General features: G+C 53.4%; 57 protein-coding genes and 2 pseudogenes (1 of these 59 running past the window's edge). 22 read left to right on the top strand and 37 right to left on the bottom strand.

From position 1 onward, the window contains the following. Window positions 1–314: 314 nt before the first annotated feature. On the bottom strand, window positions 315–1,169 hold the full coding sequence (locus NST26_RS31800) for an SDR family oxidoreductase (protein ID WP_036722790.1): 855 nt from the start codon (window positions 1,167–1,169) through the stop codon (window positions 315–317). A 128-nt stretch (window positions 1,170–1,297) separates the two neighbouring features. Beyond that, window positions 1,298–1,882 (bottom strand): NAD(P)H-dependent oxidoreductase, encoded by a 585-nt coding sequence (locus NST26_RS31805; protein ID WP_036722791.1) that lies wholly within the window; start codon window positions 1,880–1,882, stop codon window positions 1,298–1,300. Window positions 1,883–2,003: 121 nt separating this feature from the next. On the opposite strand from NST26_RS31805, the gene NST26_RS31810 reads away from it, so the two are divergent. Further along, on the top strand, window positions 2,004–2,438 hold the full coding sequence (locus NST26_RS31810; RefSeq protein ID WP_076081387.1) for a MarR family winged helix-turn-helix transcriptional regulator: 435 nt from the start codon (window positions 2,004–2,006) through the stop codon (window positions 2,436–2,438). 29 nt (window positions 2,439–2,467) lie between these two features. Here the strand turns inward: NST26_RS31810 and NST26_RS31815 are convergent, their stop codons facing one another. The 5 genes and pseudogenes from NST26_RS31815 to NST26_RS34140 form a co-directional block, all read right to left on the bottom strand. Continuing rightward, the gene (locus NST26_RS31815) at window positions 2,468–3,889 is read right to left on the bottom strand and encodes a DHA2 family efflux MFS transporter permease subunit (RefSeq protein WP_340957275.1); all 1,422 of its coding nucleotides are present in this window, start codon (window positions 3,887–3,889) and stop codon (window positions 2,468–2,470) included. 59 nt (window positions 3,890–3,948) lie between these two features. Next, window positions 3,949–4,698 (bottom strand): ABC transporter permease, encoded by a 750-nt coding sequence (locus NST26_RS31820; protein WP_051477816.1) that lies wholly within the window; start codon window positions 4,696–4,698, stop codon window positions 3,949–3,951. Further along, window positions 4,695–5,621, bottom strand: a complete 927-nt coding sequence (locus NST26_RS31825; RefSeq protein ID WP_340957272.1) for an ABC transporter ATP-binding protein — start codon at window positions 5,619–5,621, stop codon at window positions 4,695–4,697. The genes NST26_RS31820 and NST26_RS31825 overlap by 4 nt, the downstream gene beginning before the upstream one ends. A gap of 69 nt (window positions 5,622–5,690) precedes the next feature. Then, window positions 5,691–6,161, bottom strand: coding sequence for a hypothetical protein (locus NST26_RS31830; RefSeq protein WP_340957271.1), 471 nt, complete (start codon window positions 6,159–6,161; stop codon window positions 5,691–5,693). A 9-nt stretch (window positions 6,162–6,170) separates the two neighbouring features. Continuing rightward, a pseudogene (locus NST26_RS34140) lies at window positions 6,171–6,362 on the bottom strand (TetR/AcrR family transcriptional regulator); the annotation flags it as partial. Window positions 6,363–6,540: 178 nt separating this feature from the next. On the opposite strand from NST26_RS34140, the gene NST26_RS31835 reads away from it, so the two are divergent. After that, window positions 6,541–7,575: a C40 family peptidase gene (locus NST26_RS31835; protein ID WP_340957270.1), complete on the top strand. Its 1,035-nt coding sequence runs from the start codon at window positions 6,541–6,543 to the stop codon at window positions 7,573–7,575. A 65-nt stretch (window positions 7,576–7,640) separates the two neighbouring features. On the opposite strand, the gene NST26_RS31840 is transcribed toward NST26_RS31835, so the two are convergent. Then, a complete protein-coding gene (locus tag NST26_RS31840) occupies window positions 7,641–7,982 on the bottom strand; it encodes a zinc ribbon domain-containing protein YjdM (RefSeq protein ID WP_036722800.1) in 342 nt (113 codons plus the stop codon). Window positions 7,983–8,196: 214 nt separating this feature from the next. Here NST26_RS31840 and NST26_RS31845 point away from each other — a divergent pair, with 214 nt between their 5' ends. Further along, complete coding sequence (locus NST26_RS31845; protein ID WP_340957268.1) at window positions 8,197–9,165, top strand: catalase family peroxidase; 969 nt, start codon at window positions 8,197–8,199, stop codon at window positions 9,163–9,165. A gap of 131 nt (window positions 9,166–9,296) precedes the next feature. Further along, on the top strand, window positions 9,297–10,184 hold the full coding sequence (locus tag NST26_RS31850; protein ID WP_209868775.1) for a diacylglycerol/lipid kinase family protein: 888 nt from the start codon (window positions 9,297–9,299) through the stop codon (window positions 10,182–10,184). A 63-nt stretch (window positions 10,185–10,247) separates the two neighbouring features. On the opposite strand, the gene NST26_RS31855 is transcribed toward NST26_RS31850, so the two are convergent. The 3 genes from NST26_RS31855 to NST26_RS31865 form a co-directional block, all read right to left on the bottom strand. After that, window positions 10,248–11,123 carry a phosphotransferase family protein gene (locus tag NST26_RS31855; protein WP_036722806.1) on the bottom strand — a complete coding sequence of 292 codons (876 nt, stop codon included), beginning with the start codon at window positions 11,121–11,123 and terminating at the stop codon, window positions 10,248–10,250. A 314-nt stretch (window positions 11,124–11,437) separates the two neighbouring features. Beyond that, window positions 11,438–11,920 (bottom strand): DinB family protein, encoded by a 483-nt coding sequence (locus NST26_RS31860; RefSeq protein ID WP_340957266.1) that lies wholly within the window; start codon window positions 11,918–11,920, stop codon window positions 11,438–11,440. 107 nt (window positions 11,921–12,027) lie between these two features. Further along, on the bottom strand, window positions 12,028–12,573 hold the full coding sequence (locus NST26_RS31865) for a hypothetical protein (protein WP_036691837.1): 546 nt from the start codon (window positions 12,571–12,573) through the stop codon (window positions 12,028–12,030). Between the two features lie 119 nt (window positions 12,574–12,692). On the opposite strand from NST26_RS31865, the gene NST26_RS31870 reads away from it, so the two are divergent. Then, window positions 12,693–13,607 (top strand): phosphatidate cytidylyltransferase, encoded by a 915-nt coding sequence (locus tag NST26_RS31870; protein ID WP_209868781.1) that lies wholly within the window; start codon window positions 12,693–12,695, stop codon window positions 13,605–13,607. A 407-nt stretch (window positions 13,608–14,014) separates the two neighbouring features. On the opposite strand, the gene NST26_RS31875 is transcribed toward NST26_RS31870, so the two are convergent. The 3 genes from NST26_RS31875 to NST26_RS31885 are packed head-to-tail and all read right to left on the bottom strand — an operon-like array spanning window position 14,015 to window position 17,675. Beyond that, complete coding sequence (locus NST26_RS31875; RefSeq protein ID WP_340957260.1) at window positions 14,015–16,228, bottom strand: carbohydrate-binding domain-containing protein; 2,214 nt, start codon at window positions 16,226–16,228, stop codon at window positions 14,015–14,017. A 27-nt stretch (window positions 16,229–16,255) separates the two neighbouring features. Continuing rightward, window positions 16,256–16,939: a DUF4956 domain-containing protein gene (locus NST26_RS31880; RefSeq protein WP_036722815.1), complete on the bottom strand. Its 684-nt coding sequence runs from the start codon at window positions 16,937–16,939 to the stop codon at window positions 16,256–16,258. Then, complete coding sequence (locus tag NST26_RS31885) at window positions 16,932–17,675, bottom strand: polyphosphate polymerase domain-containing protein (protein ID WP_036722816.1); 744 nt, start codon at window positions 17,673–17,675, stop codon at window positions 16,932–16,934. Before NST26_RS31885 ends, NST26_RS31880 begins: the two co-directional genes overlap by 8 nt. Before the next feature lie 166 nt (window positions 17,676–17,841). Between NST26_RS31885 and NST26_RS31890 the strand changes: the two genes are divergently transcribed. Together NST26_RS31890 and NST26_RS31895 are read left to right on the top strand one after the other, a co-directional pair. Further along, entirely contained in the window at window positions 17,842–18,519 is a 678-nt protein-coding gene (locus NST26_RS31890; protein ID WP_036722818.1) for a response regulator transcription factor, read from the top strand. Continuing rightward, window positions 18,519–19,802, top strand: a complete 1,284-nt coding sequence (locus tag NST26_RS31895) for a sensor histidine kinase (RefSeq protein WP_340957256.1) — start codon at window positions 18,519–18,521, stop codon at window positions 19,800–19,802. Before NST26_RS31890 ends, NST26_RS31895 begins: the two co-directional genes overlap by 1 nt. 62 nt (window positions 19,803–19,864) lie before the next feature. On the opposite strand, the gene NST26_RS31900 is transcribed toward NST26_RS31895, so the two are convergent. Together NST26_RS31900 and NST26_RS31905 are read right to left on the bottom strand one after the other, a co-directional pair. After that, on the bottom strand, window positions 19,865–20,083 hold the full coding sequence (locus NST26_RS31900; RefSeq protein WP_340957255.1) for a hypothetical protein: 219 nt from the start codon (window positions 20,081–20,083) through the stop codon (window positions 19,865–19,867). A gap of 71 nt (window positions 20,084–20,154) precedes the next feature. After that, window positions 20,155–21,420, bottom strand: a complete 1,266-nt coding sequence (locus tag NST26_RS31905; protein WP_340957253.1) for a YncE family protein — start codon at window positions 21,418–21,420, stop codon at window positions 20,155–20,157. Between the two features lie 146 nt (window positions 21,421–21,566). On the opposite strand from NST26_RS31905, the gene NST26_RS31910 reads away from it, so the two are divergent. Then, a complete protein-coding gene (locus NST26_RS31910; protein WP_340957250.1) occupies window positions 21,567–22,214 on the top strand; it encodes a Vat family streptogramin A O-acetyltransferase in 648 nt (215 codons plus the stop codon). A gap of 68 nt (window positions 22,215–22,282) precedes the next feature. On the opposite strand, the gene NST26_RS31915 is transcribed toward NST26_RS31910, so the two are convergent. Beyond that, on the bottom strand, window positions 22,283–23,350 hold the full coding sequence (locus NST26_RS31915) for a polysaccharide deacetylase family protein (protein ID WP_340957247.1): 1,068 nt from the start codon (window positions 23,348–23,350) through the stop codon (window positions 22,283–22,285). A gap of 539 nt (window positions 23,351–23,889) precedes the next feature. Here NST26_RS31915 and NST26_RS31920 point away from each other — a divergent pair. Beyond that, window positions 23,890–25,545 (top strand): cellulase family glycosylhydrolase, encoded by a 1,656-nt coding sequence (locus tag NST26_RS31920; protein WP_340957245.1) that lies wholly within the window; start codon window positions 23,890–23,892, stop codon window positions 25,543–25,545. 138 nt (window positions 25,546–25,683) lie between these two features. On the opposite strand, the gene NST26_RS31925 is transcribed toward NST26_RS31920, so the two are convergent. After that, a complete protein-coding gene (locus tag NST26_RS31925) occupies window positions 25,684–26,268 on the bottom strand; it encodes a TetR/AcrR family transcriptional regulator (protein WP_209868797.1) in 585 nt (194 codons plus the stop codon). Window positions 26,269–26,487: 219 nt separating this feature from the next. On the opposite strand from NST26_RS31925, the gene NST26_RS31930 reads away from it, so the two are divergent. Beyond that, a complete protein-coding gene (locus tag NST26_RS31930; protein ID WP_340957242.1) occupies window positions 26,488–27,597 on the top strand; it encodes an NADH:flavin oxidoreductase in 1,110 nt (369 codons plus the stop codon). Between the two features lie 111 nt (window positions 27,598–27,708). On the opposite strand, the gene NST26_RS31935 is transcribed toward NST26_RS31930, so the two are convergent. Both NST26_RS31935 and NST26_RS31940 read right to left on the bottom strand, forming a co-directional pair. Further along, window positions 27,709–28,455 (bottom strand): sugar phosphate nucleotidyltransferase, encoded by a 747-nt coding sequence (locus tag NST26_RS31935; protein WP_340957240.1) that lies wholly within the window; start codon window positions 28,453–28,455, stop codon window positions 27,709–27,711. Then, window positions 28,452–29,147, bottom strand: a complete 696-nt coding sequence (locus NST26_RS31940; protein WP_340957238.1) for a TetR/AcrR family transcriptional regulator — start codon at window positions 29,145–29,147, stop codon at window positions 28,452–28,454. The genes NST26_RS31935 and NST26_RS31940 overlap by 4 nt, the downstream gene beginning before the upstream one ends. Window positions 29,148–29,458: 311 nt before the next feature. Between NST26_RS31940 and NST26_RS31945 the strand changes: the two genes are divergently transcribed. The 3 genes from NST26_RS31945 (at window position 29,459) to NST26_RS31955 (ending at window position 31,130) form a co-directional block, all read left to right on the top strand. Continuing rightward, window positions 29,459–30,256 carry an SDR family NAD(P)-dependent oxidoreductase gene (locus tag NST26_RS31945; RefSeq protein WP_340957235.1) on the top strand — a complete coding sequence of 266 codons (798 nt, stop codon included), beginning with the start codon at window positions 29,459–29,461 and terminating at the stop codon, window positions 30,254–30,256. A 236-nt stretch (window positions 30,257–30,492) separates the two neighbouring features. Beyond that, entirely contained in the window at window positions 30,493–30,750 is a 258-nt protein-coding gene (locus NST26_RS31950; RefSeq protein ID WP_076080793.1) for a hypothetical protein, read from the top strand. A gap of 8 nt (window positions 30,751–30,758) precedes the next feature. Beyond that, entirely contained in the window at window positions 30,759–31,130 is a 372-nt protein-coding gene (locus NST26_RS31955; RefSeq protein ID WP_340827684.1) for a retropepsin-like aspartic protease, read from the top strand. 408 nt (window positions 31,131–31,538) lie between these two features. Here the strand turns inward: NST26_RS31955 and NST26_RS31960 are convergent, their stop codons facing one another. Continuing rightward, complete coding sequence (locus tag NST26_RS31960; RefSeq protein WP_340957233.1) at window positions 31,539–31,853, bottom strand: hypothetical protein; 315 nt, start codon at window positions 31,851–31,853, stop codon at window positions 31,539–31,541. 165 nt (window positions 31,854–32,018) lie between these two features. Between NST26_RS31960 and NST26_RS31965 the strand changes: the two are divergent. Continuing rightward, window positions 32,019–32,102, top strand: a pseudogene (locus NST26_RS31965) (helix-turn-helix domain-containing protein); the annotation flags it as partial. Window positions 32,103–32,195: 93 nt separating this feature from the next. Here NST26_RS31965 and NST26_RS31970 read toward each other — a convergent pair. The 5 genes from NST26_RS31970 to NST26_RS31990 form a co-directional block, all read right to left on the bottom strand. After that, on the bottom strand, window positions 32,196–33,122 hold the full coding sequence (locus NST26_RS31970) for a copper amine oxidase N-terminal domain-containing protein (protein ID WP_340957231.1): 927 nt from the start codon (window positions 33,120–33,122) through the stop codon (window positions 32,196–32,198). A 132-nt stretch (window positions 33,123–33,254) separates the two neighbouring features. After that, window positions 33,255–34,985: an Imm51 family immunity protein gene (locus tag NST26_RS31975; protein ID WP_340957229.1), complete on the bottom strand. Its 1,731-nt coding sequence runs from the start codon at window positions 34,983–34,985 to the stop codon at window positions 33,255–33,257. A 235-nt stretch (window positions 34,986–35,220) separates the two neighbouring features. Further along, window positions 35,221–35,730 (bottom strand): SRPBCC domain-containing protein, encoded by a 510-nt coding sequence (locus tag NST26_RS31980; RefSeq protein ID WP_340957226.1) that lies wholly within the window; start codon window positions 35,728–35,730, stop codon window positions 35,221–35,223. 23 nt (window positions 35,731–35,753) lie between these two features. Further along, window positions 35,754–36,074, bottom strand: coding sequence for an ArsR/SmtB family transcription factor (locus NST26_RS31985; protein WP_209987492.1), 321 nt, complete (start codon window positions 36,072–36,074; stop codon window positions 35,754–35,756). Between the two features lie 104 nt (window positions 36,075–36,178). Beyond that, on the bottom strand, window positions 36,179–36,637 hold the full coding sequence (locus NST26_RS31990; RefSeq protein WP_173134098.1) for an Lrp/AsnC family transcriptional regulator: 459 nt from the start codon (window positions 36,635–36,637) through the stop codon (window positions 36,179–36,181). A gap of 176 nt (window positions 36,638–36,813) precedes the next feature. Between NST26_RS31990 and NST26_RS31995 the strand changes: the two genes are divergently transcribed. Together NST26_RS31995 and NST26_RS32000 are read left to right on the top strand one after the other, a co-directional pair. Continuing rightward, window positions 36,814–37,956: a serine hydrolase domain-containing protein gene (locus tag NST26_RS31995; RefSeq protein WP_340957222.1), complete on the top strand. Its 1,143-nt coding sequence runs from the start codon at window positions 36,814–36,816 to the stop codon at window positions 37,954–37,956. A 23-nt stretch (window positions 37,957–37,979) separates the two neighbouring features. Then, window positions 37,980–39,206 carry an MFS transporter gene (locus NST26_RS32000; protein WP_340958193.1) on the top strand — a complete coding sequence of 409 codons (1,227 nt, stop codon included), beginning with the start codon at window positions 37,980–37,982 and terminating at the stop codon, window positions 39,204–39,206. A 146-nt stretch (window positions 39,207–39,352) separates the two neighbouring features. Here NST26_RS32000 and NST26_RS32005 read toward each other — a convergent pair whose 3' ends face one another. Next, entirely contained in the window at window positions 39,353–40,198 is an 846-nt protein-coding gene (locus NST26_RS32005; RefSeq protein WP_340957220.1) for an anti-sigma factor, read from the bottom strand. Beyond that, a complete protein-coding gene (locus NST26_RS32010) occupies window positions 40,191–40,772 on the bottom strand; it encodes an RNA polymerase sigma factor (RefSeq protein WP_036691711.1) in 582 nt (193 codons plus the stop codon). Before NST26_RS32010 ends, NST26_RS32005 begins: the two co-directional genes overlap by 8 nt. A gap of 202 nt (window positions 40,773–40,974) precedes the next feature. On the opposite strand from NST26_RS32010, the gene infC reads away from it, so the two are divergent. Next, the gene (gene infC / locus NST26_RS32015; protein ID WP_340957217.1) at window positions 40,975–41,490 is read left to right on the top strand and encodes a translation initiation factor IF-3; all 516 of its coding nucleotides are present in this window, start codon (window positions 40,975–40,977) and stop codon (window positions 41,488–41,490) included. Window positions 41,491–41,885: 395 nt separating this feature from the next. On the opposite strand, the gene NST26_RS32020 is transcribed toward infC, so the two are convergent. From NST26_RS32020 to NST26_RS32035, 4 genes are all read right to left on the bottom strand, one after another. Further along, the gene (locus NST26_RS32020; protein ID WP_340957214.1) at window positions 41,886–42,467 is read right to left on the bottom strand and encodes a GNAT family N-acetyltransferase; all 582 of its coding nucleotides are present in this window, start codon (window positions 42,465–42,467) and stop codon (window positions 41,886–41,888) included. An 81-nt stretch (window positions 42,468–42,548) separates the two neighbouring features. After that, window positions 42,549–44,255 carry an ABC transporter ATP-binding protein gene (locus NST26_RS32025; RefSeq protein ID WP_340957212.1) on the bottom strand — a complete coding sequence of 569 codons (1,707 nt, stop codon included), beginning with the start codon at window positions 44,253–44,255 and terminating at the stop codon, window positions 42,549–42,551. A 326-nt stretch (window positions 44,256–44,581) separates the two neighbouring features. Continuing rightward, window positions 44,582–45,037, bottom strand: a complete 456-nt coding sequence (locus NST26_RS32030) for a tetratricopeptide repeat protein (RefSeq protein ID WP_340957209.1) — start codon at window positions 45,035–45,037, stop codon at window positions 44,582–44,584. Window positions 45,038–45,123: 86 nt separating this feature from the next. After that, window positions 45,124–46,362, bottom strand: a complete 1,239-nt coding sequence (locus NST26_RS32035; RefSeq protein ID WP_340957206.1) for an ATP-binding protein — start codon at window positions 46,360–46,362, stop codon at window positions 45,124–45,126. 224 nt (window positions 46,363–46,586) lie between these two features. Between NST26_RS32035 and NST26_RS32040 the strand changes: the two genes are divergently transcribed. Continuing rightward, entirely contained in the window at window positions 46,587–47,384 is a 798-nt protein-coding gene (locus NST26_RS32040) for an AIM24 family protein (protein WP_036722844.1), read from the top strand. Between the two features lie 57 nt (window positions 47,385–47,441). Beyond that, window positions 47,442–48,947 carry a GNAT family N-acetyltransferase gene (locus NST26_RS32045; protein WP_339252290.1) on the top strand — a complete coding sequence of 502 codons (1,506 nt, stop codon included), beginning with the start codon at window positions 47,442–47,444 and terminating at the stop codon, window positions 48,945–48,947. A gap of 99 nt (window positions 48,948–49,046) precedes the next feature. On the opposite strand, the gene NST26_RS32050 is transcribed toward NST26_RS32045, so the two are convergent. Next, window positions 49,047–49,331 (bottom strand): alpha/beta-type small acid-soluble spore protein, encoded by a 285-nt coding sequence (locus tag NST26_RS32050; protein WP_036722845.1) that lies wholly within the window; start codon window positions 49,329–49,331, stop codon window positions 49,047–49,049. Window positions 49,332–49,403: 72 nt separating this feature from the next. Next, window positions 49,404–50,321 carry an HPr(Ser) kinase/phosphatase gene (gene hprK, locus NST26_RS32055; RefSeq protein WP_076080767.1) on the bottom strand — a complete coding sequence of 306 codons (918 nt, stop codon included), beginning with the start codon at window positions 50,319–50,321 and terminating at the stop codon, window positions 49,404–49,406. Window positions 50,322–50,469: 148 nt separating this feature from the next. Here hprK and NST26_RS32060 point away from each other — a divergent pair, with 148 nt between their 5' ends. Continuing rightward, window positions 50,470–52,131, top strand: a complete 1,662-nt coding sequence (locus NST26_RS32060; protein ID WP_209868824.1) for a histidine kinase N-terminal 7TM domain-containing diguanylate cyclase — start codon at window positions 50,470–50,472, stop codon at window positions 52,129–52,131. A gap of 167 nt (window positions 52,132–52,298) precedes the next feature. Then, the gene (locus NST26_RS32065) at window positions 52,299–53,702 is read left to right on the top strand and encodes an S-layer homology domain-containing protein (protein ID WP_339252296.1); all 1,404 of its coding nucleotides are present in this window, start codon (window positions 52,299–52,301) and stop codon (window positions 53,700–53,702) included. A 61-nt stretch (window positions 53,703–53,763) separates the two neighbouring features. Here the strand turns inward: NST26_RS32065 and NST26_RS32070 are convergent, their stop codons facing one another. Beyond that, a complete protein-coding gene (locus NST26_RS32070; protein ID WP_339252298.1) occupies window positions 53,764–54,270 on the bottom strand; it encodes a GNAT family N-acetyltransferase in 507 nt (168 codons plus the stop codon). A gap of 164 nt (window positions 54,271–54,434) precedes the next feature. Between NST26_RS32070 and NST26_RS32075 the strand changes: the two genes are divergently transcribed. Beyond that, window positions 54,435–54,803, top strand: a complete 369-nt coding sequence (locus tag NST26_RS32075; RefSeq protein WP_036722850.1) for a DUF1304 domain-containing protein — start codon at window positions 54,435–54,437, stop codon at window positions 54,801–54,803. A 42-nt stretch (window positions 54,804–54,845) separates the two neighbouring features. Here NST26_RS32075 and NST26_RS32080 read toward each other — a convergent pair whose 3' ends face one another. Next, window positions 54,846–55,667, bottom strand: coding sequence for a methyl-accepting chemotaxis protein (locus NST26_RS32080; protein ID WP_036722852.1), 822 nt, complete (start codon window positions 55,665–55,667; stop codon window positions 54,846–54,848). Window positions 55,668–55,958: 291 nt separating this feature from the next. Next, on the bottom strand, window positions 55,959–56,465 hold the 3' portion of the coding sequence (locus NST26_RS32085) for a DinB family protein (RefSeq protein ID WP_340958191.1). The gene runs 36 nt beyond the window's last position; only the last 507 of its 543 coding nucleotides appear in the window; its start codon lies beyond the right edge, outside the window — the gene reads right to left on this strand; the stop codon is at window positions 55,959–55,961.

Here is a 56,465-nt window from a genome sequence, read left to right on the forward strand (position 1 = left end):
CGTTGCCTGTCTGCCTGTTTGTCTGTACATACACTGAAACGCAGGGGATTCAGGTTTGGATCACAATCCCGGCAAAAAAAATAAACACCACCCCCAACCTTCGTCCCCCAACCCGCTTGTATCTCTAGCCGCGGCGCGGCTTACACCGCATTTTGCTCCCTCTGATCTACATCCAGCCTGCGCGTCTCCCGCTCAGATCATGCAAACGCAAAAAAAGGCTGCCTGCCGGTTGCCGAACAACCGGTATAGGACAGCCTCTTCTCATAGCAGGCCCTGCCAGAGTATAACTGGCGGGCTTGTTCAACCAACAGTAATTACCCCAGCAACGCGCGTACGCCTTCACTCAGCGGGGTAAGCGGACGGTTCAGCAGCTTCACGAGGTCGCCGCTCTCGATATTCAGCGCGCCATCACGGATGGCTGCCTGAATGGCAACGACGATTGGCAGCGCCGCTTCCGGGACGCCTGCACCTGCCATAATCTTCGCATAGGCGGTGTCATCCACCTGCTGCACAGCAACCTCCTGGCCCAGAACCTCGCCGACCACTGCTGCCAGCTCTGCCTGGGTAAGCGGAGTACCGGACAATTCGTAGATGACACTCTCACGGCTCTCTCCAGCCAGAACAGCAGCCGCCGCTTCAGCATAATCACTGCGCGTAGCCCAGCCTACCTTGCCGTCTTCGGCAGAGGTCAGCCATGGAGCGCCGGCCTTCACGGCCTGAATGGAGCCGACTTCGTTCTCCAGGTACCAGTTGTTGCGCAGGAAAGCATACGGAATGCCGGATTCACGGATGAACTCTTCTGTGGCACGGTGTACCGGTGCCAGGAACAGGGAGCTGTTATCGGCATCGCCTACACTGGTGTAGACGATGAAGCCTACACCTGCACGGACAGCTGCGTCTACAGCTGCCTTATGCTGGCGGATACGGGTGTCGTTGTCGCCGTCAGCCGAGACGATCAGCAGGCGCTCCACTCCGGCAAAGGCGGTGTCCAGCGTCTCCGGCTGATCGAAATCACCATGACGGACATCGACCCCGCGCGCCTTCAGGGCTTCTGCCTTCTCCGGGTTTCTGACACTGGCTACAATATTCCCAGCGGGTACGGTCTTCAGCAGAGTCTCTGCTACGATGGAACCAAATTTGCCTGTTGCTCCTGTTAATGCGATTGTCATCTCATATTCCTCCATTTGGGTTCTTGTATTTCAATCTCAGCTATAAGCTCTCGTTGACATCGGTAATCATCACTCATGTAACCATTGTAGTTACAAGTTGGCCGGATGTCAAATAGATTGTTCAAGATTCACCCCACTGTCTTGAAATAGCGGTAGATCTGCTCCAGCTTCTTGCTATGTTTCCCCTTCTTGCTCTCCATGTTACCGAATTCGAAGAACTTCACCTTACGGATGCCCACGTAGTTGAACAGGGCTTTGCGCATCAGTATCTTATGCGAGTTCCCCAGCCACAGCAGCGGGTAGTGGGTCGGCCCCTTCATGCTGGAGATGCAGATCACGCTCTTCCCCTTGAGCAGCCCCTCCGGCAAAAGTCCGCCCTTATCCCGGTAGGCGAAGCCCGATGCAAACATCCGGTCGATGTAGCCCATCAGCATCGCTGGCGGGCGTCCCCACCAGATCGGATAGACCAGGACGATCTGATCGGCCCACAGCAGCTGCTCCCTGTACTCTGCCAGCTCCGGTTCCCGGTACATATCCCGTCTGCGCCGATTCTCATTGAACACCAGGACCGGATCGAATCCGGCCTCATACAGATCAAGCACCTTCACTTCCGTAATCTTCGCATTCTCCTTGCTGCCGCGCAGCACTTCCTCCAGGAAGGCGTAGCTCAGGCTCTTATGGTTCGGATGGGTGTAGATCACAAGTGTATTCATCAGTGTTATTCCCCTTTAGTTGTCATTTGATAACAAAAACATACCACAGCCGCAAATTACTTGTCAAATGATAATTGTTTTTTGATAATTATTCTGGTATTGTGACCTCTGAGGTGATCTTATGGACAACAACCATCTTTTTCAAAAATTCATTGCCTTCACCACTGCCGTCCATCAAATAACGAATGATATTTCCAAAGATGTGAACTCAGACGGCTTAACGCCGCTGCAATATAAGATTGTTGAATACATCGCCGTCAGCCAGCCTGTTACGCTCAGCGAGATCAGCGACTGCATGAACATGTCGATGCCCAATACGAGCCGGGAGCTGAAGAAGCTCAGCGCAAAAGGGCTATGTACCCGCATCACCGACCCCGCTGACCGCCGCAGGCAGGGAATTACGCTCTCCGCCGCAGGTGAGGCGTTGATGAATGAGGCCTTCGGACAGATCGCTGTCCGGTTCGAGCAGCGTATTGCGGCCCTGAGCGCTGAGGAACGCAAAGAGACCGAGCGGGCCCTCGATCTCTTGCAGCAGAAGGTATTTTATTTGAGCTGAGGATACATCCTATATCCATATACGAACGGTTATTTCACAGCAACGCCCTTCGCGGGAATCTCCGTAGAGATCTCTTCCTTTCGCCGGATGAAGAAGGACAGAATCAGTGCAACCACTGCGGCTCCTGTGGTGACCATAGAAGCGACATTCATTCCATGAATTAAGCTATGGACATCGCCCGTCTGTTTCAGGCCGCCGCCGCTGTAGGTCATGATCGTCACAAGCAGCGCTGTCCCGATGGAACCGGCGACCGTCCGTAGCGTAGTGTTCACGGGAATGCCGTGGCGGATCAGAGCCGGCGGCAGGGAATTCATTCCACTGGTGACGACGGGCAGCAGGGTCAGGCTGACACCGACCATCCGCAGGGAGTAGCCCACTATCAGGAACGTATAGGACGTATGCTCCGTCAGATTGGAGAACAACAGTGCAGAGATGACCGTCAGGCTGATTCCGGTGATTACCATCGTTCTGGCACCTATTTTGTCAAAAATCTTCCCCGCGATAGGGGACATAATACAGATCAGAATCGCACCGGGCAGCAGCATCAGACCCGACTTGAGCGCGGTGTAGCCAAGCATGGTCTGCATATAGAGCGGCAGCAGGAGCTGCGCGCTCAGCATGATAATCATCAGGATCATACTGATTACAGTAGCCATGGTAAAAGCAGGACTGGTGAACACCCGCAGCTCCAGCAGAGGATTCTCCATCGTTAACTGCCGCCAGACGAAGAGGCCGAGCGCGATGAACCCCGCCGCAAGGGAGATCAGCACCTCGGTGCTCCCCCATCCTTTGCTGCCGGAGACGCTGAAGCCATACAGCACGCCGCCGAAGCCGAGCGAGGACAACGTCATGGATAAAGCGTCGGCTTTGCTTTTTACCTGTGGCGTAACGTTCTTCACGAGAAATACCCCAAGGAGCGTAAGCAGCAGCGAGCAAGGAGCCAGAATATAGAACAATAGCCGCCAGGAATGATCCTCCACGAGCCAGCCGTTCAGCACAGGTCCGATCGCCGGAGCGAAATTAACCGCAAGTCCGATCATTCCCATCGTGAACCCCCGCTGGGCAACCGGGATCAGGATGAACGTCAGGGTCTGCACCAGGGGAAGCATAATGCCCACTCCGACCGCCTGGATGATCCGTCCCGTAAGCAACAGACCGAAGCCGGGGGAGACCGCACACAGAAGCGTCCCCGCAGTCAGCATCCCCATCGCAAAGACGAATACCTGCTTGGTGGTGAAGCGCTGAATAAGATAAGCTGTAATCGGAACTACAATTCCCGTAACCAGTGCAAAAGCGGTCGTTAACCACTGCACAGTGCTCGCAGACAACCGGAACTCACCCATAATGTTCGGCAGCGCCGTATTCAGCGAGGATTGATTCAATAGCCCTGCCATTGTCCCGATAATTAGAATAGCCATGATAAGAATAGTGCCTTTTGGTGCCTTCTCCATTTCTGTTCCCCTCCACTAATTAAAATCTACAATAATAAAACTCTGCAATTCCACCCGACTTAGGTCTGGTCGGCATACCTCCACCAGACAAGCGTGCCTATGAGGCCAACAGCGCCGGTGAGAAACGGAAGCAAACGGCTAACCAGCTCCAGATGTGCGCTCTCCTCTCCTGAGGCACCGCTGAGCAGTCCGGGAATGGCCCACGGAATATACTCTACAATGCCCAGCGCCCCGCCGAACTGAGCGATCACAATGGTAAGCAGGACGATGCCCAGGGGATACAGGAAACCGCGCCCGATACAAGCCATCCACGCTACAGGGATGCTCAGAACAACCACCATGAGACAGATCTGTGCGTACCCGCTGAAGCCCTGAACAATGACCTCGAGACTCCATCCGTCCAAGCCAGTAAACCATGCCGTGATGCACCCAGCTATGAACATGAACAAGGATAGAACTTCACATAATAACGTAGAAACAACGATCTTCGCAGCGGCCACCCCATACCGGGATAGCGGCAGGGCCAGCAGATCCTTCACCGTGCGGTCGGAGTATTCCCGGCCGAAGCTCCAGCTGTACACGAACCCGAAGCCGATCAAGCCTCCCATGGAGACGACAATGCCCAGCTCCTTCAGAAACCCTGCCACATTGATCTCACCCTCAAAGGCGCTCTGGGAGCCAATGGTCCCGGAGAACACCAGCCCGATCATTACCGGCACCAGGATGCTGACCACAAGCGATATCACGAACAGCCTGGAACGGCGAAGCTTCAAGACCTCCACCCACAGGGCCGATAGCCATTGATTCATGGTCTCACTCCTCCTTCAGATCCAATGACTCTTAGAAAATAATGCTCCAAATCCTCTTCCTCCACCTGAATCAGCGTAGGCGGCATATCCGCATACACCAGCAGCTTGGAGATGTAATCCGGGTTCGTTACGGCACGTTCCTCCTGAAGCAGCAGTGTGCCCTCTGCATTCTGCTGCACCACATAGCCTGCCTGAGTAAGTCTGCTGCAGGCACTTGCCGGATCGCGGGTCTCTACCCGCAGACTCCTGCAGAGCAAGGGATGAAGATCCTTCACATCCGTCTCTTGCAGCAGCTTCCCTTGATGCACGATGCCGATTCTGCTCGTCAGCCTGGAGACTTCGCCAAGAATATGGCTGGAGATAAAAATCGTCACTCCCTGATCTGCCGCAAGCTCCCGGAGCAGTTCCCGCACCTCCACAATCCCCGCCGGATCCAGCCCGTTCGTCGGCTCATCCAGAATCAGCACCTGCGGATGATGCAGCATGGCCTTGGCGAGGCCCAGCCGCTGCCCGTTACCGAGGGAGAGCGTCCCGGCTTTGCGGTCCCGGTAAGCGGTAAGCTGGAGCCTGCCGATAATACTGTCAATGGCAGAGCGGTCCGGGATACCCCGCAGCCTGCGGATAATCTCCAGGTTCTCACGGACCGTAAGCTCAGGATAGGAGTAGGGAGTTTCGACCATGTACCCTACCTCTGCCCAAAGCTTATGGCTGCCCGCATCGACCCGCCGTCCGAACAGGTAGGCCGACCCGGAATCGGGGCGGATCATGCCCAGGAGCATGCGGATGGTTGTAGTTTTGCCTGCTCCGTTCAGCCCAAGGAATCCGTAGATTTCGCCCGGCTTCACCTCGATCGACAGCTTATCCACAGCATGATGGCTGCCGAAATGCTTGGTTAATCCTTCTGTCTGAATGATTGCGTTCATCATCATCACTCCTATGCCACTTTTAAAACTAACTAGTTGTTTATATTTAGTCCAAAGAAACAGCCGCCCTTACAGTAAAGACGGCTCCATGACGCCATGGATAATAAATTGCACAATCTGCTGTGTGGTCTGTTCTCTAATCTGCGGAGAGTCCGGGCTGCCGAACAAGTGCTCAAACCTTGAAGACAACTGCAGTGTCATAGCAATCACGTTCATGATCAGCATCGGAAAGAGCGCGGGGTCCAGATCCTGACGAAGGATACCGTTCCTCTGGGCGGCCATGGCAAGTTCATGCATCTGAGGATCATCTTCCGGACGATAGGTAATCTGATTCCAGGTCTTCCAGCCCTCCGCAGCTTCCCAGAAGAGGATTCTCAGGTAACTCCGGTGCTCAAGCAGGAAGGAGACGGTCTGACGGGTCCAGTACTCCAAGAAAGTCTTGAATGCGGATGCGTCCTGTAGTACCTGCTCATCCTTCAGCAATTCGCTGATGAACGAGCCTGTGATCTGTTCGCCAGTCTGGTCCGCCCGCTTAACCACTTCCGTATATAGCCCTAGCTTGTCGCCATAATACTGATAGATCAGGCTTTTGTTATACCCGGATGCTTTCGCAATGGCATCGATCCGTGCTGCGGAGTAACCGGATTCGGCAAAAATCTCCTCCGCTGCATCCAGAATAATCGCCCGGGTGCGGGCGGCGTCGTATATTTTGGTGCTGCGTTTGCCCCCTGTTGTGGTTATGGTTTCCGCCTCCTTATTTCTAACTAACTGGTTGGATTATAATCTGTATTCTGGCGGACGTCAAGCGCAACTCCTGCAGCCTTGTCTGATACTCGTTACCAACAATTGGCACAAAACCAATTCAAACCAATCGCGTCTAACTGGAGAGAGTTAAATCTATCCATAAGGTGATGAATCCATGACAACAAGAACGACTATGCTGCTGTCTCTGCTTGGACTGGCCCTGTTATTGCCAGAGCGCGTCCATGCAGATGCAGCCCCTTCACCTCAGCCCATCTCCATCTACCTGGACGGGCAGCAGCTCCAGCCGGAGACTCAGCCGCTCAACATCAGCGGGACTGTACTGGTTCCTATGCGTGGGCTGTTCGAAGCCCAAGGGGCCGAGCTCTCCTGGGACAATGCAAGCAAGACGGTAACTGCCGTCAAAGGCGGCACTGCACTCACCTATACCTTAGGCTCGTCCACAGCTCTGCTGAACGGGAAGACCGCTCAGCTGGCAGTACCGGGACAACTGTCGCAAGGCTACAGTATGATTCCTCTGCGCTTCATTAGTGAAGCACTGGGCAGCCAAGTAACCTGGGAGCCGGCTTCGGGCTCCGTCCTTATCTCCTCGGCATCCGCCTATGAGACCTCGGTCACCTGGGGAGTCAACCTGCGCAGCAACCCGGATGCCGGGAGCAGCACCACTAGCCTGGGCCTGCTGCCCGCCGGAAGCAAGGTTCATGTCATCCGTGAGGTTGATGCCCTCTGGCTGGAGGTGCGGACCGCAGATCATGTGAGAGGATATGTATCTTCCAAGCCGAAATTCACGGATTACAGAAGCCCTTCCCTGCTGCAGAAGCAAGGGGAAGCCCTGATTGCCTCAGGTAAAAAATACCTGAATACCCCTTATGAATTCGGCGCTTCTCCTGACCAGACAGATACGTTCGACTGTTCTTCTTTTGTGAAGCGTGTATTCGGGGATACGCTTGGGATTGAGCTCCCCCGCGTCTCTTATGATCAGGCACAGGAAGGCCGGAAGGTTGGCGTGGGCGAGCTACGCACCGGAGATCTGCTGTTCTTCACCGCCAGGGGTCTCGACATCGGACATGTAGCCATCTATGCCGGAAATAACCGGATCCTGCATACCTACTCTAAGGAGCAGGGTGTACATATGGAGGATTTTAGCAGTAAGTGGAAGCAGCGGTTTGTTACCGCGCGGCGGATTCTATAGCGGGGAGAGTTGGCGGACCGGAACCTGCTGCCTGCCGGGCAGCGGACTTCCGGTCCTGCTTCATGCTATGCCTTGCGCACAAACTCCGATTTCAGCTTCATTGCGCCGAACCCGTCGATTTTGCAATCAATATCATGGTCGCCGTCCACCAGCCGGATGTTCTTCACCTTGGTGCCTATCTTCAGAACGGACGAGCTGCCTTTGACCTTGAGATCCTTAATCACCGTTACAGTGTCCCCGTCAGCCAGTACATTTCCGTTAGCATCTTTAATAACCTTCTCTTCCTCGCCGCCTGCACTTCCAGCATCCAAAGACCATTCATGTCCGCATTCCGGACAGACCAGAAGCGCTCCGTCCTCATAGGTGTACACAGAGCTGCACTGCGGGCAATTTGGCAATTCATTCATGATTTCATTTCTCCATTCCTGCTTAAGCATGTTTATAGGGATAAGTCTGTCTAAGTTTAACATATAAATCGATTTCACTCCGCCTCCAGCCTGAATTCAGCCTGGTAACCAAGTGGATGTCTACGAGAAGCGGTTTGGATAAGCAGTGAAAGTGGTAATAATTAGAAAATAGCTTGTATATGTTGTAAATCATCGTGGAGGAGTGAATGAGGACATGAATGAATCGGAATCGGAGCACAGTAGCAGCCATTCTGCCGCAGACACCAGGGAGCATCCAGCGCTTGCCGCCGAGGCAGTAGACGCGATCGAGAACCTGTCCGGTGTCCATCCCGGATACCGCCGCGCCCATGCGGCGGGAGTCTGCTGCCGCGGCTTCTTCCGGCCGAGCGGACTGGGGAAGGAATTCACGGAGGCGGAGCACCTTCAGGAGCAGCAGGTAAATGCCATTATCCGCTTCTCGGGCAGCTCGACTGATCCGGCACTTGCGGACCTGCTATCCCCTGCCAAGGGGATGGCTGTCCAGTTCATCCTCCCGGATGGCGGGGTTACGAATCTGGTTGGAGTGACCGTTCCTGTCTTTTTTGCGCGGACCCCGGAGTCCTTCATCGACATGATACAGATGGCCCACCGGCTGCGGACCGGGACACTTGGACCGATTGAGCTGATGAAGGAAATTGTCAGCCACTTCAGCGAGAGCAAAGACGCTCTGCTCGCGGTGCGGCGGCTCAAGCCGCCTGCCAGCTACGCCGAATGTCATTACCACTGCATACATGCTTATGTGCTGGTGAATGCAGAAGGCAGGCAGCAGCCTGTCCGGTTCGAATGGGTTCCCGAGACGGGCGTGCGCACACTGACGCTGGAAGAGGCTGCGCAGCAGCCGGACCGCTATCTGGAGGATGAGCTGGAGCTGCGCTTCAAGGATGAGCCGGCTATCTTCCAACTGGTCGCTGTTCTTGGAGAGGAAGGCGATGCTACGGATGATCCTACCCGTGCCTGGCCGGAGGACCGCCGCAGAATCGATCTCGGGCGGCTGCATATTTCAGAGATCTACCCCGATCCGACATATCTGCTCATGGACCCTACGATCCTTACAACCGGTATGCTCCTCTCGGATGATCCGATTCTTAAGTTCCGCAGTGCGGCCTACGCCGAATCTTATGGGCGGCGGATCGAAGGAAGATAGCTTCTGCCCTGTGGCAGCTATACACCGGCCCAGCGCCAAAGGGACACTGCGCCCTTTGGCGCTTTTGATTCAAACGCTATACTTAGTTGGTTAATGGATATTAATCCGGTTACAAGAGAGAGGAGTGCAGTATGCAGCAGGCCATGGTCATCATGAACCCGTCGTCCGGCAAGGCAGAGGCGCGGGATTATATTAGAGCAGCGGAAGAGGTACTGCAAGGCGCAGGGTATCAGGTTACCATCCAGGAGACCGCAGGGGAAGGAGATGCAACCGCCTTCTGCCTCCAGGCCTGCGCCGAGTGCTATGATCTGGTGGTTGCCATTGGAGGAGACGGAACGCTCCACGAGACGATGAACGGCCTCACAGATCAGCAGCACCGCCCTACACTTGGCATTGTGCCAATGGGCACCGTCAATGATTTTGCCCGCGCGCTACAGATTCCGCTTGTTCCTGAAGAGGCCATTCAGAGCCTGGCGTCGCCCCGGACCCGAAGAGTCGATATGGGCCGGCTGAATGACCGGCTGTTCGTCAATGTGGTGGCCGCAGGCTCTCTGGCAGGCTCCCTCTCCTCGGTTAGCTCCGAAGACAAGAGCCGGCTCGGGTTCCTTGCTTATCTAAAAGAGGGCATTAAGGAGCTGGCCAGCAATACTGCACATACCCTGACGATTACTCACGACGGTGAGATCTGGGAAGGCTCCTCCCCGCTGTTCATTGCTGCACTGACGAATTCCGTGGGCGGCTTCGAGAAGCTTGCCCCTGCTGCCGCCGTAGATGACGGCCTGCTCCATTGCTTCATCGTCAAGGACTTGCACCTGCTGAATTCCGTTACTGTCAGCATCTCCCTGCTGCTCGGCAATCTGCGGAATCATAAGGATGTCATCTACTTTACAGCCAAGGAGGTCTCCGTCCGCTCCACCGAGCCGGTACAGACGAATGTGGACGGCGAGCAAGGTCCGCCGCTGCCGATCCGCTTAAGCACCATTCCGCGCCACATTCAGGTCGTGGTGCCGGAGGACTGAGCAGCTCGGGCGCCTCAGGTGCTCCAGGCTACAGAATACAGTCATCCGGGAGAAGCCTCTTCCTTAGCTGATTCCGTGCAGCTCTGCGAAGTCCTCACCGAGTGTCCATTCCAGACGTCTGACCCATTCACGCTGCACCTCCTTGGGCGCGATCTGCAGGCGGTGCAGGATATTCCATACCCTGTACAGACTCGCCGCCTTCATCTGCTGCGGCGTGAAGGATAACGGGTTAACAGACAGATAGCCCTGCATGAAGGCAGTATTGAGCAGCACGGATTGTACGGGATAATGGTGCTTCGTGAACCAGCAGACCCAGGCTACATCATTCAGCGGGCTGCCCCATTCCGCCCATTCCCAGTCCAGCACATGCAGCAGATCATCGGCTTCACAGAGCAGATTATGTACTCCGTAATCGCCATGGGTCAGGACCCACGGAAGCTCCCCGGCCTCCGCCGCAGACAGAAAGTGAAGCGACTGTCTGCCGAGAGCGGCGGGAACGAATTCCAGCTTCTGAACCACCTGACTCAGTGCAGACCTGTTGCTGAGCCGGATCTCTGTCTCTTGCGGCTGATAAGGGCGGGAATGAATCTGGGCAGCCAGCAGCTGCCCCATTCTGCTGTAGATCCGCTCGGCTCTTGTCCAGTCCCTGGCATCCAGAACGGACTGGGCGTTCCCGCCCTGCATGCAGTCCATGATGATGATGCGCTTCCCGTCCATCTCTGTCACCTCATGCACCACCGGGGTATCACAGCTTCCCTGCACCAGCCGCATTACATGAACCTCATTGAGCGTATCTTTATTGGACAGATTTGTTATTTTGGCTACAAGCGGCGGCTCGGCCCCCGCCATCAGATAGGTTAGATTCGTATATCCCCCTGTCAGCCGCTCCAGCCGGCAGGCATATCTTGCTTCCAGACCTCTGATGATGTTCTCAATCATGATATGAATCCCTCTCTTTTCCCTTCAGTAGACCCTATGCCAAGTGGAAACGACTTTGCCATCCTTTTAGGGACGGCACCGTTTCAGCGAGAAATAGAAGGATAAGTTATCGTGTGCAACATATAAATCCTTATATTTCAAGAATATCACATGCTCCATTTCATTACAGATTAAGCTATTCTGCACAAGCAGATCTATGCTGCGGCCCTCACTGTACGTATGACAAAGAGACCGGCGGGAGAATCCCGGCCAGTCTGCTTGAGCCATGCCTCATTGCGGTCTCCTGCACAGCCAATGCCTGCCCTGGAAGGGGCTTATGCTTGTGGTCTGGCCGGGACGTACAGCTTGTGGATCAACACCATTTGACCTATATGATAGGCATTATGACTTGCCGCATTGCTGATGATCTCCCACCATGCAGCCGGTACCGGGAACCCGTTCACCTGCTCCTCCAGCCCTTCCTCAGACAGCAGGCTCTGCCAGTTCAAGAGCGTCTGCAACAGCCTTCCGCGCAGCTCACTGAACGTAATATCTGCCGGAAGCCTGAAGCTGAGGTTATTATCCTTAACCGGAGGCACAGCGTCCATATGCCCCTCGCGGTACCGGCTCTGCCAGGCTTCATTCCAGTACAGCAAATGCTGGGTAAGCTCAGCTATGCTGCTGACTCCTTCACCGGGCTTCCAGAACGCTTCCTCCTCGGTCACGTTCTCCACAGCCTGCATATAGGGAAGATGCCAGCTGGGGTCGTTGGCCCCGGCCAGCAATTGATTGGCAAGCACATCCTTGGCATGAACCATTCCTTCACTCTCCTTTTTCAATTAAAATATCATACTCCCAGCGGAATAAGCCAGGTAAGCTTCTTGTATAAATAAAGTCCCCTTCCCTACCGGGAACGAGGACTTCTCTACTGGCTGGAGGGCTTGTATTCGCTCAGCTTGCCGTAATAGACCAGATGCAGCCGGTCGCTCTGCCGGAAGTCATCCGGGGTGACGAGCGCAGGCAGCTTGTTCCACAGCTTAATGCCGGAGCGCTCCAAAATCTCGGCAACGAACTGTGAGCAGAAATAGGAGTTGCTGAACTCCACCGGCTCCTTCAGTGCAATGCCGATGACACCGAGGATATTGTAGAGATACTTCTGGCGGCTGCGGATGAAGACCTGGAGCACCCGCTTCATTTTCTCAACCTCACGGTCAGTGACCTGAAGCTCGTAGATGACGCAGGTCGTCTCCGGGTATTTGCTGTAGGTGCCTGTGCGGATATCCTCCTTCACGAACCCGCCGTTCAGCGGATTGGCCGGATGCTTCCTTCCAAAGCTATATAGCTCTGAGAGCTCCCGGTTAAACGAGATCGACGCATGGTTATACGGCGCTTTGGTATAGCCCTGAATGAGCTTCGTGAACAGCGTTCCCGTATTGGTGAGCATGATGTACACCGATGGATCTGCTGACATTTACAATATTTCCCCTTATCAAGTCGGTTGTTTTGCTTCATAATAAGCTGGACGCTCTGTCTATTTTAGCATAAAATTCCTATATTGAAATGATACCCCGAGACAAGTTGGTGATTGTAATGAACCGTTCTTTATTCACTCTAGTTCTGATCTTTGCAGCTCTATCGGTGATCCATGTGCTGTATCTTGTAGTCAGCAAATTACAGAAGGACAAAGATTATACCGGAATAGGCTTCCGTATCAAAACTTGGTGGGGCATGCTGTTCATCTTCTGCCTGGCTACCCTGTCCAATTCTGTCGTGTCCCTGCTGTCCCTGATGGTCCTGAGCTTCTTCGCCCTCAAGGAATACTTCTCCATGATCCGCACCCGAAAAGCAGACCGCAGGCTGTTCCTCTGGGCTTATCTGTCCATTCCGCTGCAATTCTACTGGATCTACATCGAATGGTACGGGATGTTCATTATCTTCATTCCAGTCTATGTGTTCCTGCTGCTGCCGATTCCCCGGCTGATTAACAAGGGAACACTCGGCTTCCTGCGCGGTGTCAGCGCGGTGCAGTGGGGACTGATGCTGATGGTCTTCGGGCTTAGCCATCTGGCCTATTTCCAGTTCGCCACGCCGGAATACGGCGCAGGGCTGGTTCTCTTCCTGGTGGTGCTGACCCAGCTCAATGATGCCGTGCATTATCTGGCCTCGCTCTACATCGGCAAGCACCGGATCGTCCCGACCGCGAATCCCCATCTGACCTGGGAGGGCTTCATCTGCGCTTTCGCGGTGACGACAGCCGTCTCTTACCTGATCTATTCTCATCTTACACCGCTGAATCCGGCCTTTGGCTATCTCTCCGGTATGCTGATCAGTCTCAGCGGCTTCTTCGGCAGCCTGACAGTCTCCGTCCTGAAGCGGGATCTGCTGATCGGGGACGATGACAAATTCGCTGCCCTTAAGCAAAGCTATCTGAGCCGCGTAGACAGTCTTGCCTACACCGCACCGGTATTCTTCCATGTCATCCGCTACTATTTCGACTTCATGTAGCCGCTGATCGCAATCGTTATCGCCTCCAGACAAGTAGTATGGGATTACCTGCGCGCCAGCACAATGTATGCTGTTTTTCACATACATTTGGTCCATGCACCTGCGTAGTAGCCAAATGTATGCTGTTTTTCGCATACATTGAGCCCATGCACCTGCGTGGTAGCCCAATGTATGCTGTTTTTCACATACATTTGGTCCATGCGCCTGCGTGGTAGGCCAATGTATGCTGTTTTTCACATACATTTGGTCCATGCGCCTGCGTAGTAGCCAAATGTATGCTGTTTTTCGCATACATTGAGGCCACAATTAAAGAGCACTTATCACAACAGAAGTAAATGATAATATCCTAGACAAGTACAAAAACAGAGACTATCCGCTAATGGATAGTCTCTGCTCTGCTGGACCGCTTAATTCGTGCTTGTACCTGCACTGTCTGGAGCTGTAGTACCTGCATCGGCCGGCTTCGTGGTGCCTGCATCGGCCGGCTTCGTAGTACCAGCGTCCGCAGGCGGCGTTCCTCCTGTTCCGCCCGGTTCGCCTCCGGCCCTGTTGCCTCTGCCGCCGCCGAAGCCTCCGCCTCCCGGCCCGCCCATCCCGCTTCCGCCTGTGGTTACACCCGATGCATTCACCCAAGTCACCGTACTGGTGATGTCAAAAGCAACGAATTTGCTGCCCCCGCTGTACGTCCCGCCGGTATACAGTCCATCCGCAGCTGTTCCAGTTGAGCTGCCTCCGGTATAGACGGTATAAGAGCCGTCCGTAAGCTCAGGAGCACTGACCACTACGGTCTGGAAGCTCTTCGCCGGAGCAAAGGTCAGAATGGCATTGCCATCAGCGTCTTCCAGATGAACCATGGTTCCTGCCTGCTGAGTAGCTGCGAACTCCACGCTTACTGAATACTGGCCGGAGTCCTCTCCCGGAGCCTGTGCCATGCCGGAAGCGCCTGCGGCTACCAGGAATCCGCCTGTGATGTTGAAGGCCCCGTCATAATCCAAGGCGCCGTTGCCCGAGTTCTCGGGGCCATTCACAATAACGGTGCCTCCGGTCATAGTCACCGAGCCGTTGGAGTCCAGGCCATCGCCTGCGGCATCTACAATCAAGGTGCCGCCGCTGATGGTCAGCAGGTTGCTGCCGGTGCTGCTGAACGAATCCTGAGCCTGCGTTCCTGCTGCCGTATTAGTATCGTTGCCTCCGGCCACATTGACGCCATCGTCTGTGGCTGTCACATGGATCTCACCGCCGGATATGGTGATGTCCGCCCCTTCTATCCCTTCATAGCTCCGCGTAATATTGACGGTGCCGCCCGATATCGAGACCAGAGCATCGGCGTGAATCCCGTCATCCCCTGTAGAGATCTGGAATTCCCCATCCGTTACAGAGATACTGCTGTTGCTGTGCAGCGCATCATCTGCGGCATCCACTGTGAAGCTTCCGCCGTTCACCGTCAGGTCGCCGCCTGCCTTAATCCCTTTGGCGCTGACGGATTCTGTCTCCGCCGCTGCTGCGGCGTCCGTCTGCGCCGCTGCCGCGGTGCCACTCTCCGCTGCTTGGGGCTGGTCAGCCGCCGGCGCAGCATCCATCGCAGGCGGCGTACCCCCCGCTTCTCCCGGAGCAGGGAAGGCTCCGCCCTCCGGACGCTGACCGAAGCCGCCGCCCATTCCCGGGCCTCCCTGGTCGCCGGTCTTCACTTCGGCATTCACATAGCCGCCGCCAGTCACCAGTGTATACGTCCCGCCGTCGATGACAGCAGCGGTCTCCGCCTGAATCCCGTCATTACCGGCCGTAATGTCGAAGGTCCCGGCGGCAATGGCGATGAAGCCCATGGCGGCATCCTTGTCATTGGTTGATTTGATGCCGTCGCCTTCTGCATGAATTGTAATATTACCTTCCTGTATAGCTACCAGGTCCTTACCAACAATACCGTCATCCGCTGCCTTCACTTCAATGGTGCCGGACATGATTTTCACATCATCCTTGCCGGTGATGCCGTCGTTATAGTTACCGGTTACCGTCAGCTTGCCAGTGCCGTTAATCGTCAGGTCGGCCTTGCTGAAGAGCGCAGCGCTTGGCTCATCCCCAGCTCCGTCTGCGAACACGTACGCAGCTCCATCTGTCACACTGTTATCCGTCCCTTCCTGCAAGGTGATGACTACTTTGCCGGCTTCCTTGATGTAGACCGGAGCATTATCGCTGTCCGTCAGATGAGCGCCATTCAGCACCAGCCTTACGGTCCCTTTGGCCTGCTCATCTACGATAATCTGGCCGTCACTCAGTGTGCCGCTAAGCACATAAGTGCCTGCTTCCGTAATGGTTACTGTGCCTTCTTGCGCTGTGGCGCCTGCACCGTCTACCACAGCAGCAGTGCCAGCCAGAGTTATAGCAGTCGAATCTGCTGCCGTCCAGGCGGTTACAGCATCCTCTTCCTCCCAAGTCACAAGATCCGCCGCCTTCACACTTGCCAGCTGCACAGCGGCAGAGGAACTGCTCTGCACAGCCGTAACTGATGTACCCGCGTTGTTACTTGTATCTGATGGCGTAGCAGCTTTTGCACTGCATGCCGACATGACTGCGGCGCATAGCAGCACCAGTCCTATTTTGCTAGCTGTTAATCTGTTCTTCATCAGTCATCATTCCCTTCCTGTAGCGGATTAGTATTCATTCATGACAGGTGCCATGGTTAGTGAGAGATCGAGGTTCCCGTTACGTGTGCGGATGGCATCCAGCAGCTCCTTCTGGCTCGTCTGCTCATCAATCGTTACTGCGTAGACCAGCTCATACAGGCTGCCCAACTCCGTGGTTCTGATCTTCTTCAGCTCGTAGGCGACATTGAAGGTATTGAAGACCTCTGCGAAGGCCTCCTCATAGCCCAGATTCTCAGGGATCGTTACCTTCAGTGTCTTATGCATCGACTTCTTAAGTCCAAAGCCCGTACGGTTAAGCACAGCCATCAGAGCGCAGAGGATAAGGGTGAAGAAGACCGCGTAACCGAAGGCCCCTACCCCACAGGCCAGCCCGGAGGCCATGGTGAACAGGACAAAAGTGATATCCTTCGGATCGCCGGGGGCGCTGCGGAACCGGATGATCGAGAAGGCGCCCGCCAGGCTGAAGGCCCGGGCCACATTGCTGCCAATGAGCAGAATAATGATAGCAACAATCACCGGCAGCAGAACCATGGTCAGTGTGAAGCTCTGCGAGTATCCTGCGGGGCTCGTCTTCATGTAGGTGAAGCTGATCAGCCCGCCGAGGATAATGGCGATGACGATGGTTAAGGCAGCATTCGTGAACGTTAGTTCCGAAGTAGACTCCGCTACGGCAAAAATCGAATCAAGCATATAGAACACTCTCTCTTTCTGATTGGCTGTTTCGCAGCATCTTTTTATATTCGTTGCCGTATTTGGAGAAGCTGGTGCGGTACATCTGATGCTCCGACAGCATCCTGGCCAGCCAGACCGGTATGGTCTTCTCGGCCTTCACTTCCATCAGCCATTGCTCCGGCTCCAGCAGCTCCTCGCCATAGACGCCGTGCTCCATCTTCAGATCATACCGGCGGCAGCGGATGTTGGTGTCGAAGGTGATGCGCAGGTCCCTGTTATTTTTACAGAACATGGCTTTGCGGTCATAGGACAAATACAGCTTCGGCTCCAGCTCATAGCGGGTCAGCAAGTACTTGATCTCCCCGATCACCTGCTTGTTCATATAGCTCTCGAATTCAGGCTCTCTGCCGCTCTCGATGAATGCATAGGCCTCTTTCAGCGTCAGTGAGGTTCTCCTCTTGTTGACCAGACCCAGCACCTTCTTCTTGATCTCCAGATAGACTCTGGTGTCGCCTTCAGGAATGCCGTAGGCTCTGATGCGGAGCTTCTCCTTGTATTTCGGCTTCGCCAGGCTGCTGCGGATCAGTGAATTCTGAGGGGTGTCGTAGTACAGATTGGTGATAGAATAAAATTCGTGCTGCTTGTTGTAAGCATCGGGCTCCATATATTCCAGCAGTTCGTAATAGAGCTTCAGATAAGATTCGTGGTCGAACAGATACTTGTTCTCGTAGCGGTTGAAGACCTCGATCGCCATAGGGTTCAGATCCTTTCGGGTGAGTATTGGGTGCGCTTGCTTATGAATGTATCTTAGCCCCCGAACCTTTAATGAATCTTAAATGGATTAAGGTTGATTAAAGGTACCCTTGATATAATGGCACCAGCAGCAAGTACATTACTTTAGGAAGAGGATGAGCCATCCCATGAGAATATTAATTGTAGAAGACGAGGTCCATCTGGCGGAGGCCCTAACCCAAATCCTCAAAAAACACAATTATTCGGTAGACGCGGTGCATGACGGCAGAGCCGGTCTCGATTATGCACAGAGCGGGATCTATGACCTGCTGCTGCTGGATATTATGATGCCGGAGCTGGATGGAATCAGCGTGCTGAAGGAGCTGCGCAGGGACGGAGTCTCCACACCGGTCATTATGCTTACCGCAAAAGGAGAGATCACCGATATGGTGACCGGACTCGATCATGGTGCAGACGATTATATCGCCAAGCCGTTCGCTTCGGAGGAGCTGCTGGCCCGTATCCGGGCTGCGCTGCGGCGTAAGGGCGAGGTGATTCCTGACGATGCCCTGAAGTTCGGGGATCTGGAGCTGAATACCGCCAACCCGAAGCTGACGGTGAAGGGCCGGGAGATGAAGCTGAATCTCAAGGAGACGGAGCTGCTGGAGCTGCTGATCCTAAGGAAGCAGGCGGTCACCTCGAAGGAGCAGATCATTGAGAAGCTGTGGGGGTTCGATTCCGATGCGGAACATAACAACGTGGAGGTCTATATTTCTTTTTTGCGTAAAAAGCTGGCCTTCCTGAACTCGGAGGTGCGCATCAGCACGATTAGGGGCGTAGGGTACGTGCTGGAGGGGAGTGCCTGATGTTCAATAAACTCCGAACCCGGTTCCTGATTGTCAATCTGGTCACCATCTCCATCATCATGCTGGTGGCCTTCGCCGCCATCTACATCTTCACGTACCGCAATGTGCAGGGAGACATCTATATGGCGCTCCACCGGATTGCGGACATGCAGCAGCGGGGTCCGGGAGATGGACAAAGTCCGCCTGGGGCAGGAGGCGGCGGGGGCAGAGGGACAATGCCCATGGATCAGGGGCCGATCGACCCTTACCAGCCGGAGCGCTCCGTCTCCTTCACGGTGCAGACCGATGCCAGCGGCAAGATGACCGGCAAAGAATCGAAGTTCACGATGGACGATGACCTCTATAGCGCCGCGTTGAAGGAGGCTCTTAGCCTGGGCAAGGACACCGGCCGGTTCACGATGGACGGTAGCCGCTGGATCTTCATGGTCAAGCCTGCAAGCAGCGGGAAGCAGTTTGTCTTCATGGACATCACGGCCCAGCAGCAGATCCTGACGAACCTGATCTATACCTTCGCGGCTGTCGGCCTGCTGACGCTGGTCATCCTCTATTTCACCAGCCGCTACTTTGCGGGGCGCTCGATTGCGCCGGTGCGGGAGGCTTTTGACAAGCAGAAGCAGTTCATTGCCGACGCCTCCCATGAGCTGAAGACTCCGCTGACGATTATTAACACCAACGCGGATGTACTGCTGGCGAACAGTGAGGATACGATCCGCAATCAGGCAAAATGGCTGCAGTATATCAAGTCCGAAACGGAGCGGATGACCCGGCTGGTAGGCGATTTGCTGTACCTGACGGAGATGGATGACGCCCGGATCGGGAAGCTCCACGGCAGGTTCAACATGAGCGAAGCGGTAGAGAATATTATTCTGACCATGGAGGCCGTTCTCTTCGAGAAGAATATCTCCTTCGACTATGACATCCAGCCGGAGCTTACCGTGCCGGGCAACCCCGAGCAGATCAAGCAGGTGGTGATGATTCTGCTGGATAACGCAGTGAAATATACGAATCCTAAGGGCGCTGTCCATATCTCCCTCCACAAGCAGAACAGCGATGTCCTTCTCTCCGTCTCGAATACAGGGGAAGGCATCGCTGCGGAGCATCTGGCGCGGATTTTTGACCGCTTTTACCGTACGGATACCTCAAGAGCACGCAAGCAGGGCGGATACGGGCTGGGTCTGGCTATCGCCAGGTCCATTGTGGACCAGCATCAAGGAAGGATTTACGTAAAAAGTGTGGTTGGAGCATCTACGACGTTCTATGTACAACTGCCCAGAATGGCGTAAAGTCTATAATTCCATAAACCAGCCACTTCCTTACGGGAAGCGTGCTGATTTATGGACTATCCTTAAAGGTAGGGGTTCCTTGTTAACACCGCTGCCGGCATTGTGCACTCTTCTGCCTCCGCCCCGCTGGTGCGGGCCGGGCCTTCAGCGGCACTGTTGTCTGTCTTCAGCAGTACAATCATGAATTCGCCGATCCCGGGAACGTAGATCCGGGATACAGAATTCTCCTGGTCCATGCCCGACAGCTGTATCATGATATCTTCGGCTGATGTTATTTCCATCCTATGAGTCACCTCGCTCGTTAAGATAATGGCCTCAATTGGCATCGTACTGAATTCCTGTTCCTGGCTTCCTACGGATTGACGCCCACGGAGAACGGACGCGCGCCGACCGGTATGACACTAATCACTGCCTGGGTGACCCCATCAATGACCGATACCGTATTATCGTCCTGATTAGTTATATAGATGCGGTTCGTCAATGGATTAGCGCCCGCGCTGTTGGGATTATTTCCGACCGGAATGGTAGTAATTACCGTATTCGTTAACCCCCCAATCACCGATACATTGTTGTCATCCCGGTTTGGTACATAGATGGCATTGGTAGAGATGTTCACTCCCGGCTCAGCCGGAGTCGTGCCGACAGGCACGTTGGTGATCACCGTATTGGTCGCACCATCAATGACGGATACGGTGTTGCTGGTGAAGTTCGCGACATAAATCCGGTTCGTTAAGGGATCAACAGCCAAACGGAACGGGTTCACCTGCACGGGAATCTGGGTAATAACCGTATTCGTAGCCCCATCAATGACGGTAACAATATCCGAGTTGAATTCAGCTACATAAATAGTATTGGTTAAGGAATTCACACCGATCCCCGTTGGAAAAGGAGAACCGCCGGCGGGAATAATGGTAGTCACCACAGTGTTGGTTAATCCGTCAATGACAGTGACCGTATTATCATTAAAATTCGCAACATAGATGGCATTGGTAGCGGTATTGACCGCGACTCCGCCCGCTCCGTCCCCGGCAGGAACGGTGGCCAGCACCGTATTGGTTAACCCGTCGATAACGGATACGTTGTCACTGTTCAAGTTAGCGACATAAATGCGGTTGGTTAACGGGTTCACGGCAATTCCAGCAGGATTCACCCCTACAGGGATGACTGCGATCACTGCACCTGTAGCACCGTTGATCACAGAAACATCATTGCTGTTGAAATTGGCAACATAGATACGGTTGACGGAGCCTGTGACTCCCCCCTCTTCAGCACCCAGCAGCTCAGCTGAGACAAGACGGTGGGCGGTAACCAGCCGCCCGGCTGAATCCTTGCCCCACACAGAGACTTCCGTCTGCAATTCAGCAAGACCCTCCGTTGTAAAGACAAACTCATAGGCATCCAGATTGGCAAAGTAATTCCTTGTGATCACCTCGTCCGGGGAAACCGTAATAAGCTCGCTTACGTACAACGTTCTGGTGAGGGTCAAGTCGTACCCTTGGATCAGAATCGCAGACGGATTCACCGCATCCCGGTTATCAATCTTGACCGTCACCTGTACCGTAGGCCTTACACCGTTCACTGCATTATTCTCAATAGGCCCTGTTGATAGAATAGCCATTCCAGCCAAGCCTCCCTAGATAAGAGATTTGCAAACTACCAGTCTCTCATAATATATGTAAGAACTGTAGCGCCGCTTGGACTATACTATAGCTAGATTCAAATTATGGCTCGGCTCCCCATTCATGTGAGAAAGGTGTGATCCTATTGCATGCTACAGGACCAAATCCCAATGACATTCATCCGAATCCACAGATCAAGCAGGTCCGTTTCATCAAAAATACGCTGACCCGCTCCAACATCATCGCCGGAGACTTCTCCTACTATGATGATCCTGACGAGTCGGTATTCTTCGAGAGCCGTGTTACCCATCACTATGAGTTCATCGGGGACAAGCTGATGATCGGCAAGTTCTGCGCCATCGCCCGCGGCACCGAATTCATTATGAACGGTGCCAACCACCGGATGGGCTCGGTGACCACCTATCCCTTCAACATTATGGGCGGCGGCTGGGAGCAGGCAACGCCTGAGCTGGCGGACCTGCCCTACAAAGGCGATACTGTCATCGGAAACGATGTCTGGATCGGCCAGAATGCCACCATTATGCCGGGCGTGACGATTGGTGACGGCGCGATCATCGCCGCCAATGCTACTGTCACCAAGGATGTTCCCGCATACCATATTGCCGGGGGCAATCCTGCCCGGATTCTGCGGCAGCGCTTCGATGACGAGCTCATCGCCCTGCTGCTGGAGCTGAAGTGGTGGGACTGGAGTCCCGGGAAGATCACCGCCCATCTGGAGGCGCTGTGCAGCAGTGATCTGGAGCAGATCCGGGCTCTGGCAGGCCGAAGCTGAACTTGAATAAGGGGGTGCCCGTCAGCCATGCGATAGCTGGCTGGGGCACCCCCTTCAATATTGTAGCTTTAGTTAATCTCCAAATAATCAAGATAAGCATCCCAAGTCCCGTCATCGGCGGTAACCACCAGCTCAATCACCTGATTGCCGGTTCCATGGCTGACATTGCTGATCGTATAGACCGCAGGACTGCTTCCGCCATAGTAGAAGGTCCCCTTCGTCACCCCGCCGATCTTGAGGTCCACCCTGGCCATATTGGCGTTATTGGAGGCCCCGCGCAGGGAGAAATTATGGGTGCCGCTGGTGAAATTCTGGGTGTACTTCACGGAATCATTGTTTGCATACAGAGCGACTCCGGTGAACGGGGAACTGATATTCGAGGTGTATTGACCGGCCTTGGTCATGCTCTCCGCCTCTACCTTCGTTACAGCGGGACCAGGACCATTGCCGCCGTCAGGCGCAACCGCCCTGCCCGTGCTTGGCGAGATCATGCCTGAGCATAGGCCGCGGTTCTTGAGATTCTGTGCAATCTGCGGTACTGCCTGGAGTGTGGTCTGGTATTGGTCATGCATCAGGATGACATCCCCATTCTTCATCGTGCCCACAGCGGCCACGATCTGGGCGGTTCCCGCTCCGTTCCAGTCTTGGGAGTCCACGTTCCAGAGTACTTCGGTAAGGCCGTTCTGGGCCTCGATGGACTTGAGAGTCGCGTTAGTCGCCCCGTACGGCGGACGGAACAGCTTCGGAGCTGTGCCGGTAATGGATTGCAGCGTCTGCTGGGTGTTCGTAATCTCCGATGTAATCTGGGAGGTACCCACCTGGGTCAGATTCGCATGCGACCAGGAATGGTTGCCAATCCACATCCCTGCGTTCTTCTGGGCCAGGACGAGCGAAGGATTGTTCTGCGCATTCTGCCCGACATTGAAGAACGTGGCGCGCAGGCCATTCTGCTGCAGAGCATTCAGCAGGTTTGTCGTGTTGCTTGGATTCGGCCCGTCATCATACGTTAGAGCCACGTAGCCGGCCGAGCAATCGGCGGCGAACACCTTCTCCCCGCCCAACGCCAGCGACCCCATAAATAAAGACACGACAAGCGACCCGATAGCTGCCCATTGTATAGCTTTGCTTCTAAACATTCTCCTAATTCCCCTCTCGGCTTGAATAGTTTCCTGACTGTACCCGTTAAGGCTGTAACTGTATGTATACGCTCCGGTGAAGTCAAACGCTTACATTAGTAATTATAACAATTATTCCCTTTTTAAGCTAGATGTGATTCTTGTAATTTGTGCTAAACAATTGGAAAAATGTATCTTAAATTAGCGGTTTGGGAGAGATGTACGGTAATAAGTGGATTTACAACACCTATCACTTACTCTTTTTGCTGCTTTGGGTGAATCGGGAAGATTTAAGTGCTGTTTATCCAATTACTGTTGTAACACAGACCATTCGCTCACCAGCAAGTGTACTTAATCCAACTGCTATCTTCGATCCCCCTAGCCACCTGGCTTATCCCATAAGTGCATTGGTCCGTATAGAGTGACTCCAACAGCCCCCCTCCTGTTTTATTCAAAAATTTTCCATAATTTAGACCCGTCCGGGATGAATAGGTTTTCATTTTACCCGTATGATATAAAGTTCGACTTTATCATGAATCATATTACGAGGAGGAAGATGAATGACCTTTGGTTTCAGGACACTGGGGACAATGCTTTTGGCTTTAACACTGCTTGCAGGTACAGCCGCTATTGCCGGACAGCCGGTGAAGGCTGAGGGGGCAGCGAAGCTTTTTTATCACACCTCGGGCAGCCGGATTGTAGATTCGCAGGGGAACCCGGCCGTGTTCAACGGACTGAACTGGTTTGGCTTCGAGACACCGAACTATTCCCCGCACGGATTATGGTCGCGTTCCATGGATGATGTGCTCGATCAGGTCCGCGCAGAAGGGTACAACTTGATTCGCCTGCCGTTCAGCAGTCAAATGTTCGATCCGGCTTCCCAGGCCAACAGCATTGATTATGCCAAAAACCCGGACCTGGCCGGTCTGACTCCCATCGAAATTATGGATACCTTAATCGAAAAAGCCGGCCAGCGCGGCATTCAAATCTTCCTGGACCGGCATCGTCCCGATTCCGGCGGGCAGTCGACGCTATGGTATACCGCTGCATATCCTGAATCCCGCTGGATCAGTGACTGGGTGATGCTGGCTGCACGATATGCGAATAATCCTACAGTAATCGGTGCGGATCTGCATAATGAGCCTCACGGCACAGCAAGCTGGGGGACCGGTGATCTCAGCACAGACTGGCGGCTCGCGGCCCAGCGGGCTGGGAATGCCATCCTTGCGGTGAATCCGCACTGGCTGATCATCGTCGAAGGGATCGAGCAGAATGTGCAGGGTAACACCAGCAAGTACTGGTGGGGCGGCAACCTTACCGGGGTGCGGAATTATCCGGTAACGCTTACCGTGCCGAATCAAGTGGTGTATTCTCCGCATGATTACGGTCCCGGGGTGGCGGAGCAGCCGTGGTTCAGCGATCCGGCTTTTCCGGCGAACCTGCCTGCTATATGGGATCAGACCTGGGGTTATATCAGCAAAGAGAACATTGCCCCTCTAATCATGGGTGAATTCGGAGGCCGCAGCGTGGACACCCTCTCGGTTGAAGGGAAGTGGCAGAATAAACTAGTCGATTACATCGGCACGAATGATCTCTACTGGACCTACTGGACACTGAACCCCAACAGCGGGGATACCGGCGGTCTGCTGCAGGATGACTGGGCAACCTGGAACCGGCCGAAGCAGCTCATGCTGAACCGGATCATGAAGACAGTCACCTTCCCTCCTATTGAGGAGCCCGGCGGCCCCGGGACAGGACCTGTAACCGCCACTCCGCTCTACCGCAGTGATGAGACCGGCAACAATGTGGGCTCCATCCGGGCAAGTCTTCAGCTGAAGAGCACTTCCACCGTCCCTGTCCCGCTCAGCCAATTCACGATCCGTTACTGGTTCACCCAGGACGGCAGCTCCGCACACACCATGGAGATTGACTACGCCGTCGTCGGCAAAAATAATATCCAGACCACCATCGTCCCGCTCGCGGTTCCGGTCCCGAACGCGGATGCCTACGCCGAAATCTCCTTCAAGGGCGGGGCGGGCAGCCTGGCGGCTTCCGGCTCAACCGGAGAGATCCAGTTCCGTATTCACAAGGATAACTACGCGAATTATAGCCAGGCCAACGATTACTCCTTCCGGCCGCTGCTGACCAGCTTCACGGCCAATGACCGGATCACTGTATACCATAATGGAACGCTCATCTACGGGGTAGAGCCGTAACCAAGCGGAAACGGCTACAAGGCTGTCCCAAAAGCAGGTTTTCTACGGCGGAAGACAGTTCTCTTCATTCTTAAAACCACAAAAAGTGAGCAGAGCAGCGATTCCCCCATTCGGAGGATCGCTGCTCTGCGTTTTTGGTCATTGGGGGCTCATGGGAAATCCGCCCGTGATCAGCGGCATTACCCGCTCAGCCAGTTCGGAGGAAGACTCTGATCTTCCCTCCAGATTCCAGCGGTAGGTTACGCCATATAAGGACCAGCTTAGCAGGGTGGCGGCAGTTGCAAGCGGCTTCGAATCTGTAGCCGCAGCTGATCCGGAGATCAGTTGCAGGATAAGTTTCTCGAGATGGAGCTTAATATTCTCCTCAAGCAAGAGAGCTACAGAATCATATCTTTTGAAACAGCGGTGGCTGTTTTCATGATAATTACATAATGCTACTATCAGCTCTTGAAGCGTCTTCTCGGTCAACGGTCCTTTGGCATCGACTTTATGGAGGACCATATTCGTAAAGGCATCTAACAAAAAGGCTTCGAACAGCGCATATTTATCCTGGAAATGGGCATAAAAGGTGGTCCTGTTAATCGTAGCTGCTTTGGTAATGTCGCCGACGGTTATCGAGTTGAAGTCCATGATATTCAATTGCCGGACGAAGGCATCCAGAATTAATTGACGGGTCCGAATCACCCGCGGGTCGTTCGGATTGGGGGGATGTATGCCAGCCATCCAAGGAGCGCCCCTTTCAGAAGAGATTATAATCCTCTTAATTATAAACATGTGCTCTGTACACAACAAATAGGATCTGCCAATACGACAGTTTTTCCGGCTTTTAGCTTAAGCAACAACTTGGGCAGTTTGTTGGTTGAAGGGAGGATTGGAGCTTGTTACTATTGCATTCATACCCCGCTTTGAGAATAATCATTCAACCTACAGGAGGCGTTAACCATGGCTAAACAACAGGAGCAAATCCATTCACTGGAGACCTTATTTGAACCGTACACGGTTCAACAATTAACTATACCCAACCGGATTGTAATGTCACCGATGGCGCGTGCTTTTTCACCGGAGGGAGTACCGGGTGAGGATATGGCAGCGTATTACCGCCGCCGTGCTGAGAATGGGGTGGGGCTAATCATCACCGTTGGTATGATTGACCATCCGGCAGCAAGCAGTGATCCGGGACTGGCTAATCTCTTTGGTGAGGCCGCTCTGAACGGCTGGCGTGAAGTCGTTAGACAGGTTCATGAGGCCGGCGGTATCATTTTTCCGCAGTTGGCACATATGGGAATGATTCGGCCCATGGGTTCTCAGCCTCATCCGGATGCACCATCAATCGGGCCATCAGGACTCGACATGCAGGGGAACAAGATAAGCGAGCCGATGACAGAAGAAGAAATTGCCGGGGTCATTCAGGCCTATGCCGATGCGGCAGTGAATGCACAGCAAGCTGGCTTCGACGGAATAGAGCTCTCCGGCGGTCACGGCTTGTTGATTGACCAGTTCTTCTGGGAAATAACCAATCAGCGGACGGACCGCTATGGCGGCGATTTCCTGAAGCGTACCCGGTTTGCAGCCGAAGTTATCCAGGCCGTCCGCGCTGTAGTCGGACCGGATTATCCGATTTCCATCCGGTTGTCCCAGTGGAAGATGGCGGATTACATGGCGAAGCTGGTGGATACACCGGAGCAGCTGGAGCAATTCCTGGATGTGCTGGTACAGGCAGGGGTGGATATTTTCCACATCTCGACCCGCAGGTTCTGGGACCCGGAATTCGCGGGCTCGGAGCTGGGTCTCGCCGGATGGGTGAAGAAGCTTACCGGGAAGACAACGATTGCCGTTGGTTCCGTAGGCATGGACAATGCTCCCGCTGAAGGCGGGGAAGCAGACCATCAAGGGATGGAGGAGCTGCTGAAGCGGCTGGACCACCAGGAGTTCGATCTGGTAGCGGTTGGACGCGCACTTCTGGGTGATCCGGCATGGGCGAAGAAAATCCGTGAGGGCAGGCTGGAAGAGATTCAAGCTTTTACTCCAGAGGCGGCGGCCCAATTGTATTGAATCATAGATAATCTCCAAGAACCGCTCGACTACCCTTTCTCTGCCAAATAAAACGCACGGGAATGAGAAATTCTCTCTGTACCCGTGCGTTTTTTTGATTTTTAACCCAGGTTACTCTGCCTGTTCCCCCAGCCTCGCCCGCATCTGCGCATAGGCCTCCGGGGTGCCAACATCATCAATCGTCCCCTCCGTATAATAGGCCCGCATCTCCTGACGGGAATGCAGCCATTCGGGAAAATAACTCGGCGCATCCGGGTTGCCCCCCTCAGCCAGATAACGGGAGAACAGCGGCAGCGTAGACCGTTTGTAGATGTACAGCGCGAATACGCCAATGTTCGAGCGGGGCGCTTGCGGCTTTTCCTCAAGCGACAAGACCCGATTCTGCGCATCCAGCTCCGCCACACCGATACTGCGCAGCTCTGCCGGATCATCCACCGTCCGCACCAGAATACAATCGGTATCCACCTTGTGAAAATAGTCCAGATACCCCGCCAGGCCGAAGCCCAGCACATTATCGCCTGCCAGCACCAGCAGATCCTCCTGCGGCTGCTCCCGCTCCAGCACAAACTGGATATCGCCAATCGCGCCTAGCCGCCCCTCAGGAGAAGAAGTTCCATCGTTCAGGATACGGACCGGCTTGCTCCCCCGATACTGCCTGGCCCACTGTTCAAAAGCATGGAAGAAGCGGTCATTCGTCACCACAAGAATCTCCGAAATCTCCTCCAGCACCTCCAGCCGGGCGGCCAGCAGATCCAGGATCGTCCGGCTTCCCTGCACCGGCAGCAGCGGCTTCGGGGTGTCTAGCGTTAACGGATACAGACGGGTGGCATACCCCGCAGCCAGGATTAATGCGATCATCCTCTATCCGCTCCTCTGTCCGGTGTAGATGCTGCGAATAAGGCTCTGGACAGCAGAACCATGGTTTGTTTGTATATGGTATGGGCGGCATCGGCATCGCCAAGGAACCCGCCCATATACAGGTGAATTACACCGTGCAGCGATGACCATATGGCGGCGACAAGAGCCCCGGTCTCTTCCTGGTCCGAAATCAGTCCCTGCTGCTGGGCGGTAATGATTAGAACTTGTAATTGGCGTATGGCGGTCAGTGTTCCCTGCATACTCTCCGCATCCGGCTTGAACTCGGCAAAAGCTCCTCCAAACATCAGCTTGTAGTAGCTGCTGTGCTCCTGTCCGAACTGCCAGAAGGCTTCGCCCAGATCCAGCAGATGCTGTAACAGATCTGAAGAAGCCGGCACTTCTTCAAACCGCTGGGCCAGTATTTTGCAGCCCTCCAGATATAATTGCTGGGCCAAACCCTCTTTATTGACAAATAAACTGTAGATGATCTTGGTGGAACAGCCCATCCTTTGCGATACTTTACGCACCGTAACGGCCTCTGGCCCCTCTTCCTGGAGAATGGCAGCGGCGGCATCCACCACCAGCTTACGGAGATTCTCCGTATTTTGCAGACGGGCTTCCTGATATGTTTTTAATACCCGCCCCGTGGAGGGTGCAGGTTTGTCTTCGCTACGGATAAGAATCACCTTCATTCGGTTATCATGTTATTGACCAGCAACAGAGTTGCCGGGTTCTAACAGGAATTCTAAACATTTGAACATAGGTTGTCAATTGAACCCTCATGCGAAAAAAACAGATTGACACAGCAGTATTCTTTTGGTTACTATGATTCATATAAGAAACAGTGTTACCAATTGTATTAACGCCGCCGAACACGGACGTATACGGCTGAGAAAGAACTTATGCCACTACGAACGAACTTATGCCCGCTAGGATCGGTCATATTTTTTTCGCAATTTGGTAACGTTGTTTCCATAACACCGTTGTAGAAGGAGCAAAAACTATGAATATTAAAGGAAAATGGTCGTTGATCACCGGGGCCTCTTCGGGAATCGGCGAACAGTTCGCAAGACAATTAGCCAAGGAAGGCAGTCATCTGGTGCTGGTAGCCAGATCCAAAAACAAACTGGATGCGCTCGCAGCCGAATTGACCCGAAGCCATGAAATTCAGTGCCGGGTGATTCCCCAGGATCTATCGCTTCAAGGTGCTGCCGGAGAGTTGTATCAGACCTGCCAGCAGTTAGGCCTGAGCATCGATCTGCTGGTGAACAATGCAGGCTTCGCCACTCATGGCCTGTTCGAGCAGGTCTCCGGGGAGCGCCAGCATGATGAGGTGATGCTGAACGTCGCCGCTGTAGTGGATATGACTCATTTATTCCTTCCCGCAATGCTCCACAATGGGTCAGGCGCCGTTATCAATGTCTCGTCTACGGCAGGCTTTCAGCCGCTGCCTTATATGGCCGTCTATGGGGCGACCAAAGCTTTTGTCTTGTCCTTTACCGATGCCCTCTACTGGGAAAATCGTGATCGCGGTGTGCAATTCTTCGCCCTGTGCCCAGGCTCAACAGAGACGGATTTCTTCAACGTAGTGGGTACGGAGGATGCTTCCGTCGGCGGCGCGAAGGACTCGCCTGAGCGGGTAGTGGCAATTACACTGCGCGCTATGGCCCGAGGAAAACAGTACATTGTCCCCGGATTCCGCAATTACCTGGGCGCCCAGATCTCCCGCTTCATGACCCGCAGACAAAGCCTGCGGCTGGTCGGGAACATGCTTCGCCCGGCAAAGCCTAAGCAAGTTTAGTAATGCAAACGGAACATAATAAACGCAAATGAGCTACACGCCATTGTGTTGGGATGCGGGGGCAATAGTCTGGTGATTCCAACCATACGGGTCTTGTCCCCTTGTCCATAAAACACCACAATGGTTAATCTGGACAGGGGTTCATCATGGTTTAAGCCTAGCCTTAACATTCTCTGGTTGGGCTTTTGTGCTATACTGGGAGTAAATGCAAGTTAGGTTATCCGGAGGTGATGAGGATGCGATGGGAAGATGTCCGCGAGCAGTTCCCTGATGAGTGGGTGGTCTGTGAGGCGTTAAAGTCTCGTTCGGAAGACGGGTACTGGCTTATTGACGAAGTGGCTCTCATTGATCGTTTCGACGATTCAACGGTTGCCATGAAACGCTACTATGAATTGCATCGTGAACAGCCATACCGGGAGTACGGCTTTTTTCATACATCCCGCGAGGAGCTGAAGCTTCGGGAAAAATGGGCGGGGGTACGCGGGCCAAGATGAGGATTGACGTGAGATACGGGCTGCCTTTTATCGAAGTGATCATTTGTTACCACGGTGAAGAGCTTCATTTGAAGAATGTCTTGCTGGATACAGGCTCGGCAGGAACTATTTTCAACGCTGATGTGGTAGATGCCATCGGGGTTCAAATTGAACCTGGCGACTTTCTGAACAAAATCAGGGGTGTAGGCGGAGTAGAAGTCGTCTATTCCAAGCAGTTTGATTTTGTGAGTACGGGAGAGGTATCTCTGGGAGGGTTTGAAGTAGAAATTGGGGAAATGGACTACGGCATGGAGATTGATGGTATTCTTGGCTTTGACTTTATCCAATCTGCCGGGTTAGTGATTGATTCCAAAGAGTTGATAGTGGCGGCAAAAGAGTGAGCAATTTCAACATCATACAACGCTGAACTTTTGTTGCTATACCTATGCTTAGCGTTACTTAATAGAAGCCCTATCCAATAGGAGGCTTCTATTTTGCTTTGCAATATACTCGGCATTAAAGGAACGTAAGTTCTTTGTATGGGAATGGAGATGCGGTAACCTCCCCAAACAACTTCAGCAACACGCTACGCCGAATTGTAGCTCTGCACGTTCACGCCTCAGGAAGGCTCTAGAACAACCTCGCCCGACAATCTGCCAGCACCCCATCATACCTTCTGCTCTCTTCTGCCGTCACTCTCTCACGCAGCGCTTCAAATAACGCCAAGTGATAACAATAGCAGTAATAATGCGAGATGTTATCTCTATCCTCGTACGCTCCAAACCCCTCACTCTGTTCTGCATAGCGGTCTAGTAGATCTCTGACATCAAGCCCATATTGGGCAGCAGCTCTTCAGGATTATTCTCCAAGAAACAGAAATATTCCTCCAGAAGTCCAGTCTGCCCTGAGAGAATCTCAACCATATACAGGTTAGCACGTGCCAATCCTCTGAACTCCTCGGCAATTGCCTCCCCTTCTACCCCTAAATCCTCCATCCAGCCCAGCTCAGCATAGCGGTATACCCTCTCTCTAGCGTCGTCATACTTTTGCTGCTTTTGATAAGCGCTGCCCCACATCAGATGACTGAACCCAAAATAATAGACAAGCGGACGTTGCATGTCCAAAAGCGGTACCGAAAGCTCTTGATGAATATGCGGTTATTGTCAGCGGGTTGAGCGTAAAGCAAATCAGCACTTTGCAGAGGATTGTTAGCGAGGTTAAAGGAGCTTTTGAGACATAAGTATTCCTGAGGTGATACCATGAATTTACCATAATGTGTAGGAAATCGGATACGTGAACTCAGAAAGGCCAAAGGATGGACACAAGAGCAACTAACTGAGGCAGCGTCACTGCACTACAGTTACATATGTGGGCCAAGTTGAACGTTGGCTGGGCGGTTACGGACACCCAGCCTTACATTCTCTAGAGTCACGGCAATCCCAGAACAGCCACCATAGGATCACCCATCATTGTTCCTCTGGAATATCCACAATAATATAATTTTCCTTCAGTTTAGGTTGAGGAACCTCGGCTTCTTTATAAATAACCTCATTCCAGTTCTCCTTATTAATCAAACCATACCCCGTGGAAGTAATATGAGGCATCCAGCGAAAGCTTGCGAAGGTCGTAGCTGTAAAATCCGGTAAGGAACCATCCTGCTGCGTAAAAGAGCGGCCTATGAAATAAAGGTTCTCTTGCTTACCGGCCTTGTCGCCAGTGAGAGCCTGCCACTTAAGGTAAGCTGTGTTCTTCGTCAACTGATAGTAACGGATTACATTATTATTAACCTCGATGAACCGGTCCTTTGTAGTCGCCGGAAAATAATATTGGAGACTGGCGGTTTCCAGCGAGGGCTCAAAGTCCTCCTTGAGCTGTGAAACTCTGGGAAGATTAATCGCAACATTTCTTGCAGTGCTTAACTCGCTGCTCTTCACATCAGCCAACAATTTCGCGCTTGGTTTTGACACAAATGCCGTTTGGGTGTCTGGATTCCAAATTACTGAACCGTCCAACGCTTCGGCAACAAAACGTAAAGGGATCATGGTTTTGCCATTATGAATAAATGGAGCAGCGCTTAAGGAAACGGAAGCTCCATTTTTCAGTGCTGTTGTATTATTTATGGTCAACTGCAGACTTGTGCCACTCCCCTCCACGGTTACTTGCTTAGTCGCATTATTCCAGGCAAACGTTAACCCGCCTAAGCTTTGGAGTGAAGTCAGGCTAAAAAACACCTGATTCTTCTTGTTAAGAATGTCTTTGGCTTCTAAATCGTTATTATTCACAACTACTTGTGTTCCTTTGGGACTCTTGCCTGCTGCAGACGCCGTATGTGCTACCGGTGCCAGAAACGCAGCACATAGAACAATAGATGAACATAGGATCAACTTCCTCATTATACACCCTCCTAAATTTTACATTCTATATATGAGAGACGCAAAAAGATCCATAAAGTTCCTCGAAAGTACTCTTATAACAATACAGGACCGCCCTATAATACAGGCAGTCCCGTTATTGTCTTATCCGCGCTAGTCCAGCTCTGCACGCGAGAACAAATCGCGGATGAGCACATCATCCTCGCAAGCCAGCTTGAAGGCAGTGGCGAAGGCAACCAGCGCCTCAGCGTCGGAGGAATAGGCGCAGAACATACCTGCCTCCGGGTCGAAGTGGATAATACCGGCCAGCTCGGGCATCTTTTCCTCCAGGAATACCGCTGCCAGCGAGCCCCAATCATATCCATTGCCCTCGAAGCCCTCCTCCTCCCGTGCAGCGAATACCTCTGTCTTATAATTGCCAACGCTCAGAATGACCGACTTGCCGCCGTTATCCTGCTCCACGATTATAAAAGGCTTCAGATCTACAGCTCCCCCTACTTCTGCTTCCTTCAGCTTCTCAAGCAATTGTTCCTTCGCCTCATCCGTGAACCTGAGCATCCCTTCAGTCTCTACAATCCTTCCCTGCCGGATCCGCTCATCCAGCCAATCCGAGATGAAGCCCGGGGCATATCCGCCTGTGCTGAATTCACCGCCGAACGCGATCATTTTGGAATAAATCTCAAGATACTGGTCACGGCTCGTATTCGGGTAAGCGCTGGTATAGAGCCAGAACTGCAAATCATACATCAGGGTGGATTCTTCGTCCACATGAAGTGAGAAATGGCCCTTCTTCTCAACAATGCGGGTACATATCTTGCGGATAACGCCCTCTATATCGTCCATTTCGGTAACCTGGTCGCACAGCTCCTGAAGCAGCGGAGAGAATGGCGCGGACCCTACCTTCCGCAGATCCTCCTGCTTATCCTCCTCCGAGGTATCATAGACCTCCTCATTCACCAGCCCGCGAATGAAAGTCTCATAGTCCGGGGCCAGGAACGTAATCTCATAGTTGCTCTCCTGGTCCACATGAATCACCTCGGGTTCCCCTTCCGGGCCGCAGTGACGGTAATCCAGCATAATGACATCATGTCCTGCGGAGGGACAGTCGCCGAAGACCACGCCGATATCGGGGTAGCCCCACTCCTCAATCATGAAGCGGCTGCCCACCTCTCCGCAGAGGGAATAGAATTTGTCGCGGCCGATCCCGGCAATTCCCGAAATGGCGACATGATCTGCTGACCAGGAAGTGGGTTCATTCACCGGAAAACACGTATTGCGCGGAATCCCGCCGTTATGCTGCTTCATCATGGCGATGTAAGAGGCCGGCAGCTTATAACCCAGTTCCTGCTCCACAGAGGCAATCAGCTCGTCACTGGGCAGCGGAGAGACATACGACTTCAAGGCATAGTCGCTGTCCTCCCAGAAATCCGCGCAGTAGTCGAGGAATGCACCAAGGTCTCTACCGCCACCCTCTCTATTCACCTTCAAGGCCTCCAGCGCTTCGGCGCGTCTTGCCTGCTCTCTTGTCTCACGCAGTGCGCCTTCCCGGCTCCACTCCAGCATTCTCGCAGTATCCCCGTCTCCCGGCTCCAGCGCCTCCGCACGTTCAAACGCATGAATAGCCTGCTCATACTGCTTCAGGTGATAGTAGGAATACCCTATGCGGAATTGCCACAGCGGATCATCCTCGCCTTCCCTGGAGATGCTGCGCAGCTGCTCCAGCGCCTCCCCGTATTCACCCAGGTTATTGTAAGCTCTGCCTAATTGGCCGATACACTCATAATCTCTTGCATCCGGCGGAATCTCCAGAATACGGTCCACAATCTGCTGATATTCATCTTCTTCATGCCAACGCTTCACCTGTTCCAGCAACGCCTCATCCATGCCTTTGGCCCCCCTAATTGGACACTGCAAAACAAGCCTGTCCCCTATTCCGAAGGACTGCTTCTTGTCAGTATATTCGCTATTACCCATTCACCGGAAAAGCACAAGTAGAAACGGCTACGCCGTCCTTTTAAGGTAAACCCTATAACGGACCATCTCAAAAAGAGGTCGCCTCGGCCGGACACCCGGCATCAAGACAACCTCTCTATGAACGTTCAACCTATATTCCTTCAAGTTACTGAATGGATTGCAGGTGCTCTTCGAGCCGGTCCCAGGTTTCGGTGATCCCTTGCTCCATCCCCATATCCATGACCGTCTTGAGCGCTTCCTCCGAATCATACTTCGACCGGCTGACCAGCCTCGTCCCGCCCTCAACTTCTTCGAACCTCATACTGACCAGTGTAGACGGCATACCTTCCGTTTCATTGCCTTCGGCATCGGAGAAATAATCGGTATAGTCAAATCTCTCGCCATCGACAATCTCATGGTAGATGCCCTTGCCCCAGGATTCCATTCCGAAGAATTCCCCCTGCTGCTCATCCACACATTTCATACAATAATGCCAGATGCCGCCCGGACGAAAATCAACAGTGCAGAAGGGAACAATCCAGCCGCGCGGTCCCCACCACTGCTTCAGATGCTCTGCCTCAGAGAACACTTTGAATACCAGCTCACGCGGTGCAGCGAATACACGTTCCAGAACCAGCTCAAGACCTTCGACTCGGGAAATCATTGTGCCAGACATTCCTAATCCCTCCTGATAGTCATTCATTTGTCTTCGGACTGCAGCTGCCGCAGATAGTCATCCAGATTGTCGAAGCGTTCATTCCACAGCTTGCGGTAAGCTTCCAGCCAGGCATCCATAGCCTCCAGCGGCTCCGTACGCAGCCTGTAGTTCCGGCGGTTAGCCGCCGCTTCCACCTCAACCAGTCCGGCTTCCAGCAGCACACGCAAATGCTTCGAGGCCTGAGGCTGACGGAGCGCGAGCCGCTCGGCGATATCGCCTACGCTCATAGGCCCGTCCTTCAGGATCTCAACCATCCGCAGGCGGGTAGGCTCAGCAAGTGCGCTAAATGTCGTTGTGTCCATCATTTCCATATTCCTTTTATACAGCCTTTTAGTATCTGGGTACATTCTCAATATAACTTATCAGGAATATTCCCGTCAAGGAATATTGTTAGGATTGCTTATCTCTATTTAAGCAGATTTTCACCTGCTTCTTCCAGCGAAGGAAGGAGATTCTTATGATCTATTGGCGATGACATAACGATCAGAATCGTATAATTCCCGTATTTATCACACTGATTCCCAAACTCCTCAAGACCCTGTGTAGAGTCGGACATGACTTTTAACAGATAATTGTGTTCTCCGCTGATGCGGTAGCACTCTACGACATCGGGATGGGCACGGCAGAAGTCCACAAAAGCATGACACTCTCTGGAGTGGAAAAGGATATAAGCTGCGGCCTGTTTCCCGATCTTCTCCGGCGAGATAATCGTCCGGTACTCCTTGATCACTCCGCTTTCCTCCATACGCTTAACTCTTTCCGTTACTGCTGGCTGAGACAGACCTACGCTCTTCCCCAGCTCTGTCATGGATATTCTCGCCTGATTTTGCAGATGGAACAGAATTTGCTTATCAATAGAGTCCATTTTGACCCCTCCTTTAATTTTAAGATTATTTATTTAAAATACCTTAACTTTAAATGTATAAGGCGGATTTTAACGTTAATGGCTCATGTATTCAAGTTAATTTATTTTATATACTTTACTTACAATAGTAAAGCAGAAGCAGTGGCTGCTTTAACTGTAGCGAAAGGATGTTGAGTATGCTCCCGGAACGCATTAACAAGGTAATTGACAAGACAATAACAGACAAGCGCCTGGCAGGTGTTGTCATAAAGGTAGCATTAGATGGGCAACTCATCTACAGCCGTGCTGCTGGTTATGCGAGCCGCGAGCTAAACCAGCCTATGCGGGAGAACGCATTATTCCGGCTCGCCTCGGTATCCAAACCGTATACTTCTACGGCTGCTCTGATTCTGGTGGCGCAAGGGCGTCTGAAGCTGGATGACCGTGTAGACCGGTGGCTGCCGGGCTTTCAGCCACGGCTTGAGAACGGAGAGACTCCAGCAATGACAGTCCGTCACTTAATGACACACACCGCCGGTCTGACTTACCGCTTCTTTCAGGAAGAAGGCGGTTCCTATGAGCAGGCTGGCGTATCCGATGGCATGGATCAGTCCGGTATCACGCTTGAAGAGAACCTGAAGCGGCTCGCGTCTGTTCCGCTTCTCTATCATCCTGGCACCCAGTGGAGATATTCTATCGCAACAGATGTGCTGGGAGCAGTAATTGCTAACGTTAGCGGGAACACGCTCAGTGAAACGATCCGCTCACTTATTACTCGCCCCCTCGATCTGACGGATACCAGCTTCGTTGCCGTAGACCCGCAGCGCCTGACCTCAGCTTATGCCGATGATGTTCCGGGACTGCGGCTTATGGAGAATCCGGACAGATTGGCCTTCGTAGAAGGAACGGCAGGCTTCCGCCTTGCCCCGGACCGGGCGTTAGACAGCACTGCCTTTCCTTCCGGCGGAGCCGGTATGGTCGGCAGTGCCGGAGACTTCCTGCAGCTGCTGGAGACGTTGCGGAGGGGCGGAGCGCCGCTATTGCCGGAGTCTCTGGTCCGCGAAATGACGGCCAACCAGATTGGAGATCTGCCCATGCCCTTCTGGCCGGGACGGGGTTTCGGCCTCGGGATGACCGTCCTTAAAGATCCTGCTGCCGCCAACACTGCGGAGTCCCTTGGCACTTGGCGCATGGGCGGCACCTATGGCCATTCGTGGTTCGTCGATGTCAAGCAGCGGCTAAGTGTGGTAGCCTTTACTAATACCGCACTGGAGGGTATGTCTGGTCCGTTCACGGTTGATTTGTGCAATGCCATCTACGGCAGATTGGACCCGTCATGAACAACACCAATAAGACAATTGCGATGAGCAGCGGCACAATTGCTTCTCCGCAGCAAAGCTCCACTCCCCCTGCTCCAGAACGTCTTCCCTGGGCTGGATTGATTGCTCTGGCAATGACAGGGTTTATCTGTATTCTGACGGAGACGATTCCCGCCGGACTCCTCCTTCAGATCAGTACGGGTCTTGGAGTAACCGAGGCCATGGCAGGTCAGCTTGTTACCCTCTATGCCCTGGGCTCGTTACTCGCCGCCATTCCATTGACCACAGTAACACGCGGCTGGAGGCGGAGACCTCTGCTGTTACTATGCATCCTTGGCTTCCTCATATTCAATACCGTTACTGCCGTATCCTCGAGTTACCCTCTGACTCTTGCGGCCCGTTTCTTCGCGGGTGTGTGCGCGGGTGTCCTGTGGGGAATGATCGCAGGCTATACCCGGCGCATGGTACCAGAGCAGCTTAAGGGACGGGCAATGGCTATTGCAATGGCGGGAACACCACTTGCCCTGGCGCTTGGAGTCCCTGCCGGAACATTCTTGGGTGACCTTGCAGGCTGGCGTAATATTTTTGGAGTCTTGTCACTGTTCGCTCTGTTGCTAACCCTTTGGATACTCTGGAAGCTGCCGGACTATCCAGGAGAAGCTGCGGATAAGCGGCTCCCGCTAAATAAGGTGTTCACAAGCCCCGGAGTGCGGCCGATCCTGTTTGTCGTGCTGGCCTGGGTACTGGCCCACAATATCCTGTATACCTATATAGCACCGTACCTTACTCTGGCCGGACTATCCGGGCGCGTGGATCTGGTGCTTCTTATTTTCGGGATTACAGCACTTCTTGGCATCTGGTTAACAGGCGTGTGGATTGATCGTCATCTGAGGCTGCTGGTTCTGATTAGCCTGACCGCATTTGCACTGGCATCTGTTCTGCTCAGCATTGGAAGCGGCAAGCCTGTTGTAATCTATCTAGTAGCTGCTGTATGGGGCTTAACGTTCGGGGGAGCAGCCACGCTGCTGCAAACAGCCATTGCTGCAGCTGGCGGAGAGAGCGCAGATGTAGCGCAATCCATGCTTGTAACCGCATGGAATCTGGCCATTGGCGGAGGCGGTATAGCCGGTGGAATTCTTCTCGAAACAACGGGCGTTGTATCGTTCCCATGGGCGTTGTTTGTCTTGCTGGCCCTTTCGGTATGGATAGTCCGGTGCAGCAGAACGCATGGTTTCCCTCCCGGAACCGTGGATATCCAGCGCAATAAATAATTTCAATCAAATTAATGTAAGGCAACCTCACCATTCTCGTTCATCTGCTCATATAACACCTCATATTGCACAAAAACAGCCGGGAGCCCTCCCGGCTGTTCTGCTTGAATAGCAGTAGATCCCGCTCTATCTACGTTACTCCGCTGCTAACCCTGCTTAATCGGCGCTGCGAGAATCATCTTCCCGCGCGGGGTAACGCCCGCACCATCCGGCTCCAGTGTAACGGCTATGGTATCATAGGCCTTCGGGTCAAAGGAATAATACAGTGCCCCGTTTCCGTCCTGTGAGATGAAGGTGCCCGCATTCACCGGCTTGTCCCCCTTGATCAGCCATACCTGATAGACCTCCGTGCCAGTAAGCTCGGGTAGCTCTTCTGCCTGAAGTACAAGATGGGTGCCGGTAGGGTCTGCGACAATTGTTGCTGTACCTTTGGCGGTAATCCCTTCTCCCGCCGGACTAAGTGCTACTGCCTCATTCACCTTAAGCCCCTGGAGCGGTCCGGTGCCGGAGGCCAGCTGCTGCTTCAGCTCAGACACATTTCCGCGCAGCTGGCCGGTGTAGACGACCAGGAGCAGTACAGCCACAGCCAGTCCAAGGCTCAGGTACCCCCAGAAGCGGGTTCTCTTGGGCTCCGGGATGTTTAATTGGGGCAAGCCCTGCTCTGCTGGAGGAGTCCTCGCTGGCTCATGCTCCGCAGCCCGCTCTGCATCAGGCTGGATATTCAAGCGGGTCTCCGGCCGGACTGCCGGTGCACCCGCATTCCCGGACTCCAGCACCCGTGACAGGATGCGCTCCTTCATGCCGGAGGGCGGGTCAACCGGCTCGGATGCAAGCGGAAGATGGTCTAGTACCTGCCGGTATTCCCCCACCAGTTCTCTGCATTCCGCGCATTCTGCCGCATGGGCAGCGAATTGCTGCATTTCCTCCGCCGTCAATGCGCCCAGCGTATATAATTCGGCCAATTCACAGAGTTCCTCATTGTGTTCACTCATGCGCATGATCCCTCCTTCCCCAGTGCCGTAACGATTTGTGAAGCTGCTTCATCGCCAGCCGGACTCTTCCCTTGACCGTGCCCAGCGGGATTGCCGCAAGCTGTGCTACCTCCTGCTGGGTGTAGCCCTGGTAATAGATCATATCCATTACCTGTTGCTGGTCGCGGCTTAATCCCAGCAGCGCCTCTCTGATCTGTTCCCCCGCCATCTGCAGCTCAACGAGATCCTCGGTGAGCGCGCTGTGGTCCTGAACCTGCTCCAAATTCCCGGAATCGGCGGATTGCCGCGGCAGCCTGGCGTCCCGCTTACGGAGATAATCGATCGCCAGATTGCGGGTCACCGCGAACATCCAGGTGAGCAGCTTGCCTTTGCCGAAGTCAATCTGCCCCGCATTCTTCCACAGGCGCAGGAACAGCTCCTGCATAACCTCCTCGGCAGCCATCGAATCCTTCACGATCTGGTAAGCAAAGCTATAGATGACCCGTTCATACCGGTCATAGAGCAGTTCGAGGGCATTCGAGTCTTTCTGTGCAATAAGCAGAATTAACTGCTTATCGTCAGCTGTGTCATTCAATTGCCATCCCCCATTCAACAGAAAATATAGTACTGCCAGTGATTCCATGCTGAAAAACCTGCGTCCACTGAGTATAACCGCTTTGCACAACCGTCTCAACCTGCCGGCCTGACGGCTGCGAGCATCCGGCAGCCGTTATTGAAGCCCTGCCCGCTTCCATATATGATAGCTATATCATATCCACAAAGGGAGGATCATTACCGTGGCCGTACTGATGAATGAACAGATTAAGGCAGCCGAGGTGGAGCTGACCGGGCTGAAGGGCGAGAAGCTCGGCACCGTATCCAGAAGCGAGGCGCTGTCCAAGGCCAGAGCCGCAGGGGCCGACCTGGTCTGCACCTCGCTGATGAGCAGCCCGCCGCCCTGCAGCCTGGTCGCCAAGGGCACAGGCAAGGCGGCTGCACAAGCGGCCCGCAAGAGCGATACCAGCCGCCCGCAACAAGGCGGCGGAAGCAGCCGGGAGAAGGTGAAGGAGCTGCGCTTCACCGCCCATATTGAAGAGCATGACTACGACACGAAGCTGCGTCAGGCGGACAAGCATCTGCGCTCCGGCAAGCCGGTGCAGCTCGTCGTGAAGTCCTCCGGCGCCAAGGAGGCCGCCGCTGCGAAGGCAGTGCTGGAGCGGCTCGTGGCCGATCTGAAGGAAGCCGGAACCAAGGTCTCCGGCCTACAGACCAGCGGCAAAGGCGCACAGGTTAGAGTAAATCCGCATACGTAAGTTGTCTTATCAGGGCTCATTGCACTTTGTACATTAGCTGACCCCGAAATGGGTCTAAAGATTGATTCTGTTGTACTCTGTACAGCAAAATCGGGAAAAATCAGGGCTTACGGGCAGAATTCACGAAATCCATTGTATAAAATACAACAGACGATCATTTAGCTTAGCAAATTGCGAATTCTATTGCAGAAAATACAATCAGTCTACAAAACTGCTACAATGCCGCATATAGCAACGGTCGGAGTCCTGCCCATACCTAACAGGTGCCATCCTAAAAGGACGGCACCTGTTATTACAATACGGCTAACAAAGCCGTAACCTCTGCTCTAATTGCTAATCTAATCCTCAAATCTCTAACCTCTTATCGCCCACCCATCCGCTCCCTTAGCATATGGTCATTTCCCGCCTTTAAACCGCTCCACAAACCACTCCTTCCTCAGCACATGCAGCAGCTCCCCATTGCAATCCTCATAATCGCCGGTCAATCCGGTCAGCTCCTGCTTCACCCGGAAGCCCAGCTTCCGGAGCACCCCGAGCGACGCGGTGTTGCGCGGATCTGCCTTGGCATATAATTGCTCCAGTCCGATCACACCGAAGGCATAGTCCGCCATCGCCGCAGCAGCTTCGGTAGCATAACCCCGGCCCCAGTGTTCGCGCCCGATTAGATAATACAGCTCCGCATCCGGCGCCATAAACTCCAGCACGCCGGTCCCGCACCAGCCGATCAGCCGGCCTGTGGCCTTATCGCAGACGGCGAACGAATATTTGAACGGCAGCTCGAACGGTGTATGATAGCTGAACATCAGCCAGCGGAACATCCCCTCATACTCATGCATGGACATGACCTCCATATGCATGAAGGCCAGCACCTCCGGGTTCTGCATCAGCTCGAACGAAGCCATAAGATCACTTTCCATATAGGGACGGATGATTAACCGCTCCGTTTCGAGCCTCATCCTGGACAGTACCGGATTCATAATACGCTTACCCTCACCTTCAAGTTCTATCTGCCCCCAGCATAGTTCAGGCACAGGATCGTCCACAAGGTAAAAGATAGTTTAATCCGTTTGCCCCCTGCCGTTATTCCACAGCGTACGGAAGGACGGGCAGTCCCGGATCAGGGAATCGAAATCCCCTTCCCCCGCCAGTCTGCCTTGCTCCATGACCAGAATCTGGTCCACGCCGCTGATGAAATTCAGCCGGTGCGCGATAATAATGACCGTCTTATGCCTGAACTCCGCGAACACCGTCTCCATCAGGCTGCGCTCCGTAATATTATCCAGGGCCGATACCGGCTCATCGAGGATGATCAGATTCCGCTTTTGCAGGATTGCCCGGGCAAAAGCCAGACGCTGCCGCTCCCCGCCCGACAGCTTCAGCCCGCGCTCCCCAACCCGTGTCTCCAGCTTCTCCGGCAGCTCCAGTACCTTCTCCCTCAGATGAACCTTGTCCAGCACTGCATACAGCTCCTCATCCGGGACCTGCTGCTCAAACACCATGTTGCCCCGGATAGTGGTGTCGAAGATCGGACTGTCCTGCGACAGATATGAGATGTGATCATAGTAGCTGTCCAGACTCAGCTCATCAATATCCGTGCCGTCTACCAGCAGCTGTCCGCCGCTTTTTTTGAGCAGGCCCGTAATCAGCTTAATGACTGTTGACTTCCCGCTGCCGCTTAAGCCCACCAGGGCAACCGAGGTTCCGGGCGCGACTGAGAAGGACAGCCGGTCCAGCACCTGCACCTCTCCATAGCTGAACGATACCTCCTTGAATTCGATGCTGCCTTGTAGCTGCGCAAGCGCCTTGCCCTGCTCCAGATTCCGGTCCTCGGGGGCATTCAGGAATGCCTCGAACCGCTGATAGGTCACCCTGTTCAGCTTATAGCCGACGAATAATACGTTGAAGATGGCGATTGGCGTATAGATTTTCTCAATGAACATGAACAGCGCGACCATGACCCCGATAGAAGCCTGCCCGGAGACCACATTCTTCACGCCGTACAACAGCACAATCACCTTAATGACCGTAATGAATAATTCGAATAAAGCGAAGAAGGATTCATGAATCATCTGCAGCTTCGCGCTCTGCCTGATAATCTGCTGTGCCGCCTTGTTCAGTCTGCCGATCTCCTGCGCGTACTTCTTGTTGGTGCGGAAGACGACCAGCTCCATGAAGCCGCGGACCCCATACCGGGACATAGCCTCCTGCTGCATAAGCACCGATTCCTTGATCCGGTAGAGAACTTTGAGCAGAACATTCGTTAACCCGAAGATGGCCACGTACCCGCCCGCAATTACCAGCATGATCCTGAGGTCATAGTAGCTGATGAATAGCAGGCTGAAGAGAATAGTGGGCAGCAGCTCATGCAGCGTCTTCAGGATAAAAGAAAACAGAATGCTGTTCCCGGCCGCCGCGCCGTTCTCAATCACCTTGATCATCTGGCCTGTGCCCATGTTCTGATAGGCGGAATAATCCATTCTGGAAATTTTGGACAAGGCCATAATCTTTAGTCTTTCCGTGATGCTGTTCGATAGATACTCGCTGGGATATTCATCCGCATAATTCAGCAGGACATTCAGGCCGAGCAGCATCCCGTAGAAGACAACCCCGTAGAGGATTTCACGGAAGCCCGTTCCCGCCACCGCCTGATCCAGAATCCGCTGAAAGACAACAATACCCAGGCTGCTTAAGAGCTGAATGGCGAAGCCGAGACCTATATACAGAGCGGCCCACCCTCTGAGGTGGACAAGACATTTTTTTAACATGATCACAATCTCCAATCTTATTCATAAGAGTATGGCAAAAAAGCCGGGAACTCTCCTCGGCACTCCGCACCATAGACTCCTGCCTCAGCAGTGTAGTCTTCAAGCGGAATAACTCAGTGTCCCGGCTCACAAAGAATGACCTTCCAGGCACCGTTCAAGAATCCAGTTAGCTGTGACCAAGAGGACAGACCTCCCCCTTGGTGGCTGGTACGCGTTCTACCCAGCCCGATAACTAGTTCCTTGCGACGGTACGGAATGGCATCCATTTCACCTCTTTGATAAGATTGACTTTCATTGTATGCCTCGGCCAGACCGGCCGTCAAGCCCTAGTGCTTAGTCTCTTTTGCCGCATCCGAACTGGCATCTGGAGCGGAATCCGCTTCGGCAGCTTCTTCTGCATCCTCGCTCTCCTCGTCCGCAGCGGCCAGCGCCGCCTTCTCACTGCGGCTCCATTCCAGGAATTCGATGGTATCCTGATCCTCAGGGTCCAGCTTATTTGCCTTCTTGAACGCCTTGATTGCCTGATCGTACTCGTCCAGATAATAGTGGGCGTAGCCGACGCGGAAATGCCACAGCGGGTCTTTTTTACCCTGATCTGCCGCTTTGTTGAACCATTTAAGCGCTTCCCGGTAGCGGCCCAGATTGTTGAGCGCCCGGCCCAGATGTACCGCCAGCTCTTCATCGATCAGCGGTGTCGGCACCTCTTTGATGCGGGATACGATTTCTTCATATTCGTCCGCCTCATGCCAAGCGTTCAATTGCGCGATTAATTCTTCTCTCATTACCCATAGCCTCCCGGTTAATAGTTCCAAGTTCTCTTAGAGATACTTTATCATTTTCACACCAAGTTTCCCACTGTTGCCGTGCGCTAGGCCGGGATAATGATCCGGAAGACCGTTCCCTTGCCCTTCTCGCTGGTAACCTCAATACGGCCCTTGAGCTTGTTAATCGTGTTATAGGCCATGACCATTCCGAGCCCTGTCCCGTCTGCCTTGGTGGAGTAATACGGCTTGCCCAGGCGCGAGATCTCATCCTTGGTCATTCCGACACCGGTGTCGCGGATGGTAATGATAATATTCTGTCCGCTCGCGAAGACAGCAATAGACAGGACCGCATCGTCCACCCCATCCATCGCTTCAATCGCATTCTTGTACAGATTAATCAGGCATTGCTGCATCTCATTACTGTCATAATGGGTGCTAAGCGGGTTGTTGAAGCTGAATTCAACCGCAACCTTGTGGATCGTGGCATACGGCAGGATCACATTCTTGGTGTACTCACATTCAGCCTTCAGGTTGGAGTAGACCCGGCTCTCCGACTGCGGCTTGGCAAAAGACAGATAATCGCTGATAATCTTCTCCGCCCGGTTCAGCTCCAGCAGTGACAGCTCAACATACCCCTTCTCCTCCGGGGAGAGGTTCTTGGAGAGATTCAGCAGCTGCAGGAAGCCGCTGGTCACGGTTAACGGATTGCGCATCTCATGGGAGACACTGGCCGCCAGCTCACTGACCACATTCAGCCGCTCCGACTGCATAATCCGCTCACGGTTCCTGAGATTCGCCAGGATCTGCTCCAGCAGGATCATTAGGATCGCCATGACCACCGCATGCGTAGTTAAGGCATAGAAGGCAAGCGTCCAGAACTGGGTATCCAGCTTATCCATGATCTGGCCCAGAATGATCAGATAACAGCCCATCGTCAGGACCGCGATGGAGGTAGCCCACAAGATCCGTCCCTTGGGCTTAGAACGGAGAAATCTGGCGCTTATGGAAGGAACCAGAATGAGGACTGCTGTCGAAAAAAGCAAAGATTGGACGGTTCCCTCACCGCCTATGTAGAAACGGTACACATTCAGAATCACATATAAGGGCAGGGTATGTTTGTACCCTCCATACAAGGCCGCAATCACAAACGGAACATACCGCAAGTCAAAGATGAACCCGGTCTCCAGCCGGATCGGCTTGGCGATACACAGGATCATGGTGGCGGCGATGAGCAGTACAAGAATCTTATGATTGTAGGCGTGGGGCCTGTTCTCGAAGAAAATCAGAAATATCAGCACCGGAAACAGCATAAACAAAAAATTGAGCAGCAGCGTCTCAAACAAGGCTAACTTCCTTTCGGTTCTAATGCTGGTGTCAAGAGATACGTTTGTATTCTGAGCACTATACTTAGAACATTACGCTAACCTGATATTAGAAGTAAAGGAATTATTGTATGCGTTTTTTCTCCCGGAATTCAAGGAACCCCGCGAGAAGTGTCGAATACGTATGCTTTGAAGGCATGATGCACAGCATTGCATAACTACAGCAACCGAAGGAGCGGGTATCGATGGCTTTTACCATTAATAATCTGAAGGACAATTCCAACGTAATCATTAAAGAGCAGCTAGGCGGCTTCAGCATCATCGAATACAAAGAGGATCTCAGCACCACTACCCGGTATGAAGCAGAGACCAACTTCTTCATGAGTAAGAGCAATATGCGCAACAAGCAGCTGATGATTGAGCTGAATAACAATGAGGTGATGCTGAGCGCCGGAGCCATGCAGTATATGATCGGCAATATCGAGATGACCTCCGGCATCAAAGGCGTAGGAGGACTGATGCGTAATATGCTGTCCGGGGCGGCAACCGGAACCAGTGCCGTCAAACCGCTCTACAAGGGAACCGGAACCATCCTGCTGGAGACCACCTACAAATACCTCTGGCTGATTGATGTGGACAACGACCATATCGTAATCGATGACGGCATGTTCCTGGCTTGTGAGACTACGCTCGACATCTCCGTTGCGGCACGCAAAAACATCTCCTCTGCCGTCCTCGGCGGTGAAGGGCTGTTCAACCTGAGCGCGCGCGGCAAAGGGATTCTTGCCCTCGAAGCTCCCATTCCTTCAGAGGAAGCTGTCGTGGTCGAGCTGCAGAATGATGTGCTGAAGGTGGACGGGAACTTCGCTCTCATGTGGTCCAACTCTCTGGACTTCACGGTCGAGAAGTCAGGCAAGACCCGTCTGGGCTCCGCCGCCTCAGGCGAAGGCCTGGTCAACGTGTACCGGGGAACCGGCATGGTCTGGCTGGCCCCGCTCATGAATTACAGAAACAGCCTGCTTCAGGGCACGCCTACTTCATAATGATGCTGGGGTATCGTCCCACCCGCATGAACCCAATCGAAAGGAGGCCCTGTCTTTATGTCCATTCAAGCTGTGCTGTTTGATTTCGATGGAACTCTGGCAGACACCCTGCCGTTATCCTTTCGTGCCTTCCAGGCTGTATTTAAGCAATACGACCAGAGAGAGGTCACCCGCGATGAGCTTGTCGCGATGTTCGGTCCCACCGAGGAAGGCATCATCGGCGGAAATTTCACAAATCCGGCTTCGGTTCCACAAGCAATAGAGGATTATTATTCAATATATAAGCAGGGGCATTTCGAAGAATTCCAGAATAATGAGCACATCCTTGGATTACTTCAAGCCTTGAAGGCTCAGGGAATGAAGCTTGGAGTCATTACCGGTAAAAGCAGACGGGCCTATCACATATCGGCCGGAGCGCTGGATCTGGAGCGTTTCTTCGATATCTCGATTACCGGCGATGATGTGGCGAAGCCAAAACCTGATCCCGAAGGTATACATTCGGCATTGCGAACACTGGGCATTGAACCCTCCCAGGCCATATTCGTAGGGGACAGCAATGCGGATATTCTCGCAGGCAAGGCTGCCGGAATGCAGACCTACGCTGTCCGCTGGCTGCCCACCTTCCAAAGTCAGGCCTATGATCTTGCGCCGGACGGCATTCTGGAGAATGTTGCGGAGTTCCAGCGGCTTCTCCAATTGAATAACATTATACCAATGACCTACCATTCCAAGCAGCAGGCAGCGGACATTAAAGCGTTGGAGCAGCAGTGCAGCCAGGCCGATTCTATCCAATTAAGCTCAGACCTGGAGCATCTCGTCAAGGAAGACGGCGACCATGCCCTGCTCTGCTACCGCGAGGATCAGCTCATTGGCCTGCTTAGCTGGTTCTCTGCGGACAGTGATTATGCGCAGATCAATGCCATGGTCCATCCGGATTACCGCCGGCAAGGTGTGTTCCGCAGCCTTGTGAAACGTGCCAGAGCAGACATTGAGCCTCTTGGCGTACAGCGGCTCAGCTACAAAATTCCCGCCGGCTCGCAAACAGGACTATTGGCGGCGCAGGCCCTGGGCGGGGATTTTGACCGGTCAGAATACGCCATGTCCTACGCCGGTATGAATTCCGCCAGCCCGCTTCCTTCAGAGCTAATCCTGCTTCCCGCTGCGCCAGAGGATTTCGAATTCATGGTCTCCTGTTCCTCCCAGGCCTTCGGAGAACCGGAAGACGATACGCGCAAGTACTTCACACAGACGGATGAGCCAGAGCGGATAACGTATATCGCTTGGACAGGGAGTGAACGAATCGGCCTGATCCGGGTCAACTATATCAATGAGGATACGGCTTTTATTCATAATTTCTGTATCCTGCCTTCCCATCAGGGGAAGGGGGCTGGCGAAAAGGTACTAAGACAGACCGTCGGTATCCTGTCGCAGAAGCCCTACCCGGTTATTCGCCTAAGTGTTGTCACCGGGAATGTCCGGGCGCTGAATCTCTATCTCCGTGCCGGATTTAAGATTAATTCAGAGTATAAATATTACAGCGGCAGCCTGTACCTTGAACCGTAATTGCAGCTTTAACTACAGTCAGCACATGCCAAAAAAGATCCTCTTTCTGATTAAGAAAGGGGATCTTTTGCACGCGGGCACACATATCTTATATCGCATCTATGACTTCTGCTTACCCGCCAGCTGCTCCTGTGCCAGACGCACCATCTCACGAACCATGGAGCCTCCGATGCGGCCGCCAATCTGTCCCGCCGACTCAGTCGTCAGCTTGCCGTTATTTCCGGCCTGCAGCGGAATGCCCAGTTCCTTCGCCACCTCGTATTTCACATCGTCCGGGTGATTCGGATCTACATGATATCCTTCCTGCCTCATAACCTCCGCTTTGAACGTCTGCATTCCCTGGGCGGAACCTGGTACAGCATATTTTCTGCTTCTTCTCGCCATTTAAGGACACACTCCCTTGCTGTCTTTCCCCTAAGTTGCCCAGGAGTGTGGACCTTCATTCCCTGTCGTCCTTTAAGACTGCATCCCGTCCTCAATCCGCTGCATGAATTCTTCCACCGCGCTGTAGCCCAGCTGCTTGAGATACCAGTTGTTCGCAGCCGCTTCAATCAGACCGGCTACATCGCGACCCGGCTGAAGCTGGACCTCGATATGCGGGATTTGCACCCCGAGATATTCGGTGAACTGGGGCACCAGCTCCAGCTCATTGTTGAGCGAATTCTCCTGCCAGGGGGCAAGCTCGATATCGAGCACGATCCGCGTCTCATCCTGGAACGCCCGCCGCCCATACTGCCGTACGACGTTGATCAGGCCGATGCTGCGCAGGGCCAGGAATTCACGTGTGGTCTCATTATGGGTCCCGAGGAGAGTCGCCGGACCCAGCTTCTTCAGCACCACAATATCATCAGCCACGAAGCGGTGGCCCCTGCGGATCAGCGTATGCGCCGTCTCGCTCTTGCCGATCCCCGACTTGCCCCGCAGCAGAATTCCTATTCCCGATACGTTAACGCATACCCCGTGGATAGACAGTTCGGGCGCCAGCGTCTTCACCAGGAAGCTGTCCAGCTTGGCGATGAACTCGGTGGTCACCTCCGGCGTCCGCAGCAGCGGAATGCCTTCCTGGTCACAGAACAGCGTCAGGTAAGGAATCTCCTGCTGACCGCTGGTCACGATGAAGCAGGGCGGATGGTATTTGACGATGTTGCCGATATGCAGCATACGCTCCTCTACACTCAGCGTTAACAGGTAGTTGATCTCTTTACGTCCAAGGACCTGCACCCGCTCCATCGGAAAAAAATCAAAATAACCGACAAACTCCAGACCCGGTCTGTGCGTCCTTGGACGGGTGATGTTCCGGTCCATCCGGCCCGCTCCGGCGAGCACCTCCAGATGGAATTTCTCTACAAGACTCTGCACGCTGATAGATTTCATGTGATCCCCTCCCAATCCAATATTTTCCGATAGATTTATCTAAAAATCTTGTAATCTGCACACGCTAATTATATATTAAAAACAATATATAAGACCTAAGACCCACAAAAATCTATAAATACTATTAAAATCAAGAAGGTGTAACATATTGGCCTTAGCCTCTTGGATTGACCTGATTATGTGCTTCCTTCTGTTCCTGCTGCTCATCTATATCGTGGCTACGGTCACCATTACCAAGCTGCACAAGGTCTATTTAGGGTTCCATTTCTCCATGCTGATCTGGCCCTACTGCCAGTTTGCCATAAGAACCGTGGATGATCCTCTCTATCAGCTCTTTTATGTGAAGCTTGCCTTCGTGGATGCTTCTCTGCTGGGCCTGGGCTGGATCTTCTTCACGATTTTGCTTGCGGGACAATCCCAGTTCCTTAACAGAAAAATAGTGTCCGCGCTGGTGATCCCTGCAGTACTGACCTCCCTTGGAGTGGTGCTCAATCCTTATGGATGGTTCGTCCGTCCGGTGAACGGAGGGTATGTGGAGCGCATCTACGGACCTATTTTCTGGATCAGCATGACCTTTCTTGTCATTAACGCCCTCGTGTCCATGTACGTCATCTACGTGGCTCTGACCTCTAATCAGGCTGCACGGGTCAAGAATCAGGTTATGTATATGCTCAAAGGCATTACAGCCCTATGCGTCTTCCTTATGATCGATGTGCTTCTCAATGTCATTCTGGATGACTATCTGCCGGTAATTCCGGGCTTCACTTCGCTGGGTATCGTGGTGTCGGCTACGTTCTTTGTGATTACGATCCACCAGGACAAAGTATTCGATATCGTAACTATCGCCCATCAGGATATTATCAATACCATGGAATACGGAATTCTCGTGCTGGATGACCAGGAGCAAGTGGTAGAGATCAATCATGCCCTGCATCCCTATATCCCGCTTGTGACGGGTGCGGCGTTCAACATGAGCAGCTATCTGCCGGATGACCCTGCCATGAAGATCGAGTCCTTCCTTGAGAAATACCATGAGCATCCGCTGGAGACGGCCGAGCTGGAAATTCTGCATCCCCTTATCCAAATGGTTGTCAGTATTCATGCAGCACCCATTATGGTGAGCGGCAGCCGGGTCGGACGGATTGTCACCTTCCAGAATGTTACCGAGATCCGGCGGCTCATCGATGAGACGAACCAGCAGAATGCCATCCTGAAGGAACGCAACGACTCGCTGGTGAAGGTACAGGAGGAGCTGTTCCAGACGAACGGCAAGCTGAGGAAGCTGGCGATCACCGACAGCCTGACCGGCTGCTACAACAGGCATTATCTGATGCAGCAATTGGAGCAGGAGGCGCTGCGGGTCAGCGACACCCGGACACCTTCGACTATTATACTGATCGACATCGATTTTTTCAAAAAAATCAACGACCAGCACGGCCATCTGGCCGGAGATATGGTCCTGTGCAACACAGTGGAGCTGCTGCAGCGCAGCCTGAGGCCCTCCGATATTCTGGCCCGCTACGGCGGAGAGGAATTCATTATCTATTTGCCGGATACGAATGGAGCCGAGGCGCGCCGTCTGGCCAAGCAGCTGAAATCCGAAGTTGAGCACAATACCATCCACATCGATTATATCGATGAGCCTGTGTCCATCACCATCAGCATGGGACTGCTCAGCATCGCTGAATTCAAGATCCCGCCTGCCATCGAGGCGAACACCTACTTGAACGACCTGTTCAAGTCTGCCGACAAAGCCCTGTACGCCGCCAAGCATCAGGGCCGGAATCAGATTGTTGCGGCGGAGGTATAATTGGATGTTATCTTATCCTTGTATCATGAGCACTAGCCGCATAGGCAGTGCTTTTTTTTGCGTTTATTTATGATTTTGATTATTTTATTTTTGCTGGAACCTTTTTGACTAAGCCGCCGTCTATGATCACAAATAAACCACAAACTACTCTTACGAGGTGACTGGACATGAAGAATACATTCAAGATGATAACCCTATCCGCAGCCGCCGCTCTGGCGCTCAGCTTCACCGGACAACAATTCGCCTCGGCCGCAGCCTTCAAGGATATCCATAACGTGCAGGACAAAGACAAGATTATTGCCCTTCAGAACAGCGGCCTGATCAAAGGCATTAGTACGGATCTGTTCGGCCCGAACCTCAGCATCACAGCAGCCCAGGGGGTGCAGATGATCGTGAGTGCGCTTGATCTGAATCTGGATACGATCCGGTTCGTGAAGGAGCCCCATGCTACCGACTATTTCAAGAATGCCAATGACTCTGCGTGGTATGCGCAGGCGCTGATTATTGCCGGTGTGCATGGTCTGGACCTGCCTGCCGATCTGAAGCCTGGTGAGAAGCTGACCCGCGAAGAATTCACCTACCAGCTCATTGATGCGATGGAGAACACGAACCGCCTGCCGATGATTAAACCGGTGGTAGCGGAGTACGCCGACCAGGATCAGGTGAAGGTGGAATACTCCGGTGCCCTGCAGCGTGCGCTGAATTACGGTGTCCTGAAGCTGGATGGCAGCGGCAAGCTTAATCCGAAACAGGAGATCACCCGTGCGGAAGCGGCAGTAGCCATCAGCAATGCGCTCGCTTATTTGAAGGCCCATCCAGCCCCTGCTGCTACGGATGAGGTCCTGACCGCAGAACAAGCTGTGCAGGTTATTAAAGAAGCAGTCGGTCCTGAAGCCGGCCTGCAGATCAAGATTGCTCCGGCGGCCAGCATGTCACGTGAAGCCTTCACGTATCTTTTAATCCATACCTTACAGACCAGCGGGCAACTGCCGATGATTAATGTCATTCCAGAAGACGTGAAGGACGGCGATCAGATCGACATCCTGAACTCGGGAGCTATCCAGACCGCCCTTGCCCTTGGCTTCGTGGAGCTGGATGCCGACGGGAACTTCAATCCGAAGGCGGCAATCACCCGCCCTGAGGCTGCTTCCATCGCCGGAAATGCCGTGAATTATCTGAAGGCCCATCCGGCACCCGGTGCTGTAAGCAAGACAATCACCGCAACCGAGGCCGTCCAGTTCATCAAGGACGCTGCCGGACCTGAGGCGAATCTGCAGATCAAAATCGATCCGAATATGAGCGTAACCCGCGAATCGTTCACGTATCTGCTCATTAACACGCTCCAGACCAACGGTCAACTGCCGATGATTAAGCTGATCCCGGTGGAGATCAAGGATAATGACAAGATCAATATCCAGAGCTCGGGAGCCATTCAGACCGCGCTTGCCCTCAAGATCGTGAAGCTGGATCAAGACGGAAGCTTCCGTCCCCAGGACGGCGTCACCAGCGCTGACGCCGCGGCAATGGTCAGCCAGGTGAAGGCTATCCTGAGCGGAAAGTCTGCGAAGTAAGCAACATATGCGATTTATCTTACCCCTTCTGCAAACATGCGGGAGGGGTTTGTGCTGTGTTTTACAGCAGCAGCACCATCAGGTCCTCGTCCAGATACTCGCCGTCAAGCTTCATCGCCCTTGGCTCTGTGCCGTAGCAGACGAATCCAAGGGATTCGTAGAGCCTTTTGGCAGACAGATTACTGGAGGTTACGGTCAGCGTAAGCTGCTCCAGCCCCGGCGCGCCCTTCGCCCGGGCAATCAGCTCCAGCATCAGCGCGCGGCCCACGCCATGTTTGCGGGCAGCCGGATCTACATATACTGCATAGACATTAGCTTTGTGCTGAATCTTAGGCCTGCTCTCCCGGAACAAGGTTGCCATTCCCGCCAGCCTCTGCTCCCCATCCAAGAAGGCGCCCAGGGTGAAATGCTCATCGGAGGAATCCAGCCTAATCCGGGTAGTCTCGATAGACAGCTTCGCTTCCGATTCATAAGAGCTAAGGAAAGCTTCCGGGTGCTGCTGCAGCGACTGCAAACGAAGCGCCCGGTAGCTTTCGGCGTCCGTGGGGGCCAGTGTTCTAATGTACATTTCTTTCCTCCCTTACAATATGGATGCAATAAATTGACAAAAGGCAAGTATTTGGTTATATTTAGGTTTGTAAAATTATATTTTGCGCAATATAAATCAATGAAACACTAACCATCCTGATTCACATTACTTAAATTCCTATCACTTGAAAAGAGGGACTTCTTATGATGACTGTAAGTTTAATTCTTGTTGCCTTAGTAGCACTAGAGCATGTGTACATACTTGTACTGGAGATGTTCCTGTGGACCACCCCGAGAGCACAGAAGGCGTTCGGATTGACCCCCGCCTTCGCACAGGAGACGAAATCGCTGGCAGCCAATCAGGGCTTATATAACGGCTTCCTCGCAGCCGGTCTAATCTGGGGGCTGCTGCATCCAAGCGCGGACTTCGGTTACCAGCTGCAATTGTTCTTCCTGATCTGTGTGGCGGTTGCGGCCATCTACGGCGGACTTACCTCCAAGCGATCCATCCTGCTGATGCAAGGCCTCCCGGCCTTTCTGGCGCTGGCGGCCACATTGATCGCACATCTGTAAAATTCGCGGACCGATGCAGGCAGCTTCCTCTCCGCTCAAGCCTTACAGCTTCTGCGCGAACTCGTTCAACTGCTCAGACATTGCCCGGATCTCCTCAATGAAGCTGGAGATCTCATGCGTGGAAGCCGCCTGCTCCTGCCCGACGGACGCAATCTGGCCTATGGCTTGACTGATCCCTTGCATGGCCGACTGAATCTCACTCAGGGTATCCCTGATCCGCTGCGCCGATTGCTCGGTTTCCTTCGAGAATCTGCGGATCTCCTTAGCCACAACGTCGAAGCCCCGGCCCCGCTCCCCGGCATGGGCGGCTTCAATCGCCGCGTTAATGCCAAGCAGGTTCGTCTGGTCGGCCACCTTCCTCAGCACCGCCAGAACCTCACTGCTTTTACGGACACTATAAGCCGTTGCATCCGATTGAATCAGCAGCTTCTGCGAATAATCGGCAAGCAGGCCTGAGCCGTCCGCGACCTGGCTAATCCGCGCATTGGCCTGATTCAGGGACAGCGCCATCCGGTCCGCGATCTCCCGCAGCTCCGTCTGCCTGCGTACCTGAATACATACCGCCCCACAGACCTCCTCATCCTCCCCATGTACCGGCAGAACTGTACCCACAAATTCATACCCGTAATATTCCCTGGGGACATTAGCCACCGAGTATTCATCCTGCTTCAGCGCATGATACAGAGGCTCATCTGCCTGAATGATCTGCCCTGCCCGGATGCCCAGATCAATGGAATCACCGGGGTAATAGGCAAGGAACTTCTCTGTGTCGCAGATGGCAATTGAGATATCGTAAGGAAAAGCAGCTTTCAGAATGGGTGCCAGATTCATTAGTTCTTCAAGGGAGCGGACGATGTTTTTCATAGATGCGGTTCTCCTTCTATTTCAGGTAGCTTCACGGTACAGTGAAATCTTGAGTTAAGTTCGACATTTTGCGAAAAACCTCCTTTATTCAAAAATGAATAATTAAAAATTGATTTATAATCACAGCATCAGTCTGACGGGTGAAGGATGCGGGTGCTTCAAGCAGCACCCCCATTTTCTTCGCCTACCTGCAGGCGTGACCATTGTGGGCGGTTTTTCAACCAAAAAAGCCGGAACCCGTCGTCTATTGCTGACAGGCTTCGGCTTTCCTTCGCTCATTGCGGCTTAACTCTATTGTACTCCTGCCCCTATTGCATCCTTCAACCGGTCCAGTTGAAGCAAGTGGTGGCGGTAGTGCATCTCGATCAGCAGATACCATTCTGCTGCAGTCAAGGGGCCGAAGCGGGGATGAGGGACAGTGCTGTGCTCAGGTGCCTGCGCAAGCTTCGGCAGGGTCTCCCGCATACGGTCCATCACGGTGTGCAGACCCTGGATCAACTGCTCCTTGCTCTCCGGCTGTACCGGCGTGTACTGCGGTGACGGCGGAACATGAACGCGTACAGGCGGGAAGCTGCCCCCGGCAAAAATCGCTTTACCATCCGGGGTCATCTCTGCTTCATTCCCCGCCGCTTCCCCGTTCCCGGCCAGACACTGATCGATATTACGGAGCTGCATGTACAGCGCCGATTGTATCAAATGCTGGACCATCTGCCCGAGAGACCACTCTCCCTCGGCAGGCTGCCGCAGCAGCTGCTCCATACTGAAGATATCTAATTCCATAAGATAGTGATGGGCAGT

This window comes from Paenibacillus sp. FSL R7-0128, from assembly GCF_038002245.1.
In the GTDB taxonomy this organism is placed as follows: Bacteria; Bacillota; Bacilli; order Paenibacillales; family Paenibacillaceae; genus Paenibacillus_AQ; species Paenibacillus_AQ silagei.

Coding starts and splice junctions, on each gene's coding strand:
- NST26_RS31800 (WP_036722790.1), bottom strand. CDS start 1,169: ATGACAATCGCATTAACAGGAGCAACAGGCAAATTTGGTTCCATCGTA.
- NST26_RS31805 (WP_036722791.1), bottom strand. CDS start 1,882: ATGAATACACTTGTGATCTACACCCATCCGAACCATAAGAGCCTGAGC.
- NST26_RS31810 (WP_076081387.1), top strand. CDS start 2,004: ATGGACAACAACCATCTTTTTCAAAAATTCATTGCCTTCACCACTGCC.
- NST26_RS31815 (WP_340957275.1), bottom strand. CDS start 3,889: ATGGAGAAGGCACCAAAAGGCACTATTCTTATCATGGCTATTCTAATT.
- NST26_RS31820 (WP_051477816.1), bottom strand. CDS start 4,698: ATGAATCAATGGCTATCGGCCCTGTGGGTGGAGGTCTTGAAGCTTCGC.
- NST26_RS31825 (WP_340957272.1), bottom strand. CDS start 5,621: ATGAACGCAATCATTCAGACAGAAGGATTAACCAAGCATTTCGGCAGC.
- NST26_RS31835 (WP_340957270.1), top strand. CDS start 6,541: ATGACAACAAGAACGACTATGCTGCTGTCTCTGCTTGGACTGGCCCTG.
- NST26_RS31840 (WP_036722800.1), bottom strand. CDS start 7,982: ATGAATGAATTGCCAAATTGCCCGCAGTGCAGCTCTGTGTACACCTAT.
- NST26_RS31845 (WP_340957268.1), top strand. CDS start 8,197: ATGAATGAATCGGAATCGGAGCACAGTAGCAGCCATTCTGCCGCAGAC.
- NST26_RS31850 (WP_209868775.1), top strand. CDS start 9,297: ATGCAGCAGGCCATGGTCATCATGAACCCGTCGTCCGGCAAGGCAGAG.
- NST26_RS31855 (WP_036722806.1), bottom strand. CDS start 11,123: ATGATTGAGAACATCATCAGAGGTCTGGAAGCAAGATATGCCTGCCGG.
- NST26_RS31860 (WP_340957266.1), bottom strand. CDS start 11,920: ATGGTTCATGCCAAGGATGTGCTTGCCAATCAATTGCTGGCCGGGGCC.
- NST26_RS31865 (WP_036691837.1), bottom strand. CDS start 12,573: ATGTCAGCAGATCCATCGGTGTACATCATGCTCACCAATACGGGAACG.
- NST26_RS31870 (WP_209868781.1), top strand. CDS start 12,693: ATGAACCGTTCTTTATTCACTCTAGTTCTGATCTTTGCAGCTCTATCG.
- NST26_RS31875 (WP_340957260.1), bottom strand. CDS start 16,228: ATGAAGAACAGATTAACAGCTAGCAAAATAGGACTGGTGCTGCTATGC.
- NST26_RS31880 (WP_036722815.1), bottom strand. CDS start 16,939: ATGCTTGATTCGATTTTTGCCGTAGCGGAGTCTACTTCGGAACTAACG.
- NST26_RS31885 (WP_036722816.1), bottom strand. CDS start 17,675: ATGGCGATCGAGGTCTTCAACCGCTACGAGAACAAGTATCTGTTCGAC.
- NST26_RS31890 (WP_036722818.1), top strand. CDS start 17,842: ATGAGAATATTAATTGTAGAAGACGAGGTCCATCTGGCGGAGGCCCTA.
- NST26_RS31895 (WP_340957256.1), top strand. CDS start 18,519: ATGTTCAATAAACTCCGAACCCGGTTCCTGATTGTCAATCTGGTCACC.
- NST26_RS31900 (WP_340957255.1), bottom strand. CDS start 20,083: ATGGAAATAACATCAGCCGAAGATATCATGATACAGCTGTCGGGCATG.
- NST26_RS31905 (WP_340957253.1), bottom strand. CDS start 21,420: ATGGCTATTCTATCAACAGGGCCTATTGAGAATAATGCAGTGAACGGT.
- NST26_RS31915 (WP_340957247.1), bottom strand. CDS start 23,350: ATGTTTAGAAGCAAAGCTATACAATGGGCAGCTATCGGGTCGCTTGTC.
- NST26_RS31920 (WP_340957245.1), top strand. CDS start 23,890: ATGACCTTTGGTTTCAGGACACTGGGGACAATGCTTTTGGCTTTAACA.
- NST26_RS31925 (WP_209868797.1), bottom strand. CDS start 26,268: ATGGCTGGCATACATCCCCCCAATCCGAACGACCCGCGGGTGATTCGG.
- NST26_RS31930 (WP_340957242.1), top strand. CDS start 26,488: ATGGCTAAACAACAGGAGCAAATCCATTCACTGGAGACCTTATTTGAA.
- NST26_RS31935 (WP_340957240.1), bottom strand. CDS start 28,455: ATGATCGCATTAATCCTGGCTGCGGGGTATGCCACCCGTCTGTATCCG.
- NST26_RS31940 (WP_340957238.1), bottom strand. CDS start 29,147: ATGAAGGTGATTCTTATCCGTAGCGAAGACAAACCTGCACCCTCCACG.
- NST26_RS31945 (WP_340957235.1), top strand. CDS start 29,459: ATGAATATTAAAGGAAAATGGTCGTTGATCACCGGGGCCTCTTCGGGA.
- NST26_RS31950 (WP_076080793.1), top strand. CDS start 30,493: ATGCGATGGGAAGATGTCCGCGAGCAGTTCCCTGATGAGTGGGTGGTC.
- NST26_RS31970 (WP_340957231.1), bottom strand. CDS start 33,122: ATGAGGAAGTTGATCCTATGTTCATCTATTGTTCTATGTGCTGCGTTT.
- NST26_RS31975 (WP_340957229.1), bottom strand. CDS start 34,985: ATGGATGAGGCGTTGCTGGAACAGGTGAAGCGTTGGCATGAAGAAGAT.
- NST26_RS31980 (WP_340957226.1), bottom strand. CDS start 35,730: ATGTCTGGCACAATGATTTCCCGAGTCGAAGGTCTTGAGCTGGTTCTG.
- NST26_RS31985 (WP_209987492.1), bottom strand. CDS start 36,074: ATGGACACAACGACATTTAGCGCACTTGCTGAGCCTACCCGCCTGCGG.
- NST26_RS31990 (WP_173134098.1), bottom strand. CDS start 36,637: ATGGACTCTATTGATAAGCAAATTCTGTTCCATCTGCAAAATCAGGCG.
- NST26_RS31995 (WP_340957222.1), top strand. CDS start 36,814: ATGCTCCCGGAACGCATTAACAAGGTAATTGACAAGACAATAACAGAC.
- NST26_RS32000 (WP_340958193.1), top strand. CDS start 37,980: ATGAGCAGCGGCACAATTGCTTCTCCGCAGCAAAGCTCCACTCCCCCT.
- NST26_RS32005 (WP_340957220.1), bottom strand. CDS start 40,198: ATGAGTGAACACAATGAGGAACTCTGTGAATTGGCCGAATTATATACG.
- NST26_RS32020 (WP_340957214.1), bottom strand. CDS start 42,467: ATGAATCCGGTACTGTCCAGGATGAGGCTCGAAACGGAGCGGTTAATC.
- NST26_RS32025 (WP_340957212.1), bottom strand. CDS start 44,255: ATGTTAAAAAAATGTCTTGTCCACCTCAGAGGGTGGGCCGCTCTGTAT.
- NST26_RS32030 (WP_340957209.1), bottom strand. CDS start 45,037: ATGAGAGAAGAATTAATCGCGCAATTGAACGCTTGGCATGAGGCGGAC.
- NST26_RS32040 (WP_036722844.1), top strand. CDS start 46,587: ATGGCTTTTACCATTAATAATCTGAAGGACAATTCCAACGTAATCATT.
- NST26_RS32045 (WP_339252290.1), top strand. CDS start 47,442: ATGTCCATTCAAGCTGTGCTGTTTGATTTCGATGGAACTCTGGCAGAC.
- NST26_RS32050 (WP_036722845.1), bottom strand. CDS start 49,331: ATGGCGAGAAGAAGCAGAAAATATGCTGTACCAGGTTCCGCCCAGGGA.
- hprK (WP_076080767.1), bottom strand. CDS start 50,321: ATGAAATCTATCAGCGTGCAGAGTCTTGTAGAGAAATTCCATCTGGAG.
- NST26_RS32065 (WP_339252296.1), top strand. CDS start 52,299: ATGAAGAATACATTCAAGATGATAACCCTATCCGCAGCCGCCGCTCTG.
- NST26_RS32070 (WP_339252298.1), bottom strand. CDS start 54,270: ATGTACATTAGAACACTGGCCCCCACGGACGCCGAAAGCTACCGGGCG.
- NST26_RS32075 (WP_036722850.1), top strand. CDS start 54,435: ATGATGACTGTAAGTTTAATTCTTGTTGCCTTAGTAGCACTAGAGCAT.
- NST26_RS32080 (WP_036722852.1), bottom strand. CDS start 55,667: ATGAAAAACATCGTCCGCTCCCTTGAAGAACTAATGAATCTGGCACCC.